Annotated in this window: 38 protein-coding genes (1 of these 38 only partly in view); 9 read left to right on the top strand and 29 right to left on the bottom strand. The window is 35.7% G+C overall.

The window, feature by feature from the left end:
• Positions 1 to 382: 382 nt before the first annotated feature.
• The 8 genes from tyrS to J2Y60_RS05835 all read right to left on the bottom strand — a co-directional run bounded on the left by tyrS (position 383) and on the right by J2Y60_RS05835 (position 6,750).
• Positions 383 to 1,684, bottom strand: coding sequence for a tyrosine--tRNA ligase (tyrS, locus tag J2Y60_RS05870; protein ID WP_309914667.1), 1,302 nt, complete (start codon positions 1,682 to 1,684; stop codon positions 383 to 385).
• A 153-nt stretch (positions 1,685 to 1,837) separates the two neighbouring features.
• A complete protein-coding gene (locus J2Y60_RS05865) occupies positions 1,838 to 2,500 on the bottom strand; it encodes a response regulator transcription factor (protein ID WP_309914665.1) in 663 nt (220 codons plus the stop codon).
• Between the two features lie 66 nt (positions 2,501 to 2,566).
• Entirely contained in the window at positions 2,567 to 3,334 is a 768-nt protein-coding gene (locus J2Y60_RS05860) for an ATP-binding protein (protein ID WP_309914662.1), read from the bottom strand.
• A gap of 14 nt (positions 3,335 to 3,348) precedes the next feature.
• A complete protein-coding gene (locus tag J2Y60_RS05855; protein WP_309914659.1) occupies positions 3,349 to 3,489 on the bottom strand; it encodes a hypothetical protein in 141 nt (46 codons plus the stop codon).
• Positions 3,490 to 3,654: 165 nt separating this feature from the next.
• Positions 3,655 to 4,122: a hypothetical protein gene (locus J2Y60_RS05850; RefSeq protein WP_309914656.1), complete on the bottom strand. Its 468-nt coding sequence runs from the start codon at positions 4,120 to 4,122 to the stop codon at positions 3,655 to 3,657.
• A gap of 936 nt (positions 4,123 to 5,058) precedes the next feature.
• Complete coding sequence (locus J2Y60_RS05845) at positions 5,059 to 5,733, bottom strand: hypothetical protein (RefSeq protein WP_309914652.1); 675 nt, start codon at positions 5,731 to 5,733, stop codon at positions 5,059 to 5,061.
• Between the two features lie 8 nt (positions 5,734 to 5,741).
• A complete protein-coding gene (locus J2Y60_RS05840) occupies positions 5,742 to 6,029 on the bottom strand; it encodes a hypothetical protein (RefSeq protein ID WP_309914650.1) in 288 nt (95 codons plus the stop codon).
• 136 nt (positions 6,030 to 6,165) lie between these two features.
• Positions 6,166 to 6,750, bottom strand: a complete 585-nt coding sequence (locus J2Y60_RS05835) for a riboflavin synthase (RefSeq protein WP_309914648.1) — start codon at positions 6,748 to 6,750, stop codon at positions 6,166 to 6,168.
• 262 nt (positions 6,751 to 7,012) lie between these two features.
• On the opposite strand from J2Y60_RS05835, the gene J2Y60_RS05830 reads away from it, so the two are divergent.
• Positions 7,013 to 7,633: a DUF1684 domain-containing protein gene (locus J2Y60_RS05830; protein ID WP_309914645.1), complete on the top strand. Its 621-nt coding sequence runs from the start codon at positions 7,013 to 7,015 to the stop codon at positions 7,631 to 7,633.
• A 284-nt stretch (positions 7,634 to 7,917) separates the two neighbouring features.
• Here the strand turns inward: J2Y60_RS05830 and J2Y60_RS05825 are convergent, their stop codons facing one another.
• The 5 genes from J2Y60_RS05825 to J2Y60_RS05805 form a co-directional block, all read right to left on the bottom strand.
• Positions 7,918 to 8,787: a nuclear transport factor 2 family protein gene (locus J2Y60_RS05825; protein ID WP_309914642.1), complete on the bottom strand. Its 870-nt coding sequence runs from the start codon at positions 8,785 to 8,787 to the stop codon at positions 7,918 to 7,920.
• Between the two features lie 84 nt (positions 8,788 to 8,871).
• The gene (locus J2Y60_RS05820) at positions 8,872 to 9,744 is read right to left on the bottom strand and encodes a helix-turn-helix domain-containing protein (RefSeq protein WP_309914639.1); all 873 of its coding nucleotides are present in this window, start codon (positions 9,742 to 9,744) and stop codon (positions 8,872 to 8,874) included.
• 67 nt (positions 9,745 to 9,811) lie between these two features.
• Positions 9,812 to 10,273 (bottom strand): IS200/IS605 family transposase, encoded by a 462-nt coding sequence (gene tnpA / locus J2Y60_RS05815; RefSeq protein WP_309914636.1) that lies wholly within the window; start codon positions 10,271 to 10,273, stop codon positions 9,812 to 9,814.
• 386 nt (positions 10,274 to 10,659) lie between these two features.
• Positions 10,660 to 12,471, bottom strand: a complete 1,812-nt coding sequence (locus J2Y60_RS05810; protein ID WP_309914634.1) for an acyl-CoA dehydrogenase — start codon at positions 12,469 to 12,471, stop codon at positions 10,660 to 10,662.
• Positions 12,472 to 12,867: 396 nt separating this feature from the next.
• A complete protein-coding gene (locus tag J2Y60_RS05805) occupies positions 12,868 to 13,224 on the bottom strand; it encodes a MauE/DoxX family redox-associated membrane protein (protein ID WP_409014210.1) in 357 nt (118 codons plus the stop codon).
• Between the two features lie 163 nt (positions 13,225 to 13,387).
• Between J2Y60_RS05805 and ubiE the strand changes: the two genes are divergently transcribed.
• Together ubiE and J2Y60_RS05795 are read left to right on the top strand one after the other, a co-directional pair.
• On the top strand, positions 13,388 to 14,110 hold the full coding sequence (ubiE, locus tag J2Y60_RS05800; RefSeq protein WP_309914631.1) for a bifunctional demethylmenaquinone methyltransferase/2-methoxy-6-polyprenyl-1,4-benzoquinol methylase UbiE: 723 nt from the start codon (positions 13,388 to 13,390) through the stop codon (positions 14,108 to 14,110).
• Entirely contained in the window at positions 14,059 to 14,811 is a 753-nt protein-coding gene (locus J2Y60_RS05795; RefSeq protein ID WP_309914629.1) for a porin family protein, read from the top strand. Before ubiE ends, J2Y60_RS05795 begins: the two co-directional genes overlap by 52 nt.
• 151 nt (positions 14,812 to 14,962) lie before the next feature.
• On the opposite strand, the gene J2Y60_RS05790 is transcribed toward J2Y60_RS05795, so the two are convergent.
• From J2Y60_RS05790 to J2Y60_RS05745, 10 genes are all read right to left on the bottom strand, one after another.
• On the bottom strand, positions 14,963 to 18,334 hold the full coding sequence (locus J2Y60_RS05790) for a VCBS repeat-containing protein (protein ID WP_309914626.1): 3,372 nt from the start codon (positions 18,332 to 18,334) through the stop codon (positions 14,963 to 14,965).
• A gap of 194 nt (positions 18,335 to 18,528) precedes the next feature.
• A complete protein-coding gene (locus tag J2Y60_RS05785) occupies positions 18,529 to 21,846 on the bottom strand; it encodes an FG-GAP-like repeat-containing protein (protein ID WP_309914623.1) in 3,318 nt (1,105 codons plus the stop codon).
• A gap of 44 nt (positions 21,847 to 21,890) precedes the next feature.
• Positions 21,891 to 23,960, bottom strand: a complete 2,070-nt coding sequence (locus tag J2Y60_RS05780) for a glycoside hydrolase family 97 protein (RefSeq protein ID WP_309914621.1) — start codon at positions 23,958 to 23,960, stop codon at positions 21,891 to 21,893.
• Between the two features lie 136 nt (positions 23,961 to 24,096).
• Complete coding sequence (locus J2Y60_RS05775; protein WP_309914618.1) at positions 24,097 to 27,345, bottom strand: VCBS repeat-containing protein; 3,249 nt, start codon at positions 27,343 to 27,345, stop codon at positions 24,097 to 24,099.
• An 82-nt stretch (positions 27,346 to 27,427) separates the two neighbouring features.
• Entirely contained in the window at positions 27,428 to 28,567 is a 1,140-nt protein-coding gene (locus J2Y60_RS05770; RefSeq protein ID WP_309914616.1) for a DUF4249 domain-containing protein, read from the bottom strand.
• A gap of 186 nt (positions 28,568 to 28,753) precedes the next feature.
• Positions 28,754 to 29,893 (bottom strand): DUF4249 domain-containing protein, encoded by a 1,140-nt coding sequence (locus tag J2Y60_RS05765; protein WP_309914613.1) that lies wholly within the window; start codon positions 29,891 to 29,893, stop codon positions 28,754 to 28,756.
• Positions 29,890 to 32,289 (bottom strand): TonB-dependent receptor, encoded by a 2,400-nt coding sequence (locus J2Y60_RS05760; protein ID WP_309914611.1) that lies wholly within the window; start codon positions 32,287 to 32,289, stop codon positions 29,890 to 29,892. The genes J2Y60_RS05765 and J2Y60_RS05760 overlap by 4 nt, the downstream gene beginning before the upstream one ends.
• 48 nt (positions 32,290 to 32,337) lie before the next feature.
• Complete coding sequence (locus tag J2Y60_RS05755) at positions 32,338 to 32,919, bottom strand: hypothetical protein (protein ID WP_309914609.1); 582 nt, start codon at positions 32,917 to 32,919, stop codon at positions 32,338 to 32,340.
• A gap of 90 nt (positions 32,920 to 33,009) precedes the next feature.
• Entirely contained in the window at positions 33,010 to 34,545 is a 1,536-nt protein-coding gene (locus J2Y60_RS05750; protein ID WP_309914607.1) for a RagB/SusD family nutrient uptake outer membrane protein, read from the bottom strand.
• 84 nt (positions 34,546 to 34,629) lie between these two features.
• Positions 34,630 to 37,665 (bottom strand): SusC/RagA family TonB-linked outer membrane protein, encoded by a 3,036-nt coding sequence (locus tag J2Y60_RS05745; protein ID WP_309914604.1) that lies wholly within the window; start codon positions 37,663 to 37,665, stop codon positions 34,630 to 34,632.
• A 511-nt stretch (positions 37,666 to 38,176) separates the two neighbouring features.
• Here J2Y60_RS05745 and J2Y60_RS05740 point away from each other — a divergent pair.
• From J2Y60_RS05740 to J2Y60_RS05730, 3 genes are all read left to right on the top strand, one after another.
• The gene (locus tag J2Y60_RS05740; RefSeq protein ID WP_309914602.1) at positions 38,177 to 41,167 is read left to right on the top strand and encodes an FAD-linked oxidase C-terminal domain-containing protein; all 2,991 of its coding nucleotides are present in this window, start codon (positions 38,177 to 38,179) and stop codon (positions 41,165 to 41,167) included.
• Between the two features lie 246 nt (positions 41,168 to 41,413).
• On the top strand, positions 41,414 to 43,951 hold the full coding sequence (locus tag J2Y60_RS05735; RefSeq protein ID WP_309914599.1) for a phosphocholine-specific phospholipase C: 2,538 nt from the start codon (positions 41,414 to 41,416) through the stop codon (positions 43,949 to 43,951).
• 220 nt (positions 43,952 to 44,171) lie between these two features.
• Positions 44,172 to 45,623 (top strand): hypothetical protein, encoded by a 1,452-nt coding sequence (locus J2Y60_RS05730; protein WP_309914596.1) that lies wholly within the window; start codon positions 44,172 to 44,174, stop codon positions 45,621 to 45,623.
• A 1,110-nt stretch (positions 45,624 to 46,733) separates the two neighbouring features.
• Here J2Y60_RS05730 and J2Y60_RS05725 read toward each other — a convergent pair.
• From J2Y60_RS05725 to J2Y60_RS05705, 5 genes are all read right to left on the bottom strand, one after another.
• Positions 46,734 to 47,864 (bottom strand): helix-turn-helix domain-containing protein, encoded by a 1,131-nt coding sequence (locus J2Y60_RS05725; RefSeq protein ID WP_309914594.1) that lies wholly within the window; start codon positions 47,862 to 47,864, stop codon positions 46,734 to 46,736.
• 94 nt (positions 47,865 to 47,958) lie between these two features.
• The gene (locus J2Y60_RS05720; RefSeq protein ID WP_309914591.1) at positions 47,959 to 48,672 is read right to left on the bottom strand and encodes a metallophosphoesterase family protein; all 714 of its coding nucleotides are present in this window, start codon (positions 48,670 to 48,672) and stop codon (positions 47,959 to 47,961) included.
• 4 nt (positions 48,673 to 48,676) lie between these two features.
• On the bottom strand, positions 48,677 to 49,759 hold the full coding sequence (gene arsB / locus J2Y60_RS05715; protein WP_309914588.1) for an ACR3 family arsenite efflux transporter: 1,083 nt from the start codon (positions 49,757 to 49,759) through the stop codon (positions 48,677 to 48,679).
• A 2-nt stretch (positions 49,760 to 49,761) separates the two neighbouring features.
• On the bottom strand, positions 49,762 to 50,373 hold the full coding sequence (locus tag J2Y60_RS05710) for a protein-tyrosine-phosphatase (RefSeq protein WP_309914586.1): 612 nt from the start codon (positions 50,371 to 50,373) through the stop codon (positions 49,762 to 49,764).
• Positions 50,374 to 50,394: 21 nt separating this feature from the next.
• Positions 50,395 to 50,727, bottom strand: a complete 333-nt coding sequence (locus J2Y60_RS05705) for a metalloregulator ArsR/SmtB family transcription factor (protein ID WP_309914582.1) — start codon at positions 50,725 to 50,727, stop codon at positions 50,395 to 50,397.
• 284 nt (positions 50,728 to 51,011) lie between these two features.
• Between J2Y60_RS05705 and J2Y60_RS05700 the strand changes: the two genes are divergently transcribed.
• Together J2Y60_RS05700 and J2Y60_RS05695 are read left to right on the top strand one after the other, a co-directional pair.
• Positions 51,012 to 52,970, top strand: coding sequence for a M1 family metallopeptidase (locus J2Y60_RS05700; RefSeq protein WP_309914578.1), 1,959 nt, complete (start codon positions 51,012 to 51,014; stop codon positions 52,968 to 52,970).
• A gap of 148 nt (positions 52,971 to 53,118) precedes the next feature.
• Entirely contained in the window at positions 53,119 to 53,748 is a 630-nt protein-coding gene (locus J2Y60_RS05695; protein WP_309914576.1) for an NUDIX hydrolase, read from the top strand.
• A 90-nt stretch (positions 53,749 to 53,838) separates the two neighbouring features.
• Here J2Y60_RS05695 and J2Y60_RS05690 read toward each other — a convergent pair whose 3' ends face one another.
• Complete coding sequence (locus J2Y60_RS05690; protein ID WP_309914574.1) at positions 53,839 to 54,315, bottom strand: hypothetical protein; 477 nt, start codon at positions 54,313 to 54,315, stop codon at positions 53,839 to 53,841.
• 351 nt (positions 54,316 to 54,666) lie between these two features.
• On the opposite strand from J2Y60_RS05690, the gene secA reads away from it, so the two are divergent.
• A protein-coding gene (secA, locus tag J2Y60_RS05685) for a preprotein translocase subunit SecA (RefSeq protein WP_309914570.1) crosses the window boundary here: on the top strand, positions 54,667 to 54,674 show its start. Its footprint extends 3,361 nt past the window's final position; 8 of the gene's 3,369 nt are visible here — the first part of the coding sequence; the start codon lies at positions 54,667 to 54,669; its stop codon lies beyond the right edge, outside the window.

The following is a 54,674-nucleotide window of genomic DNA, read 5'->3' as shown; positions in this document are numbered from 1 at the left end:
AATTCTATTAATCATTTCTACCAATATCTCAAAGAACTCTTTAACCTAAAAACCTACTTCCGATTTTTAAATCTCGCTAGTAATTATCTTCCTAACTACTCTAACTCTTTCCCTTTTCTCAGCCCGTTGGCGTCGTTTGGGAGTGCAAAGATGTAGGATTAATTCTAAACCACCAAACACTTACACAAACTTTTTTTTAAACTTTTATGAAATAAATCGCAAATACATTGTTTTTCAGGAACTTAAATCATGAAAATATTTCAAAAAAATTTAAAGAATTTATTCAACCAATACTTTACCCTCCAGAAATAAACAATTACTTCACAAAAAAATAGCCCTGAAATTACCTTTCAGGGCTGAGTTACTATGTATATCAGTAGATTTAAGCCACCGTTATCAAGTGATTTTTCTTTCCTTTGCCTACTAATAGGTACTTCCCATTCAGTAATTCAAAATTGGCTGAGTGGTTTGGATCCGCTATTCTAGTTTTATTAATGCTTAATGCGTTTCCTTGTATCGCTCTTCTAGCTTCACCTTTTGAAGGATAAATTTCAGCATTGGTTACTACTGACACCAAATCTGTCACCGTAGCACTGCTTTCAAAGTCAGTTGTGCTAATAGTTGTTTGAGGTACGCCATCGAACACTGCTAATATATCTGCATCGCTCATTCCTTGAAGTACTTCTAGCGTACCTTTTCCAAAAAGGATTTCAGAGGCTTTCACGGCAATATCATAATCTTTTCCAGAGTGTACTCTGGTTGTTACATCTTTCGCCAATGCTTTTTGCATAATACGCAGGTGCGGTGCTTCGGCATGGTCGGCCTCTAGCTTTTCTATTTCCTCTTTGCTAAGCAAGGTAAATACTCTTAGCAAACGGCTACAATCGGCATCAGTGGCATTCAACCAAAACTGGTAGAATTGGTAGGGCGTTGTCATGGTTCTATCTAACCAAACATTGCCTGATTCAGACTTACCAAATTTTGTTCCATCGGCTTTAGTAACTAAGGGAGTAGTAAGGGCATAAGCTTTGTGCTCAATTTCATCGGCACCTCCTTCTTTACGTCTTATTATCTCTGTACCCGTGGTGATATTCCCCCATTGGTCAGAGCCTCCCATTTGCAAACGAACGTTTTTATTTTTGTATAGCCAGTAAAAATCGTAGCCTTGTAATAACTGATACGAGAATTCGGTAAATGAAATTCCTGTTTCAAGGCGTTTCTTTACTGAGTCTTTAGACATCATGTAATTTACCGAAAGGTATTTCCCCGCTTCGCGAAGGAATCCTAGAAAACTAAAATCTTTGAACCAATCGTAGTTATTAACAAGCTCTGCCGAATTTTCGCCACAATCAAAATCTAAGAATTTAGATAATTGTGCACGGATACCTTCTTGGTTAAATCGTAGTGTTTCTTCAGAAAGAAATGATCTTTCTGATGCTTTGAAAGATGGATCTCCAATCATCCCTGTGGCACCTCCTACTAATGCTATTGGTTTATGTCCACACAATTGAAAATGTTTTAACAACATAATCGTTGCTAAATTACCGATATGTAATGACGCTGCTGTAGGGTCAAAGCCGATATAAGCGGCTGTCATTTCTTTTTGAAGTTGCTCTTCTGTTCCAGGCATTGCATCCTGAAGCATTCCACGCCAACGAAGTTCCTCTATAAAATTGGTTTTCATTTCTTGATTAATAAGTAGTCTCTCTAATAATTTTACGCAAAGTTAGAGATTGTATATTGATATTTCACTTGTCAGGCTGGGATTCCTGCCATGTGGGGAAAGTTATAGTAAGATAATTATCGATAAAGGAAGGTGGTGGTTTAAAGTATTTTCTTAACAAACGCCATTGCGAACAGCCCATGCTACTAATCCTGCCACATTTTTTGTACCTGTTTTTTCCATTATTCTATTCCTATGTCCCTCTACGGTTCTAGCACTCAAACATAGCATATCTGCAATGTTCTGGGTAGTGATGCCTTGACAAATGTGTTCTAGTACTTCTAGTTCTCGTTCTGAAATACCTGCTTGTAAACTTAAAGGAGTTGGATTCTTTTTTTCAGGCTTATTAATGAGCCTATTATGCATTACTTTAACCAGAAAAGGCCCATAATAGTAGTCTTCATTAAAAACAGTATAAATGGCATTTTCTACTTCGTCGGGATGTGCATCCTTTAACAAATAACCGTTGGCACCGATAGACATCAGATGTGAAACAAATTTGTCTTCGTCGTGCATTGAAATCACGATTATTTTCACTTTAGGAAACTGTATTTTTATCCTTTCAGTGGCTCTGATACCATCCAATACAGGCATATTCAAATCCATTAAAACGACATTGGGAAGTGATTGGGGAATATTATCAATCAACTCTTGTCCGTTTGATGCTTCAAGTACTACTTCAAAATCATCATTGTGGCTTAATAAAGACACTATACCACGACGAAAAAGAGCATGGTCGTCGGTGACGGCAATTCTAATTTTAGTTGTATTACTCATTAATGGTTAGATTTACAGAGGAAATTAATGTATAGAAATCGCCATTAAACTAATATCAATCCCGATTTAAATCGGTACATTGATAATAAAAGTAGAGCCTCGGCCAATTTCTACATCAAATTTAATACGTCCTTTGATAAGACTCATACGACTTTCAATATTTTTTATTCCAATACCTCTGCTAGGTTGATTAATAGCCACTAAATCAAACCCTTTTCCATCATCACTCACTTGTAGAATAAGTAGGTTTTTATCTTCTTTCAAGGAAATTTTGATTTCTTTCGCCTCCGCATGCTTGATGGCATTGTTGACTAATTCTTGGGTAGAGCGGTATAAGGATAACTCTATTTTGGGGTCATACCTTTTATTGAGATTATCGTGGCAGAATTGAATAGGAAGATTGGTATGGAGGGTCATTTTTTGTGAGAAGTCTTTCAGGGCTTCAATCAACCCAAATTCATCTAAAGTACTGGGCATTAAGTCTTTAGAAATCCTTCTTACATTAAAGAGGGCTTCGTTGAGTAGTTCTTCGGTTCTGACTAAAAGTATCTTCCGTTTAGATTCATTATCAGCAAACTTATTCATTTGCGAAAGGCTCATTCTAGTAGCAGAAAGCAAAGCCCCAATTTCATCGTGAAGGTCTCCACCGATTTGACGACGTACTACTTCTTGTGAAACCACACTGGCTTCGAGCATTGCTTCATGAAGGGCTTCTTCGTGGGCAGCTCGTTGTATACGTTGGCGTCGATAATAGAGTATAACAAAAAATATAATTGCCGAAACAGGCAAAAGCATGGCTATTGTACCAAGTATAACGATTTTAACCTCACTCATTCAATTATGCATATTTATAAGCTACCATATTTTTGTTTAATGAGGCGTTCGTGTAACACATACACTAAAACAATAATACTAGTAGCAAATGTAAGCATAATCGTCGTTCCTATTTCGATAATGGCTTTAATTGTAGAGGGGTCTTGCTGAAACATAAACCTATTCCTAAAAGGATTCTAAAGATGAAAAGTAAAACGTAATATATTTTATTCCAGAGTTGTTTGTAAAACTTTAGTTCCTTTTGAAAATAATCACGTCACTATAAAGAAATATAAAGAGATACCTTAAAAAATTGACTAAACAGCTCATTCTTATCCAATTTAATTTGAAAATGATTTACTTAACTGAAAAGCTGTTTTACTAAACCATAAGCCTACTGCTAAAAGAATTCTAAAAACAAAAAGCAATACATAATAAATACTCCAGAGTTGATAATACAATATTGGCTGTTTTTGCCAAAGGATAATATCACCATAAAGAAATATAAAAAGCGTTCCAGAGAAATATAATAAACACCCTACACTTATCCAAAACAATGGCAACGTGTATAATTTAATCACTTGAAGAGTTTGCAATAATTGATAAAAATATATTAAAACCCATGTAATTATTAAAAGGCAAGATAACGCATTTACTATACTATTAAACTTGAAAAAACCATTTGGCATCATAAACAGATAAACACTTGTTAGTGTGTAAATGATTATTGAAATAAATATGACTCGTTTTAATTTTTTATTAATAAGAGCTTTGCGAAAAGTAAAACTCAACAAAATACCTTCTGCCAAGGCAAAGATATTTAGTATAAAATGATTGGGATGGTGTAGTATTTTTGCCCATGTAACACAAAAAACCTCAAAATAATTGCGGCTATTACGTATAAAAAAAGCATTTGCAATTCTTTAGTAAGATATCTATGTCTGATAATACCAATTATCAAAGGAAGAAATACAACTGAAGAAGATGTATACGTCAAAATTAAATCTATCTCCATTTATTTGATTAAAGGTGTAAGTATTTATTTTTGATTTAATGCATTAGGTATTTGTATTGATGGTTTACTATACCATAAACCTATTGCTAAAAGTACTCTAAAAACAAAAAGTAATATGTAATAAATAGTCCAAAGTTGATAATACAATACTGGCTGTTTCTGCCAAAGGATAATATCACTATAAAGAAAAATAAAAAGTGTTCCAGAAAAATACAATAAACATCCTACACTTATCCAAAATAAAGGTATCGTGTAGAGTTTAATTAATTGAAGGGTTTGCAACAATTGATAAAAATATATTAAAACCCATGTAATTATTAAAAGACAAGAGATGGTATTAACCGTACTATTAAACTTAAAAAAACCATCTGGTATCATAAATAAATATACACTAACTAATGTATACATACTCGTTAGAACTAACACAAATGTCTTTAATTTACTCCCTATAAAAGCCTCCCTAAATATTAAGCTGATTAAAAGACATTCGAACAAGGCAAATATATTCAGTATAAAATGATTAGGGTAATGTAAAACCCTTCCACAAAAATTGCCTAAAACTTCGCAACTAACTGATGTTATTACGTACCAACCAAGTATTCTCAGCTCTTTAGTGAGGTATTTCTTCCTAATAATAGTAATTATCAAAGGAAGAAATACGAAAGCAGAAGATATATTTATTGCACTTGTAAATATTGAATCTACCTTCATTCAATTAAAGGTGTAAGTATTATTTTTGATTTAATGTATTAGGCATTTGTATAGCTGTTTTACTAAACCATAAACCTACTGCTAAAAGAATTCTAAAAACAAAAAGCAAAACGTAATAAATATTCCAGAGTTGGTAATACAATATTGGCACTTTTTGAAAAAGAATTGTATCACTATAAAGAAATATAAAGAGTGTTCCAGAAAAATACAACAAACTGCCTACACTTATCCAAAATAAAGGTAGCATGTAGAGTTTAATCACTTGGAGAGTTTGAAGTAATTGATAAAAATATACAAAAACCCAAATAATAATTAAAAGGCACGAAATGGTATTAACTATACTGTTAAACTTGAAAAAGCCATTTGGCATTGCAAATAGGAAAATACTGACTAATACATAAATGCTTATTATAATAAATGTAATCCTTTTTAATTTTTTATTAATAAAAGCTTCTTGAAAAACACAACTGATTAAAACACCTTCTGTTAACGCAAATATATTGAGTATAAAATGATTAGGTTTATGCAATATTTTTCCCCAAGTAACAGAAAATATCTCAAAAAGAATTGAGGCTATTATATATAAGAAAAGAATTTTTAATTCTTTCGTGAGGTATTTCTTCCTAAGAAGGATAATTATCAAAGGAAGAAATACAACCGAAGAAGACACATAAGTACTTAACCCTATCTTCATTTTAATGATTATTCAAAAGTAATTTTACAATCAGGAGGACAAGGAGGTCCATCTATGATACATGAGTTAGATACTATTTCACTCTCCTTGTTTACTCCACTAATTACTAAACTATGAACATTATTTTCATCATACGCATGTTCAATCTTTAGCCCTACAATGTCTGGATTCTCTTCAATTAACTTTTGTAGCACGGACACACTTAGGTGGTGTGCATGAACATCGTTTTTCTCTTGATAATTGGCAATTTGTTGTTTAATGTTTTCAGATTCTGGGTTGGTTAGTTTTCCCGCCATTTTTATAAATTATTTAAATGTTAATCGTGGTGTAGCATAAGTTTCAAATGTACAAACTTACTCCTTCCACTACTATAAATATACGAAAAAAGGGGTAAAAATACAACAAAATAGGGTATAAATACGCTACGTTTCCTCAAATATTTACCATCTTTTTGATGTATTTTCCAACGATGTCAAACTCTAAATTTACCACATTTCCGACCTCTAATGTATGGAAAATAGTATGCTCGTAAGTGTAAGGAATAATGGCTACTCGGAAGGTATTTATGCCTGAATTAAACACCGTTAGGCTAGTTCCATTGATACAAATAGAGCCTTTTTCTACCGTTACATTTTGACCATCATTACTATACTCAAAATCGTATAACCAAGAACCATTTTGTTCGATGATGTTGGTCACTATTCCTGTTTGATCTACGTGTCCTTGAACAATATGACCATCAAAACGACCGTTCGCTGGCATACATCTTTCAAGGTTCACTTTAGAGCCTACCTGTAAAGCTCCTAAATTGGTTTTCTTCAAGGTTTCGTCGATAGCTGTGACGGAATATTGCTCTTCTTCAATCGCTATTACTGTTAAGCACACGCCATTGTGTGAAAGACTTTGATCTATTTTTAGTTCGTTTGTAAATGGACAAGTAAGGGTAAATGTAATGTTTGTTCCTTGGCTACTGAGTTCTTTTACTTCGCCAATGGCTTCGATAATTCCTGTGAACATTTTTGTATTGATAAATTGTGGAAAAGTTTTATTTTGGCTTTCGGATAGCGGCTTTCGGTCTTCAGGTGATGATTCTTTTTTGACACCTAGCTCAGCCACTAATATTTTATATTTACAACAAGTAATAATAATATGTATTAAATAACTAAAAATCGATGACCGAAAGCTGATAGCCGATAACTTCTATCGATTTCGCAAGTTAATTTACTAAATTTGCTTCTCTATCAAGAACAGGTATGTTCCTATTAAAATTCCTCAGAAAATGTTCAAAAATAAATTCTTCCTTGTTTTTACCAGTGTAATTCTAGTAGCTATCATTATTTATTCGTTTGTAGATTCGCAAGAAAAACCTGCGGAGCTTCCGAAAAGTGACGATAATTATGCAAAAACTATTCAGCAAATAAGACTTGAAAAAGACCAAGCTTTTAAAGAGGAAAAAGAGTCGCCTATTGAAAACAAAGCTCAATTTAAGGGATTACATTATTTTGAGGTAAATCCTGCTTATAAAGTGGTGGCAACAATGGATATGCTAACGAGCGGACAAAATATAAAAATCAACATGACGGGGGGAGAAACAGAAGAATATGAAGCCTTTGCCAATGTTAAATTTGAGATAGACGGGAAGAAATGTGCCTTGAAGCTATTTAAAACGCCAGAGGGAAACTTGTTTTTACCTTTTCGTGATTTGACTACCAATAAAGAAACTTATGGGGCTGGCAGATATATTGATTTGAAGATGGAAGATATTAAAGACAAAACGATTGAAATTGATTTCAACCTTTGTTATCAGCCTTATTGTGCTTATAATCCTACTTATACTTGCCCTGTGCCACCAGCAGAGAACTTTTTAAATGTGGTATTGAAGGCTGGGGAGAAGATGTAAATTCATTTTAGTCGGTGACTTAGGTCCTACTGATTACGCACATCTTTTACAAAGTTGAAATGAAGATGTGATTATTGATTAAATTAGCTTAAATATACATTAATAGTATTTAAAACCAAGCGTTGAATCTCTTATATCTAGCGAGGGACTTAAGTCCCTCGCTAGATATAAGAGATTGATTATTAGTTATTTATACATTTTTTGATAATCAGTAGGACTTAAGTCACCGACTAAAAAGAAGAAGGTTTTCACACAGTTAACTACCTACCTAAATTTATATAATCCTAAAACTTACCATTTCCATTCTTCCAATTTTCTTTGGTTGGAATAGCTTCGATAGTGTCCCAGTGTTCAGCGATTTTACCATTTTCTACCCTAAACAAATCATAGAATGAACTGTGTACTCCTGCCATTTGTCCCTCGCTTACTACTAATACAAAATTTCCTTCCCCTAATACTTTATGTATTTTATCATATTTAAAACCTATTTTGTTTTCAGCAAAATATTTCAGTGCATGCTGTAGCCCTTCTAGCTTATCCCCAATATGTGGATTGTGCTGAACGTAAGCTGTAGGATGAATATAATTTGGGATAATAGACACATCGCCATTTACCAAGAAATCATTTACAAACTTAGTAACCAATGCTTTGTTCTCAGCAGTTTTATTAATATCCTTGATAGCCGTTGCTCCATCAATCATGGTATGCCCATTCGCAGTTTTTGTAACTGTTTCCTGCAAATTATCCCAGTGTTCAACAATTTTCCCGTCTTCAAATCTGAAAATATCAAAACCTATTTTGGGTCCAAAGAAGTTATATTCTGTATGGGCAAATACAAAATCACCATCCTGAAAAACTCTAACAGTATTTACTTTTGCCGAGTTTTTAGGCAATGCCGAAAGCAACGCACCAAAACCTGCTAGTCCGTCGGCAACACCGAGGTTATGCTGAATGTATTTGTTAGGATTGATGTATCCAACTGGTTCAGTAGCACCTGTTTCAATGGATTTGAGTAATGCTACTACTTTCTTTTTGTTGTCTGGAGTTTCCATCTTTTTGTTGTTATCTGTGTTAAAAACTACGTTGTTGGTTGGGGTAAAAGCAGATAAGCCTAATCCTAGTATTACTGCTGTACTTAATATCGTTTTTTTCATTTTTGCTTAATGTTTAATTACGATACAAAGTTGCGGTAATCAGGAAAAACAAGAAAGGTAGGAATGTTCCTTTGAATGATACTTTTAGTCCAAATTGATTTTCTCTCTGAATTCAACGGGCGTAGTAAAAGCATGCTTTTTGAAGTACTTGATAAAGTTGGTAGGCTCTTCAAAACCTAAATTAAAGCCAATTTCTTTTACATTTTGGCTAGTATGTGCTAAAAGACGCTTCGCTTCTAGCATCACTCTATCATCAATGAGCTCCTTTGGGGTCTTGGCCAATACCTTAGTAGTTGCTTGATTCAAACGTTTTTCAGTGATAGAAATCTGCCTAGCATAATAGCTTACTTGCTTTTGCTTGCGATAATGTTCCTCTAAATAGTCTTTAAATAGCATCACATATTCAAGGTCTGCTCCTTTTTTAATTTCAACAAAATTTTGCTTTCGTCTGGCTCGTTCACCTAGCAAAAGGAAATTATGGAGTAAGTTTTGTAGAACATCAGCCTGATAATTATCCTTGTTGTTTTGTAATTCCTCCGCCATCAAACCCAATAAATCTGCAAATAGCTTTACTTGTCCCGATACATGAACTTGTGATACCGAAAACAAATCGTTGAATAAAATACTGTTTTTTAGAAACTTAGTATCGGCATCTGTTTTGCAGAAAAAACTATCAGTAAACAGAATAGCTTTTGCTTCAAATGGAGTTTTATTGTCAAATCGTTGAACAGTATCTTTATTCAGAAATAGTAAAGTATCAGGCACAATTTTTACAGGTTTGAAATCGACAATATGGGTGGGGCTACCTTCTTGAAACCAAATAATATTATAAAAGCCTATTCTATGTGTAGTAGCAAGTGTTTCTGGTATTTCCTTACAAAGTTCGGCTATATCAACAATTTCAAATTCCTGTGGAAGGCCGTCTTTAAAACTATATTTTTTGATTTCTGGAGTCATGATTGACTGTTTGATGATTTGGAAAGCAAAACTACCTTTTTCTATTGATGTAGTTTTCAGAAATTTATTAGTCAAGCCAGTCGAACAGATATTTATCCTCAAATTCAACTTCAAATTTTTTCAAAAAATTGTAATACTCTTCTTTAAATGTTTGTTTTTTATGGTGCGCATCTTGATTGAGAATGTAATCATATACCGCAGAAACGTGTGAATGAGAATATGTAAATGCTCCATATCCTTCTTGCCATGAGAATTTGCCTCTTACTAATCTACGTTCATTAATATAGTTGGAGGAATTGTTTTTTATATCACGAACCAAGTCAGAGATTGCGATTGAAGGTTTTAAGCCAACAAAAATATGGATATGATCGGGCATACCATTGACGATGATTGGCTTTTGATTTTTGCCTTTGATGATTCCAGCAATATATTTATACAAATCATTTTTCCAAGTTTTATCAATCAAATTCTCTCTACCCTTTACTGCAAAAACAATTTGAATATACATTTGTGAGAACGTGCCAGCCATATTTTTATTTAGGTTTGAATCATGTTTTATTAGATTGAATTTAATAAATTATTAAATATAGTAAAATCTCGAAGGGATGACAGGATTATAGAAAAAATTAAAAACATATATATTAAACCCCGAAGGGGTGACATATATATGTCGATGCGAATCCTGTCACCCCTTCGGGGTTTGAATGTAGACATTTCTTCATTGTTTCTATAATCCTAACACCCCTTCGGGGTTTGGATGTTGATATCTCTTTCTTTTTCTATAATCTTGTCATCTCTTCGGGATTGGGACGTCTTTTTTTTAAATATCTCTTAAACCTCTTTATAATTCTACAAAAAAATCCCCACTTAAAAAGCAGGGATATGAGTTTGTTTTGATGTATGTGTAATTTGATATTATTGAAAAACTTGTTGCTTTTCTGAATCGACAGTCAATAATATTGGATCTGTCAAACGAGTAGCTAGGGTTAATGTTTTTATTAGTTCATAATGATAGAAGAATTTCATCGTATGAATTTTAGATTCATAAAATGCCAATTCACTCCCTTCGTGATTTTGCGTAATTAATGCCTTTTTAGCTACGATACCTTGTTTGAGCCATACCCATGCTACGCTGACGATGCCAAAGAACTCCATGTAAAGGTTTGCATCAGCCAAGAATACTTCGTTATCACCTTTGGCAGCGTTGCTTAATAGATACATCGTTACTTTTTGTAAACGCCCTAATTCTTTTTCTAGCTTTTCGGCATAGGGTTTTAGGTCATCATAAGTATTTGCTTGCTGAATAGTTTGCGTTATTTCATTAAAAAGCAACTGCGGGGCTTTGCCATTGTTCATCGTAATACCTCTACCCAAAAGATTCAAGGAATGAATCCCCGTAGTTCCTTCGTAGATAGACATAATCCTGACATCCCTAGCCATTTGTTCTAAAGGGAAATCTTCGGTGTAGCCATAACCTCCAAATACTTGTAACCCTTCATTTACTGCTTTGATGCCCATTTCGGCGGGATAGGTTTTCGCTACGGTAGTCATCAAATCGAGCATTAACTGATAAGGTTTGGACTCTTCCGAGGTTTTCCCCAAGGCATGAATCATATCTTGCCAATGGTAACATTCTAATAGCAGTCCCAAAGAGCCTTCAACAACGGCTTTTTGAAACAATAGCATACGTTTTACGTCTGGATGGTTAATGATGTACGTCTGTTCTTCTTCTAAATTTTTATTATTCAATTTTCGTCCTTGCGGGCGTTCTTTGGCATATTCTAATGAAGCATAATAGGCAGCAGAAGCAATATAAGTTCCACCCATACCTACGCCCAAACGGGCTTCGTTCATCAACTGAAACATATAGTTCAGCCCTTTGTTAGCATCCCCCACTAAATATCCTATGGTATTGTCTTTATCCCCAAAGGTTAAGTGCATAGCGGGCGTAGCTTTTTGCCCCATTTTATGATAGATTCCAGTAGAAATCACATCGTTATCAACTGTGAAGCTACCGTTTTCCTCTCTGAATTTTGGCACTACAAACAATGAAATGCCTTTTGTGCCAAGGGGTGCTCCTTCTATCCGAGCAAGTACAAGGTGAATAATATTATCGGCAATGTCATGGTCGCCAGCAGAGATAAATACTTTTTGTCCTTTGATTTTAAAAGTACCATCGCCTTGTGGTTTGGCAGTAGTAATTACATCTGATAGTGAACTACCAGCCTGAGGTTCTGTCAAGCACATAGAGCCTGTCCATTCCCCTGTAATCATTCTTGAAGCAAACTTTTCTTTTAATTCATCCGACCCAAAAGTAAAAATCAAATTAGCCGAACCCGCCGTCAGTCCTGTAAACATGACGAAAGCGTTGTTGGCGGCACCCCGAATCATTTCGGTTGCGGCTTCAACCATGGTAGGCAATTGTTGTCCACCATTTTCATAAGAGAAAGTCGCTCCTATCATGCCAGCATCGCCCATGGCTTTTACATAGTCTTTTACGGCAGGATGTACTTTTACTTGTCCGTTTACTAATTGAGGCTGATTTCTATCGGCATCACTGTAGGCATTTCGCAGGATTTTCTCAGCAATTTCTTCAGAAGTATCCAAAACCATATCGAACATATCGGGGGTATAGTCTTGAAAGAAAGGATATTTAGTAAGTTCTGCTATTTGCAGTACTTCTTTTAACATAAAATCAAGGTTCCGACGAGAATATTGCTGAGTCATGGCTAATGGTTTGGCTTGTTATTATGCTTGCATACAATAAAATGTAAAAATAATAATATTAAAATTATTATGCAAGCATACTGTTTTAATTTAAGACATAAAAAAAGTTGCCTGTCTTACGAGGCAACTCTAAAAAGTTAAACGGATTTATCGGTTTAAATTTCTTATTGCTGAGCAATCATTGATGATTACTTGGTGAGTTTGCTATAATAAAATGGAGTTATTCTATAAATATACTTATCGAGTCGATGAAGTAATATCACTTAAATATAAGTTTTTTTATTTTTATAACCAAATGGAATTCAATGATTTAATCGTGATAGTCGTTCTTTAGAAATATTATTCTTTTAGCGTTAATACTCCTCTTCTGTATTCCTCAAAACAAGTAATATTAACTCACCCTTTGGTGTATAAATAAGCCCACCAAATCAAAAAGAACTGTAAGGGAAGACGAAGCCAAAGAAGCCATTCAGCGATTTTTGAAAATTTCCCCGAAGTCAGCATATACACATTGGCAGGGAAAATAGCGATTAACAGTAATATAATACCCCAAGCTGCCCAAGGACGAGTAACTGGAGAAAGTAATCCTAAACCCAACACAATTTCGGCAATACCACTCATCATCACCATCAATCCATGTGCAGGAATGTATGGTGGCATAATGGCTAAATACATTTTGGGTTTGATAAAATGATTGATGCCTGCAAGGGTATAAAGAACGGACATCACATAAAGGCCTATTTGCTGTATCATCTGGTTTTTGTTTTAGTAATAATACTCATTATTCCGACAAGGTTTGTGATATCTTAGAAACAATATTTTCAAACAAGATGTTATTTCGGGATAGTATGGTAATTTTGTAAAATTATTAAGATAGAATCAATCCGACGGACAAGGTTGTCCGCATAGCAACATAATGAGCGTAGTTCCTTACAAAGAGCAAAGTGCAAGCAAAAAAGAGCAGGTAGCTCAGATGTTTGATAATGTTTCACCCAAATATGATTTCTTAAATCATTTGTTGAGCGGTGGTATTGATATTTTATGGCGTAAAAAAGCCATCAAATTATTGAAAAAATCAGCCCCTAAAACTATTTTGGATATTGCCACAGGGACGGGCGATTTTGCCATTGAAGCATTGGCATTAAAACCTGAAAAAATTGTGGGTGTAGATATTTCAGAAGGGATGCTAAGTGTAGGGCGTGAAAAAATCAAGAAACTTGGCGTCGATAATATCATAGCGTTACAAAAAGGTGATTCTGAAAGATTAAACTTTGAAGACAATACTTTTGATGCCGTTATCGTTAGTTTTGGTGTGCGTAATTTCGAGAATCTTGAAAAAGGTCTTACAGATATGTGTCGTGTAATGAAAAAAGATGGCACTTGTATTGTCCTTGAATTTTCGAAGCCATCTGCTTTTCCATTTAAACAGCTATATAATTTTTACTTTAAATATATCTTGCCCGTAGTTGGTAAAATCATTTCAAAAGATACCTCTGCTTATACATATCTGCATGATTCAGTACAAGCATTTCCAGATGGAAACGATTTTATTCAAGTATTCCAACGTGCAGGTTTTAACAGAACCCAATGCTTACCACTCACTTTCGGAATAAGTACTATTTATATCGGCAGAAAGTAATACTTTTTGTAGTAATTGCCTCTGTAGCTATGTTGAACACTATCAACAAAGCACAGGCACAACGTTATGACTACAAACGTATTTACGATGAATTTTACGATGATAAAGCCGTACACTTTGGCTTTTTATTTGGTTTTGGTTCATCCCGATTCAATATATCGCATAGCGCAAATTTTAAGGCCCCCGGTGATAGTGCTGTAACGATTGTTTCGCCTGGCAACTTTTCTTTTCAAGTTGGTGGATTAGTGAACCTTAAATTGAATGACCGATTTGATTTAAAATCGGGGATTAATATTGCGTTGTATGGTCGTCAGTTGAATTATCGTTTTACCAATTCTCCTGATTTTCCACCTGAATTACGAGAATCGACTTGGCTTGAAGTGCCAATTTTATTGAAATATAAATCGATGCGGAGGGGGAACTCTAGGATGTATGTAGATGCTGGGGTAAAAATTGGGATGGAGACCAACGTCAGGAAAAACGCTAATTCAACCAGAAAACTGGATACAAGAACAGCAGACCTTTCGCTAGAATATGGTATTGGCTTCGAACAGTTTTTTAAGTACTTTAAATTTACACCTGAACTCAGGTTCTCGCATGGATTAACCAATCTGTTTATTCCACCAAGTGTGAATAACTATGCAAGAGACATCCAAGGATTGAATGCACATAGTGTTACTTTGTATTTGATGTTTGAGTAATGTTTAGTTGTGAGTTAGTGAATTGTGAATGAGTGATTTTTAAAAAATATCAACCACACATAAATCAAAGAACCCGAAAATTGTATAATGACAATTTTCGGGTTCTTTGATTTTATTGCAATTCACTAATTCACAACTCACTCATTCACAATTAAAATCTAATCGCCATCATCTTTTCATTATTTCTTGCCACTAAAAATAGCCTTTCTTTGCCTACCTTAATACTTCTGATGCGTTTTACTTGCCCTTTTATTTGGATGCCATTTAGTTGTTCAGCCTCAAATTTACAATTGCCTTTATTAATCAAAACCGTTCCATAATCGGCATCACATCTACCCATCTGGATATTACAATCATAGAAATTCCCTAGCATCAATACATCGGGCAATTTATCTCCATTGGCATCAATAATTTGTGCTGCATAAAAAGGGGCATACTGTGCTTTGGCTGGAAGCGACTGTAAACTAAAATTTCCTTTACCATCATTTACCAAAACTGCATTATCGAAATAATTGGCTTCAAAAATCTTTGCGGAGGCTAGTTCACTTTGTCCTACAATATCTGCAATGCTAGCTTTAGCAAAATCTTTGGCTAAGAGAAATTTCTTTTTGGTAAATGGAAATTGCTTCTGTGTTTCAGCTTTATTGGCAAACATTACTTCTGTCCCTCCGAGGTAATAACTCAATACTTGGTCGGTCGTGCCATTTTTATCAAAATCACTCACATACATTCTTATAGGCTCATCAACACTTGCCTTTAATCGACTGTTACGTCCGAGATTGCCTGCCAGAATATCCAAATCTCCATCATTATCAAAATCAAAAGGCATCACAAAATTCCACCACCCTTTTTCAGTAGTCAGCATTTTCTTGACAAATTTTCCTTGTTGGTTTTCCATCTCACAGATTCCATCCCATTCCAAGGCTAATAGTAAATCTGGGTCACCATCCTTGTCTAAATCTTGTACCACTGCATTTTTCACCAAGCCTATGGTTTTTAAACCTTTGGCATACTTGTCTGTTACATCTGTAAACTTTCCTGTGCCATCATTTTGCAAAAGATATGACTCAGGAATTTTGCCATACGAAAATGGTATCGACCTTGCCCCTATAAACAAATCTATTTTTCCATCTTTGTTAAAATCAAGCGGAGTAACTACTGAAGCCGACAGGGCAATATCTTTATAAAAAGCATCTTCTTTTACCGATAAATTTCCTTTGCCATCGTTCAGATAGATTCGTGGAAACAAGAAATTAGATTTACCATCAAACTCATTTCCACCTTCGGCCACTACCAAGTCTGGGTGAGTATCGTTGTTTACGTCTGTCCAAATGGCATCTACTTCTTCATAAACACTATCTTTTAGGAAGGCTGGCTGAATACTTTCTCTGAATTTCCCATTAGTATTTTGTAAGAATAAATGAGGTAATGAATTTCTAGCAGAACCTATAAATATATCCTCTAAACCATCATGATTAATATCTGCTACGGCTAAAGCAGGGCCTTCTGCCGACATTTTATGCGGAATTAGGGCTTCACGTTCAAATTCATTGAATTCATTTTCCTGATGTTTTACATCTAAATTTAGGTCATGGGCTATATCGGAAAACGTGGAGGTTTGAGATGATTTACGCTTAAAATGTTCGTAATCAAATACTGGCAGATTTTTCCGATAAGTAATCGTTAAAGAATCTTTTTCTGAATTAAGGTTAATTTTCTGATAGGTTCTATCTGGCCAAATCAGATAGGTAGAATCTACTTCTGCTTTCTTGCCAAAACCAATATTCAACGGGATTTCCATGCTCGCTTGGAAAGCCCTAACAGGAAATTTCTCGTAAGCTATGGTCTCTCCTCCTTTTTTGAAAACTAATACTTTTGCTCCGATAGCATTCAGGTTTTTCTCCGAACCTTTCAAGTACACACGTACATGAGCATTATTTGGGGCATATTCGTTGGCTTTGTTTTCATAAATAAAAGCCTTCTGATTGATATTATTGGTGACAATATCCAAGTCGCCATCATTATCTAAATCTGCATATAACGCTCCATTTGAATAGGAGTTTTGATTATTGCCAATCATGGCCTCGGCATCACGATATTCTAAGGATTTATTATTGATAAAAAACTTGTTCGGAATTTTAATTTCGGGTAATTTATCGGTCAACAAAATATCGTTTTCATCCAACGTTTTTGATTCCATCTTCCGTTGAATTTCTTCATTTGAAATAAAGTTGATGTAATCTATATCATTCATTCGCTTAGGAATGCCATTGGAAACGAATAAATCTTTTTGTCCATCGTTGTCAAAATCGACGAACAAAGGCGACCACGACCAATCTGTAGCATAGACACCTGAAAATAATCCTATTTCTGAGAATGTGCCATTACCATTGTTTACCTGCAAATTGTTTTTAGAAAACTGATAGTTATAGCCATAACTCAGTTTGTAACGAAAGGTATTATAAGAATCCTCTCCCTCCGACCGCTTCAAAATCTCACGGTCATACGGAAGCATATCTAACGAAATAATGTCCGAGTAATGATCATTGTTAATATCAGCCAAATCAACCCCCATCGAAAACTGACTGGTGTGCATCATTGAGCTTTCGATGCTTTCTAAAAAAGTGCCATTTTTTTGATTGATGTACAGATAATCATTTTCATGAAAATCGTTGCCAACATACATATCTGGATAACCATCAAAATTGACATCGCCCAAGCCAATACCCAAGCCATAGCCGAGGGCATCTCTTTTTACACCTACTTTTTCGGCTACTTCTACAAATTTACCATCGTCATTTCTAAAGAATTTATCACCTGCCAAAGGATGATAAGTACCTTGAAAAGACTTTCTAACACCAAAAGTGCCATTTTGATGGACAGAATGATTGAGTTGGAACATATCCAAATCGCCATCCAAATCATAATCAAAGAAGGCAGCTTGTGTGCCAAAACCTACTAAATCTAAGCCATATTCTTTCGCTTTTTCTTCATAAACTGGAATACCTTCTTTCGTGATTTCTTTACAAACAAACAGCAAATTATGCCCCTGTAAGCTCTCGAACCCTCCTACCTGACTCACGTAAATATCCAATTTACCATCTTGGTTAATATCTACGACAGATACTCCATTCGACCATCCTTTATCACCTTTGAAATTTGCTTTTTCAGTAATGTCTTCAAACTTCATTCCTCCTCTATTCAGGTAGATTTTATTGTCTTTCAAATTGGCGGTAAAACATAAATCTACCAATCCGTCATTGTTAAAATCTCCTGCTCCTACGCCTCCGCCATTATAGAAATACATATAGGTAAATATGTTGAGGTCTTTAGTAGGCGTAAGATCATTTGAAAAATCTATTCCTGTTTTTTCAGCTTCCAATAATTCAAAAGCATAAGGCTCTTTTTTGGTGCAGGAAGAGACGATGGTTAGGAGGAATAGGAATGCGATTAATTTAATCCGTAATGGCGATGCTAAAAATGAAATGATATTTTTATAAAATAGCTTTTTTAATAATGTCATTTCGCCAGTCTTTATCACTAGCGAGGGACTTAAGTCCCTCGCTAGTGATAAGAATTTGAACTTAACACCTCTACTCTCCGAAGAAGAAAGACTACAGTCATGGTTCTTTATTAGCTTCGATAGAAATGCAAAAAAATATATGTGCTTATTATTACGTTTTATCATCATTCTTGTATTTAGAATAGGGTAGCGAATTACTTAAATTTAAAAATCTTTGGCACATCATTATTCAACAACGTCAAGAAATTTACTTTACCCTCAATCTTGATAGGACTGATTTGTTTTACTTCTCCATTCATTACGAAACCGCTTTGTTGGTTTGTTAATGCCTTGAATTGTCCCTTGCCTTTGTTCAATAATACATTACCACGACTAGCATCAATCATCCCTAATTGCGGAATAAAACCTGTGTAATTACCTCCTAGCATAATATCTTGCAAACCATCCTGATTGATATCATAATACATTATCGCATTCACACATGACGTCTGAACTACTTCTGGTAATTCAACCAATGTAAACTGTCCCTTGCCATCATTAATCGCCACTGCCGATTTACAATACTTTACTGTTTTCACCAAGGCATTTTCCAATACATCGCTTGGGAATAAATCTGTAATGGCCTTTTTGGCATATTCGGAATGTCTCAAAATCTGTTTTTTCAAGGCTGGGAATTGCTCTGCCATTTCTCTTTTTAGAAACACGGGTTTATCTTTTCCTTCAATGGTTTTCGTCATGATTTTATCAATAGTACCATTGTTATCAAAATCTTTTACCCAAATTTTCAGCGGAGCATCTTGCGAAGCTTTTAAGGTGAAATTCTCGCCCATATTCCCCAATATCAAATCATTATCACCATCATTATCAATATCTGTCACTTTTAAAGCTCCCCAGAAACCTGTGTATTCTTCTAGCCCTGTTGCTAATTTCTCTAGCTTTTTTCCTTTCAAGGTAAAAATCAGTGGAGACATCCAATCGCCTACTACGATTAGTTCTTTCTTTTTATCTCCATTGACATCCTCCCAATAAGCATCCCGAATCATTCCTAATTCAGTCAATTCAGGATTAACTGCCTGAGCAATGTCTTTGAATCCTCCTTTTCCATCATTTTCATAGAAGAAACTCGGAGGGTTTTTACCATATTCCATTGGGTAACTTCTACTTCCTACAAACAAATCTAAGTCGCCATCACCATCAAAATCATAAGGGGCAATTACGGCAGTATTAGTAGTATTTTGAGGAATCGCTCTGGAATTGAAGGTAAAATTCCCTTTGCCATCGTTTACATAAAGTTTGTCAATCAACTCTCTTTCGCCAAAATGTACTTCGTTTCCTCCACTTCCAACATATAAATCTAAATCGCCGTCTTTATCAGCATCAAAAAACAATACGGCTGTTTCTTCAAAATAGGCAAAATCATTAAATACTTTTTGAGGAGATTTCTTGAAACCAGCAGCAGTTTGAAGGTACAACTGACCAGCTTGGTCTTTAGCCCCACAGATATATACATCTTCTAAGCCATCGCCATTTACGTCGCCAATGGCGGCTTTAGGGCCTTCTTTAGATAATAAGGCTGGCAAGTTTTTTTCTTGGTAAAAATCTACGTATTCGTCTTCCTGATGTTTATCAAAACTAGCATTAACTGCTTCAAAATATCCCGCAGGAATAATTCCTTTAGCTTTAGATTTTTCAATTTTAGCATCCTTGATAGAACAAGTAAGTAATTGGTCTACCTTCGGATTTTTCACAGTACTTACTCGTAAATCTGGCCAAGTGATTTTGATAGAGTCTATTTTAGTAATGTTCCCCAATCCAAAGGTTAAGTTATATTCTGTACTCGACTGAAAACCTCTTGAAGGAATCACTGAGCGAGTTTGCACCATTCCTTTCGTATAAACATCTGCTTTAGTACCTATTGCAAAAGTATTTTTCCCTTCTCCTTTAAAATTAAGTTTTAGGTAATGGCTTTTTTCAACTTTTTTGTCGGCATTATTTCTATAGACAAAACAAGGCATATTTACATTGTTCACTACTAGGTCTAAGTCGCCGTCATTATCCAAATCTGCATAGGTAGCTCCATTTGAAAACGACGGTTCAGCCAAACCAAACTCTTCCCCTTTTTCTTCAAACTTCAAGGTTTTGGTATTATGGAAGAAATTATTGGGAATAGGAACCGAAGGCATTTTTTCAATAATGGTATTAATATTTTTCTTCACGCCACTGGCTTCCATCCCTTGAATCAATTCGTTGGCAAAGAAATCAATAAAATCTTGGTCTATTACATCATTATAAATTCCGTTGCATACATAAATATCGTTGTAACCATCGTTATCAGCATCAAACATCAAAGCACCCCAACTCCAATCGCTCCCTGCTACGCCCGCATAATTAGCGATTTCGCTAAAAGTCCCGTCTTGATTATTCAATTGAAGACTATTCTGCTGAAACTGATTATAGAATCCTCTGTCTTTTTTCAGTTTAAACACATAGTGATTATCAAAAGAAGACGTCGTTTTCAAACGGTATTCTTCTCTTGGAAGCATATCTGTAGTAACAATTTCCGAGAAACCATCATTGTTTACATCAGCCATATCTGCACCCATCGATGCCAAGCTAATGTGTTTCATCCGTTGCTCTATTTCTTCTTTAAAAGTACCGTCATGCTGATTGATATAAAGGTAGTCTTTCTCATAAAAATCATTAGACACATAAATGTCGGGGTAATTATCATTGTTAGCATCACCAATGGTTACTCCCAGACCAAAGCCAATTAAACTACTATAAATACCTGCATCTTTGGAAACATCATGAAAAAGTCCATCATCATTACGCATCAACTTGTCTCCTCCGCCTTTCAAGAAATCTTTTACTGGCCAATCTTCCGCACGCATATCGCGGTTGTTGGCATAATTAAGGGTATTTACAGGAATAAAACTGTTGTTAAGAATATAACAGTCAAGGTCGCCGTCCATATCATAATCAAAAAAGGCAGCGTGGGTAGTATAACCGCCTTCGTCTAAGCCATATTTAGCCGCCGATTCTGTAAAGGTCAGATTTCCATTGTTGATAAAAAGTGCATTTTTTTGCTGTTTCACAAACTTTTTTACCCCAGCATTACATACATAAATATCTAACAGACCATCATGATTAATATCCACCATTACCACACCCGTATTCCATTTGTCGGCTTCTTCAATTCCTGCTTTGGCAGAAATATCTTCAAATTTAAACCCTCCCTTGTTGAGGTATAATTTATTACTCCCCATGTTCGAAGTAAAAAATACATCTTGCAGTCCATCATTATTGATGTCACCCACGGCTACACCTCCGCCATTATAGAAATTTCGGTAATTGAAAATATTAAATTCTTCGGTATTTTCGATTTTATTATTGAAGCCAATTCCAGTGTCTTTCTCATCCATCAACTCGAACAAAGTATTTTTGTCTTTGCTTGAACAAGCAAGGCATAGGTATAAAAAAGTTATAAAAAATAGTCTTTGAAATATTCTCATTGATAATAATATTTATTGATATGTTAGTAAGTTAAACGCCCAACTTATTTGAATATACTGATTGCACAGCCTCCGCCTTTTGCTAAATTAATGCTTAATATACTATTGCTATCCACCACTACTTTTTCGATGATATAAGCCTCAGGATTGGTGTTCCAATCGGCATTGGGTGCATCACGATAAATAATGGCTTGATACTTCGTTCCTTTGTCAAGGAAATTGAAGTTGATAGTTGCTTTATGGGTATTTTCATCACTTACAGCTCCTACAAACCAATTGCCTTTCCCTTTTTGTTTACGCGCAATCGTGATATAATCCCCTGGTTCTGCTTCCAGAATTTCAGTATCGTCCCAATCCACAGGTACATCTTTAATAAATTGTAATAAATCAGGATGAACATTGAAATTCTCAGGTAAATCACCTGCCATTTGCAAAGGACTATACATGGTTACATATAAGGCCAATTGTTTGGCGATAGTCGTTCTTACCCTAGTTTTGCGTTCGGGTACAAACTGATTCAAGTGCATCCTAAAAAACCCTGGTGTATAATCCATCGGGCCACCCATCAGTCTGGTAAATGGCAAAATGGTTTCGTGTTCGGGTACTAAGCCTAAGGTTGGGGCATTATTAAACTCGTTCCCACGGGCGGCTTCATTAGCCAGCCAGTTTGGATATGTTCGATGCAAACCCGTAGGACGCACAGACTCGTGTGCCTCTAACATGATTTTATAATCTATCGCTTTGTCCGCTACTCTATTATAATGATTCACCATCCACTGACTGTCATGGTGTTCCCCTCTCGGAATAATTTTACCTACATAGCCTGTTTTTACGGTATTGATGCCCTTTTCGTTCATCAACTGAAAGGCTTTGTCTATTCTTCGTTCATAGTTAGTAGCCGAACCTGATGTTTCATGGTGCATAATTAGTTTTACGCCTTTTTGTTTAGCATAGGCTAGCAATTCGTCTAGGTTATAATCAGCATATGGCGTTACAAAATCAAATACTTCTTCTTTCCAATTCCCAAACCAGTCTTCCCAACCTTCATTCCAGCCTTCTACCAAAACGCCATCAAAGCCGTTTTCTGATGCAAAGTCAATATATTTCTTCACATTAGCCGTATTAGCACCGTGTTTTCCACTGGATTTTTCCCAAGTCGCTTTTCCTACGTGCATTTCCCACCACATTCCAATAAATTTCTGTGGCTTTATCCAAGATGTATTTTCGATTTTAGAAGGCTCGTTCAGATTCAAAATCGTTTTGGATGCCAAAATATCTGTCGCTTTATCGCTAATAATGATGGTTCGCCAAGGGGTTTTGGCAGGCGTTTGCAAATACGCTTTGTTACCTACTGCATCAGGAGTAAGATGTGTCGAGAGTTGAAAATTCTTTCTATCAGATAATAGATGCATTACTGGATAATTCACCAAAGCGGCCTCGTGTATGTTTACATAAACCCCTTCTGGCGTTTTCATCATCAAAGGTGTTTGGATAGCATTATCTGCTATTAATGATTGTAAGGCTATATCTTTTTCCTTATGCGCTGCCGCAAGTGCGTGTATATCACTAAACTTGGTGGTATTATACAAATATTCATTGGTATCATAGTCTCCTGGAATCCAGAAGGTTTTGTTGTTTCCTGCCAAATTAAACTGTGTTAATTCTTCGTCAACCACAAAATGTTTAAAATTAGCTTGTTCAGGAAATTCATATCGAAACCCTACGCCATCATTAAACAGTCTGAACACTATTTGCACGAGTACATTACCAGCTTTAACAGCTTTCAGATTTAGTTTTACTTCTTTGTAATGATTAGTAATAGTTTTTACTTCACCCCAAACAGGTGTCCACGTATCATGATGCGTGGAGGTATCCACAGAAACTATGTTGAAATGATTAAGTAATAAAGCGGGTTTACTCAGCCTAAAACCTAGTGAAGAAGGCTTTATAATAGCATTATTTTTAAGGAGAACACTGTATGTAACTTCTCCGTTTTGCAGAAGCGTAACATTTAGTCTAAGGCGACTATCGGGCGAATTTACTTCGATTGATTTTTGTGCTAAGCCTATAAACGAGACGCAAAGCACCATCAGAAATGTGCCTAAATACTTCATTGAATATAATTTTATTATTGATAAAAATGGTTAATCTTCTAGCTATGAGCTATGAGCTATGAGCTATGAGCTATGAGCGTTTTACTTTTTGTTTTTTTTCACTCTTACTGCTCTCTCATTGCTCATAGCTGACAGCTTAAAGCTTAAATACTCTCAACTTATCGTTGTTTACGCCAACAAACAGAAATTTATCTACAGCTTTGGTTTCTCTAACATCGCCTCGTAAGTACAAACCTGATTTTGTAACGGGCAGGTTTGTAAAGCTAAAATTGCCTTTGTTCAACAAAACTACGCCATAATTGGCATCTACCTTACCAATTCTCAATCTAAATTTACTGTTATTTCCTGCCAACAATAAATCTTTCTTTCCATCATGGTCAATATCTTCTATCGAAATAGCGTATACGGGTGCATATTGTGCTTGAAGCGGTAATTCATGAGCGACAAACGTACCTTTATTGTTTTCAAGGACGATGGTTTTTAAATTAGCTATTTCCTTCTTATTAGCTTTTGCTAACTGATTAGCATCAAAGAAATCCTCCATTTTAGCTTCCGAGAAAACCTGATAATTAGGAAACTTTTTCTTCAATGCAGGAATCTGCTCCGCCATTTCATCTCTTGAACAAGCTGGATACGGTTGCCCTTGAATATAATAATTCAAGAAGAAATCCATCGTTCCATTCTGGTCAAAATCATCATATATTAAAAAGGCTGGTTCCGCTTGCGATGCCCTTATTTGAGTATTTGTTCCAAGATTCCCCAACACCAAATCTTCATCACCATCGTTGTCTAAATCTGCCTTTTCAATCCTGTAATTCCAACCCGATGGTACGCCTAGGCTTGTCTGGGTAAAACGAAAGTTCTTGTTATTCTTTAATAAAACTGGCGACATCCACTCTCCTACTACAATAATTTCGTCAAAACCATCTTTGTCAGTGTCTATCATCGTAGCATCTGTCACCAATCCTAAAATGCCTAAAGGTACTTTTGTAAAATGCGCCTTTCCATCGTTTTTCAATAAGAAACTTTCTTCCTCTGTTGGAAATCTATTGGGTTTGATATGCCCACCTACAAATAAATCGACGTCGCCATCTTTATCAAAATCAGCGGCTTTTACACATGAGCTATTGGCTTGATCTTCAAAAGAGATACTCTTCTGAAAATTACCTTTCCCATCATTTATCCACAGCTCGTCGTTTTGTTCTTCATACTGAGCATTCCCATAATTGCCATTAGTAATGTATAAATCTGGAAATTTATCTCCGTTAAAATCTGCGATTACAGCATCCTGATTAAACTTTGGGGCAAGATTCGGCAATTCTTTTTTAGTAAAACTACCATTAGCATTTTGTAAGAAAAACGCCCCAACCTGTATCTTTGTCCCACAGATAAATACATCCTTTTTACCATCTGCATTCACATCTCCAACTGCCATTCTTGGTCCAGAATATGAATAATGCGTAGGCAACATTACCTGTCTATCAAAATTATTAATTGGATTTATCTCTGGAAAAAATACTGTCGATTCAGTCGCAGTGAATAAAACATTTTCTGTTGTTGATACTGGACTAGATGCCGTTACAGCATTTTTCTCCTCTACTACCAATGTTTGATTTACTACAGGATTTGTAATTTTCTGTGATTTGCCATTACTCCACACAATGGTTACTTCTAAAGGCTTTGTTGTTTCGGCTATGCCAAAAAGCAAATCCGTTATCACACTCGACTGAAAACCATGTGTCGCCGTAACTTCTTGAACCTGTACATTTTCTCCTGAACGAATGCTTACTTTAGCACCAATACCAAAAGTATTTAATGCATCCCCTTTTAAGTGAATTTTCAAGAATTTAGCATTAGTATTTTCTTCAATGCTTTTGTTGTTGTAGATATGGGCTGTTTCATTCAGGTTATTCGTGATGATTTCTAAATCACCATCGTTATCCAAATCTGCATAAATTGCTCCGCTTGCTACTGTAGGCGTATCAAATCCCCAGTTTTTTTGCTCATTAGAAAAAGTCAGGTCATGGTTATTCTTGAAAATATAGTTCTTCGTTTGGCTCGTGGGCATCTGTTTTAAATGCTCTAGCATAGGTTTTTTAATCCCATTTTCTTCTTGCTCGCTAAAGTATTTAATAAAATCGGCATTGGTATAGTCTTTCCCCAGCCCATTGCTCACGAAAATATCTTTGTAGCCGTCTAAATCAAAATCTGCTAAAAGCGTCCCCCAACTCCAATCGGTATTCGATATACCTGCTAATTGTCCAATTTCAGCAAATGCCCCATTGCCCAAATTCATTTGCAACATATTACGCATATTCTCATGCCAAAAGCCATTTCTCAACTGTGCATCGTAGGTATTCCAACTATCCGACCATAATAATAATTTTTGGCGAGCATTGTCTTCTGGCAACATATCCAACGTAAAAATATCTGGCAATTCATCATTGTTTACATCGGCAATATCTACCCCCATCGCAGAATAGGCCGTATGCTCAATTCTATTACGCAATTCGTCTTTAAAAGTGCCATCTTTCTGATTGATGTATAAGTAATCATCTTCTACATAATCGTTGGTCACATAAATATCTGGATAACCATCTTGATTCACATCCGCAACAGACACCCCTAAGCCAAATCCTAAAGGGTTGCCCTTGATACCTGTTTGGATAGAAACATCTGTAAAACTGGGTGCTTCCCCTAGTTTAGTATCATTTCTGAACAGTTTATCTCCTGCGTTTTCATCTCGTGCATTGCGCATTACAGCGGCCTCTTTGCGTTGATACCCACCTAAATTATGATTGATAAGAAAACAATCTAAATCACCATCCAAGTCATAGTCCAAAAAAGTAGCTTGCGTTGAATAGCCTGAATCGGCTAACCCATATTCCTCCGCTTTTTCCGTAAAAGTAAGGTTATGGTTATTAATAAAAAGTTGATTTTTGCGTAAGCTAGTCTCTCTAAGTCCAGAGTAGCACACGTAAATATCTAGCCAACCATCGGCATTAATATCAACAATACTCACCCCTGTTTTCCAACCTCCCTTTCTTCCCATTACGCCAGCTTTGCTGGTAATATCTTCAAAACTTAGCTTATTATCTTTGGTAGTGTTGAGGTATAATTTATTGTCAACCTGATTGCCCGTAAAATACAAATCCGTTAATCCATCATTATTAAAATCTCCAGCAGCCACCCCACCACCATTATAAAAATATTCGTAATTCAAGATATTTTCCTTCTCAGATTCTTGAACATTATTAGCGAATTGTATGCCAATTTCTTCAGCATTTACTTGTTCAAAAAGTGTTTTATCTTTTTTACAAGCACTAAAAAATAGTAGACACAAACACCCTATCGTAAAGGAATATATATTCTTTTTTTTGTTCATATAAAATGTCAAGTATTTGTTTATCAGCACTGTTCTTTTCAACAGAACTGATTGCTAATGACTTAAAGCAATAGCTACTTAGTTATTCTTTAAAAGCCTCTGGCTCAGTCTTGGTTCTGTATTTTCCTTCTACACAATAGGCTTTAGGACCACTGATAGCACCTGGTGGAGGAGGCAACACCCTTCCTTGATAAACAACCAATACAGGCGAGTAATTTAAAGTGCCTATTTGTCTATCCACATAAACAATCTTTTCTTGTGAGCCAAACACCTGAAAAGCACCAAGGATTTTCTCATTAGGGTCGCTCAAGGAGACCATATTTGGACTAAATTGTGTTTCGGCAGGTACGTCAAAAAGCGTTCCAGAACCTTGGGTAACATCTTTGATACTCCTAAAATACCGAAACATCTTTTCAGAAATGGCTCGCTGTTCTATTTTCAGATAATAGATACTTTTATTGTTGTATGGCACACGTGCAATTGGATAATTGGTTACCTGCTGTCCATTCATCAATTTATCCGACAATATATTATACGTTTCATTGAACGAAATATCAAAACAGGTTTCATTACATCCATAATTTATCAACTCTGGAAAAGTTTGCCCTTGTGGAAAATTCTGTTCTATACTACATTTCTTAAGAGAATAGTCATAACCACGTTCGCAACTGGCACAAAAGACGGTACGTTCATAATGCGTCCATTTCCACTGATAATAATTATCAGCTTCGGGCGAATCCTTGAAATCAAGCGTTACATCAAATCCTACACTGCGGGCATCCGTTAATGGGTAATTATCTTTTACGCTAAATTGATACTTAACGGTATCAATGGCTGGTGCAGCTTTTAATATTTCAGGACTAGATTCATATTTTTTCCCATTGGACAAATTAATGTGTAAAGTATAAGCATTGCCCACAATGCCATGATAAGTAGCCGAAGTTACATAAATACCATTATCCGTTTCCGTGAGATTTTCTCTTCCTCCTTTATCATCTGTGATAAACACTTGTGCACTTTTTACAGGTACATTATCCACATTAATCGTAATGCTTGGCGACGAAAAAGAAAGTACTACCTTATGTGGACCTTTTTGGTTCGACAGCGTAGCCTCTACCGTTAGAAAAGCCGCACTATCTATCTGTTCAAAGTCTCGTATTTCAGTAATACAAGACCAAAAACCCACTGAAAATAGTAAAAAATATATGATAAAACGCTTCATAACTATCATTTAAATTTGAAATTATAAGCTATAAGAAACCAAAGGACTTGTAAAAACGCGAACAATTGGCACCCTATTCCAAAGAGACATATTGTCTTTTTTCAACCTGCTACTGACTCAAAACCCATTGCTAAAAACTGATAACTCAAAGCTCATAGCTCGAATCTCATGGCTCAAGGCTCAAACCTACTCTTTAAAACCTTCAGGTTCAGTCTTAGTTCTGTATTTACTTTCTATGCAATAAGCTTTTGGACTACTACCACCTGATGGTATTGGTAACTCTCTTCCCCGATAAACAACCCGTACAGGTGAATAATCTGTTCTTTGTCTGTTTACATAGATAATCTTTTCCTGTGAACCAAACACCTGAAACGCACCAAGGATTTTCTCATTAGGGTCGCTCAAGGAGACCATATTCGGACTAAATTGCGTTTCGGCTGGTACGTCAAAAAGCGTTCCAGAACCTTGGGTAACATCTTTGATACTCCTAAAATATCGAAACATCTTTTCAGAAATGGTTCGTTGTTCTATCTTCAAATAATAGATACTCATACTACTATAGGGTATCCGCATAATAGGATAATTAACTACTTGCTGCCCATTCATCAATTTATCCGACAATATATTATACGTTTCGTTAAACGAAATATCAAAGCAAGGCTCCAAACAACCATAATTTATTAATTCTGGAAAAGTCTGTCCGTATGGATAATTTGGCTCTATGCTACATTTTTTTAGTGAATAGTCGTAACCACGTTCACAACTAGCACAAAAGACAGTACGTTCATAATGCGTCCACTTCCATTGATAATAATCTGAGGTTTCGGGCGAGTCCTTGAAATCAAGCGTTACATCAAAGCCTACACTGCGAGCATCCGTTAATGGGTAATTATTATTTACATTAAATTGAGCCTTAATGCTATCAATAGTTGGTGCAGCTTTTAATATTTCAGGACTAGATTCATATTTTTTTCCATTAGGTAAATCAATGTGTAAAGTATAAGCATTGCCAATAATACCACGATAAGTAGCCGAAGTTACATAAATGCCTTTATCCATTTCCGTGAGATTTTCTCGTCCTCCTTTATCGTCTGTGATAAACACTTGTGCATTTTTAACTGGGACATTCTCAACATTGATTGTGATACTGGGCGATGAAAAAGAAAGTATTACTTTATGTGGTCCTTTTTGGTTCGAAAGCGTAGCTTCTACTGACAGGAAAGCGGCACTATCTATTTGTTCAAAGTCTCGAACTTCGGTAATACAAGACCAAAAGCCCACTGAGAACAGTAAAAAATAGAGCATAAGACGCTTTACAATTTTCATTTAAATTTGAAATTATAAGCTAATGAAACCAAAGGACTCGCAAAAACACTTAGCTGATATACCTTTGTTCCGTCTTTACCATTGGTAAAAAATACAGAATAAGGGTTCGAACGTCCGTAAATATTATATACTGTAAAAATCCAACTTCCCTCCCACCGTTTCTCTTTCATACTTGGGTTGGTAATCGTCCAAGAAAAATCTAGGCGATGATAATCAGGAATTCTATCATTATTTCTACTCAAATACAAAGGCAACTGTTGACCGTCGAGCGTATAAGTACCTGCTGGTGACGAAAACGGTCGGCCAGTATTATAGGCAAAAATAAACGAGAAACTATTGTGTTTATCAGGCGTGGCATTAAACACTATATTAACCGTATGGGGCTTATCATAATTGGCAGGATACCAATTACCTCCATTAATTCGCTGTTCTGGATATTGCCCCGTAGTTTGTATAAACGACCTCGCATAAGTATAACTAATCCACCCTGTTACCTCTCCTTTCTTTTTAGTAATCATCAATTCCGCACCATACGAACGCCCTTTACCTTTTAGTAGTTGTGTTTCCAAGGTTTGGTTCAACTGCAAATTCGCACCCGAAACATAATCTACTACATTGTTAATGTTACGAAAATAAGTTTCTAAAGATGCTTCCCAAACATTATCATTCCATGTTTTGAAGTATCCAATAGAAGCAAAATCGCTTATTTGTGGTAATACGTTTTCGTCAGAAATTTTCCAGCGAGAAGTGGGTAAAGGAGTGGTATTATTAGAAATCAAATGCAAAAACTGTTGCATTCTGTTATATCCAAACTTAAGGCTAGTAGTAGGGTTAAATACATACAGCATCGTTAATCTTGGTTCAAAACCTCCGTAGCTTTTGGCAACACCATTTTTTAGTTCTGTCGAAATCAGCGACACGGTAGATTTTGGTTCACCTTCCAGATACTTCCTTACTTCAATAGGCCCTATATTTAAAAATTGGGTATAACGCAAGCCATACTGAATAGTTAATTTGTCATTTAATTTGTATTCATCATCGGCATAAATGGCCAATTCTAATGCTTGTTCTTTTTCTAATTCAACTTTTGAGATTTTCGATACAATGTCTCTATTCAAGCTCCCCGGACTTAAATCATATCTAACAGCACTAAAGCCAACATTAGCTTTGTGTTTTTCATTAAAGGCGTAATCGAGGTTGGCTTTGAAGTTTTGGTACTGGATACTGTTCTTTAAATCAATTCGGTTAACTGAATCAGGCGACTCGGTGGTTGTTTTATATTTACTAAAAGCAGCTATCAGTTCAAAACTTGCTTTAGGACTGATGTAATGATTCCATTTCAAAGATGCATTCTGATGTCCATATCTAAATTCTGATTCTTTGGCAATTACGTTTTCTAAGCTAAATAACGAATCAACTCTATAATAATCATGACTTAGGTAAGTCATCAACGAGATGGTATTGTTTTTATTAGGCTTATAAAAAACCTTAGTAGCTATATCATAAAAATTGGCTCTGGTATTTTTGATGTTATCAGGGGCAAAGGCTTTGAACCAAAAATCATTATAAGATACCCGCCCTACTGCTAAAATAGATAGTTTGTTTTTTACGATTGGCACATCCAGCAATAATCTATTAGAGATTGGTCCTATTCCGCCTTCAATTTTAAATTTATCTAGGCTTGGGTCAAGCATTTTAATATCCAACACTGAGGCTGTTCTCCCCCCAAAACGAGCAGGTACTCCGCCTTTATATAGTTCTAATTCCCGAATACCGTCTGAAGCAAAAATTGAAAACAATCCAAAAAGATGCGTTGGATTGAAAATGGGCGTATCGTCAATAAAAATCAAATTTTGGTCAACAGCTCCACCACGCACGTTCAAGCCATTGGCCCCTTCCCCTACCGACGACACCCCCGGCAAGGTTTGAAGGCTACGCAGAATATCTACTTCGCCCATCATAGCTGGAATCTTCTTGATACCTTTCATGCTGAGTAAAGAAACCCCCAACGAAGGTGTAAGAATATTTTTTCGGGTAGCAATACTAGATACGATAACTTCTTCTAATTGCTTAGTAACATCTTGAAGCTGTATATCAACTACTGTATTTTTATTAAGCTTAACATATAGTCTAAAAGGTTTATAGCCCAGATATGACACTTTCAACACATATTCGTCCTCAGGAATGCGAAGGAAATAATTACCCAGTGAGTCTGTTAAAATACCTGATTTCTTAAAATCTATCGAAATAATAGCCCCCACCAAAGGTTTACCTGTTAGGGCATCAGTTACATTTCCTTTTAATGAATATGCTTTTCTTTGTTGTGCTAGTAGCGTACATGAGAAAAGTATAAATATCAACAAAACAATAAACTTATTAGGCTTTGCTAAAATCATGTCTAAAACAATATTTAATATGCTTGACGATGAAAGGTTATAATCATTTTAGTAGTTACTGTAGAATGCTTTTTTCTCATCAATTTCTAAGAAATCAATTTTTGGGTTTTTACAAACTATCAATCCTTGAACATCATAAGTAGGGTGGTCAATATCAATTTTAGGATACTTCTTTGCTTTACCCTCAATTTTAATCACTATTTTTTCTTTTGTAAGTACTTTGAAAGTAATGGTTCCTTCTGACATCAAATAGCCTTCACCAAGTTTATTTATTTTATCCTTTATTCTACCAAACATCACGTTAGAGTAACTACTGGCTAATTTTATAGGTATTTTAATGGGTCTGCCTTTATACCAGTCTATCCCACTAAAATGTACCATGGTATTTCCTTCAAATTGATCAAAGAAATTGATTGTAAAAGAGCGTTCTACAATTTCTAAATGTCCGGTAAAAATACTCTCTGCATTATAGAAATTTGCTCCATTTAATTTAAAGATAAACTTAGATTGATTATTCTTTAATGATTGATAAATTTCGTCTTCTCTTTTATCAGCAGAACAAGCCATTAAAAAAAAGCAAGGAATGAATACTATAAATACTTTAGATAATAAATAAACACGTTTAATCATTCTATTTTAAAAATTTATTGACAGATGAGATTAATAAAAAAATGCTCGTATGTACGAGCATTTTTTTTATAGCATTAATATTCAAATCTTCTAGTAACCAAAGTTTTGCTTCAAGTTTGGATTGATTTCCAATTCTCTTTGAGGAATAGGGAAAACAACACGGTAGTCAGGTGACGTAGCTGTACGGTTATCAACTGGTGCTAAGAATTTACCAAAACGAATCTGGTCATTTCTTCTCCAACCTTCCCAGTACATTTCACGTCCACGTTCTGCTAATAAAGAAGCTTCAGTTAAAGTAGTTAATGGGTCAACTCCACGAGTAGTTCTCAAGCTATTAACGATTGTTAAAGCTCCCGAAGTATTTCCACCTCTAAATAAAGCTTCTGCTTTCATCAATAAAACGTCAGCATAACGGAAGAAAACGTAGTCATTTGCAGGAGAATCAATATCTGTGATATCTGGTGTATATTTAATTACACGGATACCTTGTCTCTCATTAGCATTTTTAAGGTCAACTTCAGGCGTGAAAACCAATGGTTTACCTTCTCTATCCAACAATGTTACTCCATTCAATCCATATTGCTGTCCAATCAAGAACCCAGCACGAACACCGCCTTTGTCAGTTAAGCCTGGAATCGCTGCTCCTACACGACTATCTTTTTTATCAAAACTGTTATAGAAATCAGCTAAAGTAGTAAAACCATTCCATCCACTAGGAATAGTACTATAGTGTGATGTCATATAATAACGGTTTCTTACAGATGAGTTATTTGTAAGACTCGCTCCTTTTTCGTTTTGGATTACAAAAATTAGCTCTTTTGACTTAGTACTATTGTCTGGATGAAAGTTATCAAAATAATTAGCCGCTAAAGTATATTTACCTGAATTAATGATAGCATCAGCATTAGTTACTACTGCATCCATATCTGCTTTAGCAAAAGTGAACGGACCAGCTGGCTTAGTTGGGTCTTGTGCAAATACTGCATTGTTCAAATATAATTTTGCCAAAAGGAAAGAAGCAGCTTCTTTAGTAGCAGTACCTGCATTAGTAGCAGTTGCGCTTGGTAAGTCACCCATAATTGATTGAACTTCTGCAATTATTTGTGCAGTAGCATCTTTACGGCTTAACCCTTTTGGTAAATCACCTGGCTTTGCTAAGTCTCTGAAAGCAACCTGACCAAATAAATCTACTGTATAAAACATGTAAAATGCACGCAAAAACTTAGCTTCAGCAACTTGAGCCTTTGTAGATTTAGCATTACCAATAACTTCATTTGCTAGGGCATGACCTCTATTCAAGTTATTCCAAGCGTTCAATACATCATCACTTTGGTTTGTCCAAGTATGTGTATGAAGGTTTCTCCATCTACCGTTATCATCCCAGTCCGCACCTCTGGTTGGGCCTTGCATCTCATCACTTGGATGCTCTGTTAATGCGTAGATAGCAGCTTGGTCAGTAAAAGTACCTAAACTATTATAAGCAGCTTTTAATGTCAAATCTGGTTGAACAGATGAAGCATCAGACACACGGTCAAGAACCACGTCATCTAAATTACTACATCCCATAGTTCCGCCCATTAATGCAATGACTAATGAAGGGATTAATATTTTTCTTATATTTTTCATTTTGATATTTCAGATTTTTTCAACTAAGTACTATTCAAACAATTTAATTAAACTATTTTGTTATGAATTGGCACTAAAATATTTCTAAAAATTAGCACTAAGACCAATAGTAAATGCTCTTGCTTTTGGATATGAAATATAATCAATACCTAAAGATGGAACACTGTTTCTAGCAGCGGCTGGGTTACTAATTTCTGGGTCTAATCCTGTATAGTTAGAAATCAACAATAGGTTCTGACCAGTCAATGAAATATTAAGCGATTTAGCATAGCTATTAGCTGGTAATTTCACTGTGTAACCTATTGACAAGTTAGATAAACGAATAAAATCAGATTTTTCTAAGAAGAACGTAGAAGGCACTGGAGCATCTCCATAAGCTTGACCAGTAGTACTTGAAATTGTCTGATATGTTACGTTATTTCCTTGTTTCAATGAAGCTCTGTTCAATACTGCGTTGGCAGTGTTGTTGTAAATATATCCACCCGACTGACCGTTGATGAAGATACTTGCATTCCAAGCACCATAAGTAAAGTTGTTAGTTAAACCCCAAGTCATAGTAGGGAATGGACTTCCTTTGTATGTTTTCTCAGCACCTAAAATAGTATTACCATTAGCATCATATCCTTTGAAATCCTGTAAGAAGAAACCATATAATGGATATCCTTGAGTAATTGGTTGAATATAAGCACCTGATAAACCTTGACCATACAAGTTACCTGTTTGGATAGTAGCAACGTCTAATCTAGCAACGTTGTTTTTCAAGAAAGTACTGTTAACCATTACTTCCCAATCTAATTTCTTACCTGATAAAATTTGGTAATTCAAGCTAAATTCAACCCCTGTGTTTCTGATATCGGCAGGGATATTGCTCCATCTCGTTGTTGCTACGTCTGGCTGAGGTGCAGCAAAAGGGAACAACAAGTTGTTTGTACTTTTGTTGAAATAATCAACTGTACCTGATAATTTACCTTTTAATAATGCGAAGTCAAGACCTACACCATAAGCAGTAGTAGTTTCCCATTTGATATCTGGGTTCGGAACGTTTTCTTTAGCTAAACCTCCAGAACCTGAGTTAGGTGCATAAGTAGCCAATGAAGTATTTGATGGGAACTCTTGGTTACCAGTGATACCATAACCTGTTCTTAATTTCAAATCAGAGAAAATCTCTTTCGGAACAAAAGATTCGTTAGATAAACGCCAAGCAGCACCAAAAGATGGGAAATAACCATATTTGTTATTGATACCAAATTTAGATGAACCATCCACACGAAGCGTAGCTGTTAACAAATATTTGTCGTTGTATGAATAATTCGCACGACCGAAATAAGACTGTAAATCACTTTGACCTTTTCCTGAACCACCAGAGAACGCTTTATTAGTACCACTGTTATCAACAAAGTTGATATTGTTTGTTAAATCAAACCCTTGTGGCGCTACAAAATAAAGTGCTTGAACATAATTGCTTTGGTTTTCGAATTTCTGATATGAGAAACCAGCAATCGCATCGATTTTTGATTTACCTACTACTGTTTTGTAATTCAAAGTATGTTCGATAGTAGTAGTAGTGATATAACGGTTAGCAATTCTAGCATAACCTTGGTTACCAGCAATACTGTTTGCAAAACCAATAGCACCTGGCTGAACAGCTGTTCTACTTACTGCATCTGAATTATCTAAACCAAAGTTAGCTTTGTAAGATAAATCTTTAGTAATATTCCATAATGCACTGAAGTTCATCAAAGTTCTTCCTGTATTAGCACCAATGCTGATTTGATTTAATAAAGCAACTGGGTTACGGAAAGCAGGCGTACCATTTGTAAAGAATGAACCATCAGTGTTATAGATAGGATACGTAGGGTTTGTTTGAATCGCTCTACTGATTACGTTACCTTCAAAACCGATGTCACCACCAATCGCAGCACTTTTATCTTTGATTCTTGAAGTAGTCATTGCTACTGCTAAAACTACTTTGTTATCAAACAATTTGTGCGTAGCATTGATACGAGCCGTAAGCTTGTTCATTGCTGTACCTTTTACTGTTCCTTGTTGGTCGTTATAACCTAAAGAGAAGAAATAGTTAGTATTATCGTTTCCACCACCATAACTCAAGTTATAGTTTTGTGTAATAGCTGTACGATATACTTCTTTCTGCCAGTCTGTAGTAGCACCACCATTAATCAATTTACTTGAAACATCTAAGCCAGCAGCTGTAGCATTTTTCAAGAAATCAGTTGGTGACATTACGTCATAATTCTTGTAATTAGATGAAATTGAAGTATTTGCCGAGAAGTTTAAATTACTTTGTCCAGACTTTCCTTTTTTAGTTGTAATCAATACAACACCGTTTGCACCTCTAGAACCATAAATAGCTGCCGCAGAAGCATCTTTCAATACTGAGATATTTTCAATATCGTTAGGGTTAATAAAGTTCAATGGGTTTTTAGCGGCTGCATTACCGAAACCAGCACTACCGTCAGCACCATCTGTTGTACTTGAACCATCCAAAGGAATACCATCTACAACATATAATGGACCATTACCAGAACGGATTGAAGTGGTACCACGAATACGGATATTAATACCAGTACCTGGCTCACCACTGTTTGGTGTCATTTGAACACCCGCCGCACGACCTTGTAATAATTGTTCTGGAGAAGCGATAACACCTTTGTTGAAATCTTTAGAAGTTAAAGCTACAACACCACCAGTTGCATCCTTTTTAGTAGTTGTACCATAACCTACTACCACTACTTCGTCTAAAGCTTTAGTTTCAGAAACTAATTTTACGTTCACTTCAGTTTGGCTTCCTACTGCAATTTCTTGCTTTGCGAAACCCACAAAAGTAAATACCAATGTTGCATTGCTAGGCACAGAAATCTTATAAGCTCCGTTAACATCTGTTTGAGTACCTCTACTTGTACCTTTTACTGCAACTGATACACCTGGCAATCCTGAACCGTCTCCTGATTCTGTTACTTTACCAGTTATAGTTCTATCCTGAGCATTTACGCCCATAGATACAAACATAGCGACAGCCATCATGACTACTTTAACTAGCGAGTTTGATGCTGCACCTTGTCGCACAAAGCGACAGAACCATCTGTAAAAATGATTATTCATAAGGTTTTGTTAAGATTTTAAAATGGTTAATGAAATCCAGAGAAACTTTACAAAGTTTTATGACGAACGAAAGGAATGCTACCGAGTTAATAAAGTTTCAAAAAGAATGGATGTAAAATATGAAACTTTGGTATTTTCGCAATAAAAAATGTAAAATTGCTCTAATAAATCACTGCAAAGTAGAGGAAAAAGTTTCTATAATTCAATTTTTTTAGGAAAAAATTTAATTACCTCTTTTTTTATTTTTATAATAAAATTGTACTTATACCTATTTAAAAAACTTAACCAATATCACTGTTCTTGACAAAATTGTTCAAATAAAGTGCTTAAAGGCTCTTTTGTTAAAAAATGTTAAATTTTCAATTGACATTCTATTAATGTATTTTTGTACTTTTTCAATACAAATATCTTAATAAAATATTTTTCTAAGTTTCAAATTGATTTTATTGGTAAATTTGAAGTCTGAAAAAAGAACTTAGAAAAACTATATTATTCTTTGTAAAATCCAAAAATGACCAATCCAAACATTCTTACTCAACTTGCCAGTCAATTAGAAGGTGAACTCTATTTCGATACCGTCATGCGTACGCTCTACGCAACTGATGCTTCGGCCTACAGAGAAATGCCACAAGCGGTGGCTCTTCCTAAAACGATTGAAGATATTAGAAAATTAATAAATTTCGCTCGTGACAATAAGACCTCCATTATTCCACGAACAGCTGGTACTTCGTTGGCAGGACAAGTAGTTGGAAACGGCATCGTTGTGGACGTCTCTAAGAATTTCACTAAGATACTGGAAGTCAATAAGGATGAACATTGGGTAAGAGTACAACCAGGGGTAGTGCGTGATGTACTGAATATAGAACTTAAAAAACATGGTCTGTTTTTTGGACCAGAAACATCCACTGCCAATCGTGCCATGATTGGTGGTATGGTGGGTAATAACTCTTGTGGTTCAAACTCAGTAGTGTATGGTTCTACCCGCGAGCATTTAATGGAAGTAAAAGCTATTTTAGCGGATGGAACTGATGTGGTTTTTAAAAGTGATAGCTTAAACGAGTTTAATGCCCTTGTGAAGTCAGCACGAAGTAAAAATGGGTCGGCTACTCTACTGGATAAAATTTATTTGAAAACCAATCAGGTACTTTCAGATGAAAAAAATCAGGCGGAAATCAAGAATGAATTTCCTAAACCAACCATTGAAAGAAGAAATACGGGCTATGCCTTAGATATGTTATTGAATTGCGAGCCTTATACTGAAGGAGGCAAACCTTTCAATTTCTGTGAATTGATTGCTGGGTCAGAGGGAACGCTTTGCTTTTTGACAGAAATTAAATTGCATGTAAACGATTTACCTCCTAAAGAAATAGGCTTGGTTTGTGTGCATTTTAATAATGTGGAGGAGTCGTTAAGGGCTAATTTGATTGCCTTAAAATACAAACCTTCAGCTTCAGAATTGATTGACCATTATATTCTGGAATGTACTAAAGCGAGTGTAGAACATAGTCAAAACAGATTTTTTGTACAAGGCGACCCAGGGGCTTTATTGGTAGTAGAATTGCGTTCGGATAATAAAGAGGAAATTGAACAACAAGCTAAAGCCATGGAAGCAGAAATGCGTGCGGCTGGTTTGGGCTATCATTTCCCTGTAATATATGGTGAAGATACTAAAAAGGTATGGAACCTTAGAAAAGCAGGATTGGGCTTATTGTCTAACCTTCCAGGGGATGAAAAAGCCGTCGCTGTCATTGAAGATACTGCGGTGGATGTAAACGATTTACCAGATTTTATCCGTGAATTCAATGAGATTCTGACTGCTAATGATATGTATTCAGTACATTATGCTCATGCAGGTTCTGGCGAAATTCACTTACGTCCGATTATCAATTTAAAGACCGTAGAAGGAAATAAGCAATTCCGTTTGATAGCTGAACAAATTGCTACTTTGGTGAAAAAATACAAAGGTTCGCTTTCGGGTGAACATGGCGACGGGCGTTTGCGTGGTGAATTTATCCGCCAAATGGTGGGTGAACACAACTACGAGTTGATGAAGGAAGTAAAGCGTACTTGGGATCCATACAATGTGTTTAACCCCAACAAGATTGTGGATACACCGCCTATGGATACATTTTTACGTTATACTCCAGGACAACAAACACCTGAATTTAAAACGACGTTTCGTTTCCAAGACCAAAATATTTTACAACACGCCGAGCAATGTAATGGCTCAGGCGATTGTAGAAAAACGCCTGCTTCGGGCGGAACGATGTGTCCGTCATACATGGCTACACGCAATGAAAAAGAAACTACCCGTGCTAGAGCCAACATTCTTCGTGAGTTTTTAACGCATTCGGACAAAGCCAATCGTTTCAATCACGAAGAAATCAAAGAAGTATTTGATTTATGTTTGGCTTGTAAAGGTTGTAAAGGCGAATGTCCATCCAATGTGGATGTAGCGAAATTGAAAATGGAATTTTTGCACCAATATTATAAAGAAAATGGTGTACCTATTCGTAGTCGCTTAGTGGCGAATTTCTCATCGCTTTCAAAGGTGGCATCTTATGTACCTTGGGCTTATAATTTCATTTTTGACACGCCTGCTCTTCGTAAAATTGCCAATACTGTAGTAGGGTTTCACCCTGACAGAACGATGCCTTTGTTGGCAAATACTACTTTGAAGAAATGGGCTGAGAAGAACCTCACCCCCCCTGCCTCCTCTCCTTCAGAGAGCGGGGGAAACTCTTCGATAAAAACTCCCCTCTCTGAAGGGCTGAAGCCTGTCTATCTCTTTATCGACGAATTCACTAATTATAATGATGTTGAAATCGGTATTACAGCTGTGAAGTTGTTGAATCGTTTGGGTTATGAAGTAATTATTCCTAACCATGCAGAGTCTGGCCGTCCTCAGTTATCAAAAGGCTTGTTAGATGATGCTAAGAAATTGGCGAATAAAAACGTTAGCCTTTTAAAAGATGTCATTACGGCAGAAACACCTTTGATAGGTATTGAGCCTTCGGCGATTCTAACTTTCCGTGATGAATATCCTGATTTGGTAAATGATGATTTAGTAGATTCAGCAAAAGCTTTAGCCAAAAATGTCTTTATGATTGAAGAGTTTTTAGCCAAAGAAATTGATGCAAAGCGTATTTCTAAAAAGGTATTCACTACTGAAAAACGTTTAATTAAACTACATGGGCATTGTCAGCAAAAGGCATTATCTAGTTTAGTGCCAGCGAAGAAGACCCTTTCGTTGCCAGAAAACTTCGAAGTACAAATTATTCCTTCGGGATGTTGTGGTATGGCGGGTTCTTTTGGTTATGAGAAAGAACATTTTGAATTATCGAATCAAGTAGGTGAATTGGTACTTTTCCCAACCATTCGTCAGCAAGGTGAAGATGTAATTATAGCCGCTTCTGGTACAAGTTGCCGTCACCAAATTCATGATGGTACTGGCAGAACGGCTAAACATGCTGTTGAGATTTTATTTGAGGCTTTGGTGTAGAGATTGTTCTTTTATCAACCAAAATCGATTATTTATAACATGTAGCGGTAGCCCTTGCGGTTACCGTTTGCATTTTATAGGGTTTTCTATTTCCTTAACAAAGCAATAATATACCAGTACAGTTTAATCCTCGTCCCTACTCTATCTTTGTAGCCATATCAACTTATCTATTTAACAGAAGTGGTTAGGTGAATCTTTTCAGATTCCCGACATCCGAATTCTGATAGTCAATAACAAAATCAACACATGGAATCAAGAAGAGAGTTTATCAAAAAAGCGTCTGTATTAGCTAGTGGGGCAAGTTTTCTAGGGATGTTACCTGCTTCTATTCAAAAAGCTATGGCCATTAACCCTGCCGAAGGAAGTACTTTCTGGGATGCTGAACATGTCGTGATTTTGATGCAAGAAAACCGTTCGTTCGACCATTGTTTTGGTACTTTACAAGGAGTCCGTGGTTTTAACGACCCGCGTGCTATTACGCTCCCTAGTAAAAATAAAGTATGGCTACAACAAAACGAAAAAGGTGAAACCTTTGCTCCTTTTCGCTTAAACCTGCGAGATTCTAATGCCACTTGGATGAGTTCATTACCACACTCTTGGGAAAACCAAGTGGATGCTCTGAACGGTGGTAAAAATGACAAATGGCTGCATGTAAAACAATCTGGACATAAAGAATATAAAGATTTACCTCTGACGCTGGGTTATTATAATCGTGAGGATATTCCTTTTTATTATGCTTTGGCAGATGCTTTTACGGTATGCGATCAAAATTTTTGTTCTTCGTTAACAGGGACAACGCCCAATCGTTTATATTTATGGACGGGTACGATTCGTGAGAAACAAGATTTTTCTTCAAAGGCTAACGTTAAAAATGAGGACGTTGATTATGGCAAATGGGCTAAATGGAAAACGTTTCCTGAACGCTTGGAAGAAAATGGTATCTCGTGGAAAATATATCAAAATGAAATCAGTTTGCCTACAGGCTTAGAGGGTGAAGGCGATGCTTGGTTAGCTAATTTTACGGATAACCCTATTGAATGGTTTGAGCAATATCAAGTAAAATTTTCGCCAGAATACTATCGCTATATTCAGGAAGTAGTGAAGTTTTTACCAAAAGAAATTGAAAAACTGACTAGCGAAATACCTACGCTTGCTGTGGGTAGCGATGCTTTGAAAAAAGCAGAAAGGGCTTTGGCACAGAAGAAAATGTACTTAAAAATTGCTCAGGAAGATATTGTTAATTATACACCAGAGAATTTTGCAAAGCTTTCTGCTTTCCAGCAAAACATTCACCAGAAAGCATTTACTAACAACCGCAACGACCCACATTTTCACGAGCTTACGTCATTAGAATATACTGACAATGGCACTGCACGAAAACTAGAAGTTCCTAAAGGCGATGTCTTGTACCAATTCCGACAAGATGTAACTAAGAACCAATTACCTGCTGTCACTTGGCTAGTTGCTCCTGAAAACTTCTCTGACCACCCTGGTGCTCCGTGGTATGGGGCTTGGTATTTATCAGAAGTGATGGATATTCTTACGCAAAATCCAGAGGTTTGGAAGAAAACTATTTTCATTTTAGCGTATGATGAAAACGATGGTTATTTCGACCATATTCCTCCTTTCCTTCCTCCGCATCATAAAATAGCTAATACTGGCAAAGTATCTTCGGGCATTGATGTGTCGGTAGAACAAGTGAATATTAATGATGAGAAAAAGCGTGGTTATAAAAATCCAGAAACCGAAACACGTGATGGTGCTATCGGTTTAGGTTTTAGAGTACCTTTAGTAATTGCTTCGCCTTGGAGCAGAGGAGGCAATGTCTGCTCTGAGATATTCGACCATACTTCTATCCTACAGTTTTTAGAGAAATTTCTGAGTAAAAAAACGAAGAAAAATATCAAAGAAGAAAACATTTCGGAATGGAGAAGAACCATCTGTGGAGATTTGACATCAGTATTCAAACCTTACAATGGCGAGAAAATTGCGTTCCCTACTTTTGTTGAAAAAGAACCTTTTATTCAAAGCGTACATAAAGCTAAATTCAAGAATGTACCGTCTAATTTCAAGGCTTTATCGGCGACAGAAATCAGCGAAGCTAATACAAAAGGTACTGCATCCGACCTAATGCCTAAACAAGAAAAAGGGATTCGTAAAGCTTGTGCTTTGCCTTATGAATTATATGTAGAAGGTAGTTTGAGTGCTGACAAAAAATCCTTTGATATTACTTTCTCGGCTGATAATAAAGTATTTGGCACAAAATCAGCGGGGGCTGCCTTTACAGTTTATGCTCGCCAATCTTTGGCACAAAAAGATGAATTACATACACGCAATTACGCTGTAAAGGCTGGCGATATATTAAAGGATAGTTGGCAATTAAGTGATTTTGGTGATAATCAATATCATATAGAGGTGTATGGTCCGAATGGTTTTTTTAGGTGTTTTAAAGGAAATACTGTAAATCCTAAGGTTGAAACGACACTAACGTATCAAGGCACTAAACCAAGTTTAACAGGAAATGCTGTCTTGATGCTAAAAAATACTGACGCACAAACACTACGTTTTGTCATTGAGGATATGAGCTATAAAACAGGCAAAAAAGTAGTAGAAGTAGCCAAAGGCAAAACGGTGTCAGTACCTTTAGATTTAGCAAAAAGTCATGCATGGTATGACGTTTCAGTAAAAATTGAAGGGAACTCAACCTTTGAACAACGTTATGCAGGACACATTGAAACGGGTAAAGAAAGCTATACTGACCCAGCTATGGGGCAGATAGTATAGACCTTATTTACTGATGACTTTACTGATGGCATGACTTGAAGTCATGCCATCAGTGTTTATGGAAAATATTTTTATCATCATTTCATGCTATCTAAAGATTAGACAACTTTTGAAAGTTGTCTAATCTAAAACCTAATTAACATTATAAAAAATCAAACTTAATGCTACAAAAACCATTACACAGCTTAATTTTAGAGAAAATTTGCTCAACCTACTCAGCATGAAAATCATAAAACTCTTAAAAATTAGCTCGCTAGTTTATTTATTGATTCCTACTTACCTTTTTTTACTGACATGGGTAAAGCTTGAAGTTGGTATCTCTGCTTGCTTAATAATTAGTGCTTTTGCTTTTCAGTATCTTAAAAATCTTCATTCTTATGATTTTCGTACCCTAAAAAACTCACTCACTTGGCTTACGGTTTTGGTGGCTTTTATTCTCGCTTTAGTTATTAATTTATTGGTAGGTATCGGTGAATTCAGAGAGCAATCGATTGATTTCATGGCGAATAACCTAAAATACCGCGACCTTGTACAAAACCAATGGCCTTTGTATTATCCAACATTTAAGGTTTATATGTGCTATTATCTGGGCTATTATTTACCTACAGCAGGCTTGGGCAAAATCGTTGGATTAGAATATTGTCGGTATATCTCATTGGCTTGGAGTACCACTGGTACTTTTTTAGTATTTATGTGGGCAAGTACTTTTTTAGATAAATATAGGATTATGGCTATTGCTGTAATCGTGTTTTTTTCAAACGCTTGGCTATGTTATAAAGTCATTTATTGGCTAGATTTTCAATCTTATATCTATCCCCCCTATCATGTAAAACTCAATGCATTCTGGCTAATGCGTCCGCCTTTTTGGGATGGATTTTCTTTAGCACCACAACATATTTTACCTGCTTGTTTGGGTGCTTGTTTTATGTTAGAAGCCAACTTTGTAAAGAAAGTAAATTTAGATGAAATCTTATTGATGTTATTAGCCACCATGTATTGGAGTCCGTTAGCAAGCATTGGCATTTTTCCTTTTGTGCTTTACTATTATTTAAGTAATTGGTCAGTGTTCTTACAATGGAAAAGCGTTTTACTGAAAATAATGTTAGTGATAGGCTTTAGTCCACTAATGATTTACTTTCTGAGTACACAAGGAGTAAATCATGGCAATACCTTATTTATGTGGCAAGCGGGGGTTAATCATTGGTATTGGTGTTATCTCTTTTACATCGTTTTCAATTTCTTGACGTGGTATTTTTTCCTAAGACAATTCGAGCATCCTTTCAAAAAGATGGTAGAGGTTTCATTGTTGTTTCTCATCATTATCCCCTTGTATCAAATCGGTATTGCTAACGATTTAAACATTAGGGCTTCTATTCCTGCTATGCTCATTCTTACGGTTGCTATTGCTTATGTTTTTGTGCATCACCGTAGTCGCAAAATATTTTATTGGTTGGGCGTTGTGTTCTTTTTGATGAATACCTTGCCTACTTTACATCAAGTTTACAAAAGTATTTTACCATCTAACCCTCAAACAACTATCGTAAAAGCGGACTATCGACAATTACATAATATGCTATCTTTCCAGCAAGTAATGTATGGCGATAGCACGGCTACACTGGAATATTCTTTGAAGAATGGCTCTTTTTTTGAGAAGTGTTTGTTGAGGAAGTGAAGGTATTTTAAAAATTCCGATTGTTCTCTTGAGACTATTAATATCTCATATTTTCTATTAGCTGGTGGCTTAAGTCCTACTGATTACCCATATCTTTTAAAAAGTTAAAATAAGGATATGATTATTGATAAAATTGATTCAAATAGGCTTAAATCGCCTTTCAAACCGAGCTTTGGTAGCCTCATGTTACAGCCTGACTATGTTAAGCTTTTATCTCTAGTGAGGGACTTAAGTCCCTCGCTAGAGATAAAATATTGATTATTAGTTATTTATATACTTTTGGGTAATCAGTAGGATTTAAGTCACCCGCTAATAGAAAATGAATTTTGAGAATATAACATAAGGCCTTCTCCATCAAAAATATTATGGTTAGTTTAATTTTAAGTCAAAATAATATTTCCTAAAAAACAAAAAACTCCCGCTCAAGTGAACGAGAGTTTTAGAAACCTAACCACTAAATATTTAAAATTTTACTGAGCATTTAAAGACGCTAATCTTATTTTGAGCAATTTCTTTTTGCTCAAGATTATAGTTGATGCTACTTTTCTGTTGTCTTTATTAACTTTTACTAGTCCTATTTCTCTTCAACTATCCTCGTCAGTATTATCCATTAGAACTGTCTGATAGTTTTCTATTTATACATAAACCATAGAGCGTTTATCTGCATTATCGCTTCTTCACTAGTACGATAAAAAATATCTGTAGGTGACAGGTATAATCCAATTATTTTTTATTCTTTCATCTACTTTATTGAATTTATCAAAAACGTGCGGACTAGTAATTGAGTTATCTAGAACAGGGGGCGGATTTGTGTAAAGGATTGATATTTAGGATTTATAGAAGTGGAATATCACTAGCATCTTGGGCAAAGGTAGAAATTGGGTGTAAAAACAAAAAAATAAAAGAGTCCAAACTTATAAATCTGCACTTATTTATTGAGTGAGTTAGTGAATGAGTGAGTTGTGAGTTAGCGAATTGTGAGTTATTGGGGGGGAATAAATTAAATAAAACTAGTAGATAATAATCAAAAACATTACCTACTAAAAATCACTAATCCATAATTATAATAACTCACTAATTCACTAACTCACAACTCACTCATTCACTAACTTACACCAGTCTTTCTTTGCGGTATTCTGCTGGGGTTTGGTTTGCGTATTTTTTAAACACTGCATAAAAGGATGATTTTGAATTGAAACCACACTCATAACCTATTCCTTCCAAAGTAAGGTGCGTATATTCGGGTGTTATCAGTTTCTTTTTAGCTTCTTCTACCCGATAGGTATTCACAAAATCGAAGAAGTTCTTTTGGAAATGCTGATTCAAGATTTTAGATAATTGATAGCTAGGAATCCCTAAATCGTCTGAGAGTATCTTAATAGTAAGTTCAGGATTCAGATAAGGTTTATTAACCTCCATAAACTGGAGCAAAGTATTGATAAAACTATCGTCGAGCGTTGGCATGGCTACAACGACTTTTGTTTCATCCAATTTTGGAATTCCCTTTTGATGTATTTCTTCTGAAAAAGTTTCTAATGTAGTAAACAGCTCTGGATGAGCATATGCTTTCCAAGCAACAAAACTTAAAATTGGTAATTGCATCAGTGGCACATAAGGAAAAAACTTGATACTTATCAAGCCATATCCCAAGGGCAATACGAAGTGGAAAATCATCAAAAAAAGTAAAATATTAAACAGCCAAACCAGTCTTAGTTTTTCGATATTCGAGAAGTAAGTAGTTAATGCCAAGCGGTATTTCAATACTGCTACCAAACTAGCTACCAAATAAGCAACATTTGAAAGATAGAGTAATAAATGATAAGGTCTGTTGACAGGGTGTTTATCAAGCTTGATCAGTGCTACATACTGATGAATTTCGTTAGAAGGGATAAAAAACAGTTTACCATAAAAGAAAATAGTAGCGACAATAGCAGGGACAAAATGTAGATAAGTAGTGCCTTGGTATTTTATCGTTTTGCCCGTATAAGTCTGCACAAAAAAGTATAACAATACACCCCAAAGAAATCGAAACCCTGCGCTAAAATGAATAAAGTAAGGAATATGATTAATAATATCAGACAGTCGGAAAGCAAAAAAATGCAGATTGCTAACGGCTTGCAATAAAAAAAGTAGGCCTAAATAAAGATTACTTTCCGCATTGTTATGTCGGTTTCTCAGAAAGAAAATAGCCAAGCCCAATAAAAATAAAACACTCCCAAAGCCAATCCAATTAAAAAGCATTTTGTTCAATCGATTTTAAAACTCAGTATTTCAATAAAGTCCAAAATCAAATTTACACAAATTTTGTGTTTTATGATATACTGATACCGAAAGCTCAATAAGCACCACGTAATCTATCTGCCAGTTCGTTAGGCAATGGGCTTTGTATAAGTGCCTCCGCAGCTTTTTCTACGTCATATTCCACACGCTTAAAAGCAACTTCAATCTCTGATGAATCGGGATGGACTGTTAGTAGTACATAACACCCCCTTATATCTCCATCTTTGGGTTTGCCTAAAGAACCTATGTTGATAATATGCTTTTTCTTACCATCTCGCTCTATTACCCGATGATACGGTTTATGCGAATGCCCAAAACATAAAATATCTGCCTTGGCTTCTACCATGATGGCGTCTACATCATCTTCATCCATATCTGGCAAGATATACTCCGTAATACTTCTTGGACTAGCATGTACCATCAACATTTGCTTCTCTGTGCCTTGAATAAAGAACGATAGTCGGATATGGTGTGGTAATGACAATAGATATTCACGATGCTGTTTTTCTATGATATCATAGGCATACTTGCTAGCCGTTTTTTCACTTTCAGATTCAAAAGGTAGCTTAACTTTAATATCATGATTGCCCGCTAGCGTAGCAATTCTTCTTGATTTAATAGCTTCAATTACTTCATTTGGCCAAATATGGTATCCTACCAAATCGCCCAAGCAATAAATGGTATCAGGCTTTTGCTGTTCTACATCAGCAAAAAAAGCATCTAAGGCAAGCACATTGGCATGTATATCACTGAATAAGGCAATTTTCATACGTTTATGATTGTAATTGAGTTTCCGTTGAATAATATTTTTTCCTAAACCAAAAGGCTAAATTTACCAAGGCAATCAAAGCGGGAACTTCAACCAAAGGACCTATTACTCCCGTAAAAGCCTCACCACTGTTAATTCCAAAAATACCAATGGCTACGGCAATAGCCAATTCAAAATTATTGCCTGTAGCTGTAAAAGCGATAGAGGTACTTTTGGAATAATCTGCCCCAAATGTTTTACCCACAAAAAAGCTTAGGACAAACATAATGACAAAGTAAATCACTAAAGGAATGGCTATTAACACAACATCAAAAGGGATTTTCACGATTAATTCTCCTTTTAAGCTAAACATTATTACTATCGTAAAAAGTAAGGCTATCAAGGTAATGGGTGAAATAAAAGGTACATACTTTGTTTGAAACCATTCTTCTCCTTTGATTTTTATCAAAACATATCGACTAATAAAGCCTGCCGCAAAGGGAATACCCAAGTAAATAGCTACGCTTTCGGCAATTTGCCCAATGGTAATATTTACTTCAAGTCCTGTTAAACCAAAATATGGAGGCAGAATAGTAATAAACACATATGCATACACACTGTATAAAAGTACTTGAAAGATACTGTTGAGGGCTATTAGACCTGCGGCATATTCTCGGTTTCCTTCCGCTAATTCGTTCCAGACCACCACCATGGCTATGCATCGAGCCAGCCCTATCAGGATTAAGCCAATCATATAGGCAGGGTGTTCTCTTAGAAAAGTAATGGCTAATAAAAACATCAAGATTGGTCCAACAAGCCAGTTTAATATCAAAGAAGCTGTTAGCACTTTAGTGTTTTTGAAGACTTCGCCCATGTTTTCGTATTTTACTTTGGCCAAAGGTGGATACATCATCAGTATCAAACCAATTGCCAAGGGTATATTGGTCGTGCCATGAGAGAACGAGTTAATAAAAGTTGCAGTTGATGGGGAAAAATAGCCCAAGCCAACGCCTATCCCCATTGCTAAGAATATCCAAAGGGTGAGATAACTATCTAAAAAGCTCAATTTTTTACGTTCAGCTACGGGAGCACAATGATTGGCAGACATATTTATTGAATATTTGAAAAGACAAAAAGAGTTTCTTGGGCAATCTGATGCGACCGTTCTTCATATTTAGTCTCTTGAAGTGATGTATTATCAAAAGCCTTGGGGTCGTCATAAGTAGTACCTATTCGCAGTTCTACGCCAGGGATAAAAGGACAGTTTTCTTCTGCATCCGAGCAAGTCATGATGGCAGCAAAATGTTCTTGTGGATTTACGGCATCATTATATACTTTTGAAAAACAAGTAGTGCTTTCGTTTTCACTAAACCGCACGGTATAAACAGGATTGTTAGTATTGTCACTACTTTCAATTAAAAAGCCTGTTCTTTTCAGTGCATTAATAGCATTGATATTAAAAGCTGTGGCTTCTGTGCCACCAGAATAGGTTTTCACATTTTGCACACCATAATAGGATGCCGAAACGGCAGCCCAAATTTGCCCGAAATGACTTCTTCTAGAGTTGTGCGTACACACATAAACCAATTGGATAGGCTGGTTAGCATCTTTCTTAGCTTGAATGTATTTACTAATTTTTAGCAACAAAGTTTGTCTTTGTTCAGGAATAGTATCGAATGAATTAACTAATTCATCGCATAGATTTTTGATTGGAGGATACATTATTTCAATAATTTTAAGCTATTAACAGCAAGATTGGGTTTTGGGAGTATAATCATCGAAAAGAGCATTCAAAATATCTTGAAATCTCTTCCATGTGTTCTCGTCGATACAATAACAAATGGCATTTCCTTCAATATCACCTTTAATTAATCCAGCATTCTTTAACTCCTTTAAATGTTGTGATATGGTTGCTTGTGCCAAAGGCAATTCATTTACGATATCTCCGCAAATACATGAATCTACCTTTATTAGATAGTCCAGAATGGCAATTCTTGCAGGGTGTGCTATGGCTTTAGCAAGCGTTGCTAATTGGTTTTGACGTTCCGTGAAGTGGTCAGTTTTGGTCGCTCCCATGTTTTTTTATTTATTTATCGCAATATTACGATAAACATTTCAAAACGACAAATAAGCTGCGAAGAAAGAAGATAAATTAATAATTTATTAAACCTACCAATTATCCTCATGAACAAACATTTGACCAATTGATTGTCAGATAATACACAACCATGATTATTTATCCGCTATTCATTATAAACTTTTGCAGTTTTCTATTTTTAATGAATATCTTGCACAGCATATAACATAGTTTTTATATTGAGCGTTGAATATTATATAGATTACCATAAATTCCTTTACAAATGAAAAAACTACTTTTAGCAGCTTGCTTACTCTTTGGGTCAGAAAGTTTGTTTTCACAACAAAAATCAAACTATAGTCAGTACGATTTGTTCAACCCCTTGTTCAATTATACGCTCTCTACTCCCACTAGAAGTGGAACAGGGGCACCTGGGACTACTTACTGGCAAAACTCTGCTGATTATAAAATCAATATAGCATTAGACGACGAAAAAAATATAGTTGAAGGCGATGTAGAAATTACCTACAAAAATGCTTCGCCTGATAAATTGAATTTCTTATGGTTGCAATTAGACCAAAACCAATTCAATACTAAATCACGCGGAGGACTTACTACGCCTATCAATGGTGGTCGTTTTGGTAACACAAGTTTTGAAGGAGGTTATCAAATAAAGTCGGTAACTATTGATGGCAAACCTACTGACTTTTTAGTAAACGATACCCGTATGCAAATCAAATTGGCATCACCACTGGTTGAACGTACAGGTATTACTAAAATCAAAATCTCATATTCTTTCCCTATCCCCAAATATGGCTCAGACCGTATGGGAACCCAAGAAGTAAAAAACGGAACTATTTACGAAATGGCTCAGTGGTATCCGAGGATGTCTGTTTACGATGATATTGAAGGCTGGAACGTACTTCCATACTTAGGGGCTGGCGAGTTCTATTTGGAATATGGCAATTTTGAGTATGCTGTAACAGTACCTGCTTCGCATATCGTAGTGGGTTCTGGAGAATTAGTTAATCCAAATGATTGTTGGACTGCTGAGCAAATCAAACGTTTTGCAGAAGCATCTAATAGTGATAAAACTGTAACAATTTTAGGCAAAGATGAAGTAGGAACAAGTACATCTCGCCCGAAAAAAGAAGGAAAAATCACTTGGAAATTCCGTTGTACGAATGCCCGCGACGTAGCTTTTGCTAGTTCAAAAGCATTTATCATTGATGCTGCCAAAATCAATTTACCAAGTGGTAAAAAATCATTAGCGATGTCAGCTTATCCTGTTGAATCAGCAGGCGATAAAGCATGGGCTCGCTCTACTGAATATGTAAAAGGTTGTATAGAATATTATTCTAAATGGCTTTATGAATATACTTACCCAGTAGCAACTAACGTAGCAGGTTCTATTAGTGGTATGGAATATCCAGGTATCGTATTCTGCGGCATGCGTGACCAAACAGAAGGTCTTTGGGGTGTAACAGACCACGAATTTGGACATAACTGGTTCCCAATGATTGTAGGTACTAACGAACGTAAGTTTGCTTGGATGGACGAAGGCTTTAATACTTTTATTAACTTTTATTCTACTGACAATTTTAACAATGGAGAATACAAAGGCAATAAAATAGATATGCACCAGATGTCGAAACAGCTTTTCAGAGAATCTGCTGAGCCAATTATGAATATTCCTGATGTTATTCAACCAAATGGGTTAGGCTATGAAGCTTATTACAAACCTGCTATCGGCTTAAAGCTATTGCGTGAGCAAATACTTGGACAAGAACGTTTTGATTATGCTTTCCGTGAATACATCAAACGTTGGGCGTTTAAACACCCAACTCCTTATGATTTCTTTAAGACGATTGAAGATGCTGCTGGCGAAGAATTATCTTGGTTCTGGAGAGGTTGGTTCTATGAAACTTGGAAACTTGACCAGTCTGTAAAAGATGTACAGTATATAGAGCAAGACCCTAAAAACGGTGCAATTATCGTTATTGAAAACTTAGAGAAATTAGCAATGCCTGCCGTAGTTGAAATGGAAATGGTAGGTGGAACAAAGGAACGAGTTACACTACCAGTAGAAATTTGGCAGAGAGGCGGTACTTGGACTTTTAAAACAACGACCAACTTACCACTAAAATCGGTAACAATAGACCCCGACCACGTTTTCCCAGATTTCAATTCAAAAAACAATACTTGGAAGCCACTGAATTATAAGGCTCCTAAGCCGAATTAAAAATGTATAAAAAAGGGTTAGCCGATTGGTTGACCCTTTTTTATACATTTTAGTGAATTTATAATGACGAAATTTCAGTATGTGCAATTTTTGCACATTGTTTTTTCTAATATTAATTTAATAGCCTAAAACAAACCCTTACCTTATCATGCAAAACACAGATTGGCTAGCAATGGCTAAAAGAATTCAAGCAATTGCTCAGGCTGGATTATTTTATACCGAAAGTCCTTATGATAAAGACCGTTACCAAGAATTATCAGACCTCAGTGTGCAAATTTTAGAAAATTTGACAGATGAGCCTATCGAAAAATTTGGGGCTTTGTTTACGGAAGAACGAGATGGATACCAAACACCTAAAGTAGATGTAAGAGCAGTAATCTTTAATAAAAAGGGCGAAATTCTGATGGTAAAAGAAAGAGTAGATGACCGTTGGGCATTGCCTGGGGGCTGGGCAGATGTCGGTTATACACCTTCGGAAGTGGCAGTAAAAGAAGTACGCGAGGAAACTGGATTGGATGTAAAAGCTGTTCGTTTATTAGCCGTAATGGATAAGAAAAACCATCCACATCCACAGGAAGCTTGGTATGTATATAAGCTATTTATTCTTTGTGAGAAAATAGGTGGTGAGATTTTAGTAAATACTATGGAAACTTCAGATATTCAATATTTCGGTATCGAGAACCTCCCTCTCCTTTCAGAACCTAGAAATGTGCTTTCACAAATTGAAATGATGTTTGAGTACAAAGATAATCCTGAAAAAGAGGTATATTTTGATTAGCTGTGAGCTTTGAGCTATCAGCTTTGAGCAATGAGCTTTTTATTAACAATTTAAAAACTCAAAGCTCATTGCTCACAGCTCAAAGCTTTTTCAATACTTCAATACAATCGTAGTATCGTTCTTAAAATATCTTTTTACCGTCACGTCGAAACTTCCCGCTTTTTTAATTAACGTATTTTTCGGCATCATCAAATCCCCTAGCCCAGCTTTCTCATTTCCCAAATCTACTGTTTGAACTTCTCCTTTGGCATCAATTATTTGAAACATATAGTGAATCTCATTATCTGGAGGAATAATATTAACCCATTTTTTAGCAACTTTTCCATTCCAAGCCATTTCTTTGATATCATCAACACCTTGATATACTCCGTGTGTATCATTTTTACTTCTAACGTAGTCTATCGCATAAATAATGATGACCACACCCACAATCAAAGGGGTTAACTTACTTGATAATAAACTCGGGTCTTTGGCAGAAGAATTACTTGCTCCGCCAAGCATATTGCCAATTAAAGGCATTTTTAATTTTGGGCGAGGTGGACGACGACGTGGAGATGCTTGTTCCATTATTTGCTGTTGTTTAATATCAAAGGTTAAATATAGATAATATATCCTAAAAACTATATTTTTAGTTCATTATTTTAATGAGCAAAAAATATTAAATAAATAAAGCTCCCTTTAGCTTATTGTATAACCGCTAAACATAGTTTTTGTAAAACACTGATTATAAAGGCATTATTTTTGAGGGATATGTTTTTAAGACTTTATAAAGTACCAATCTGCAATATTATTATACAGAAATTGTTTTTAAAAGCGTTGAATGAACTAAATTTGTAAGTATTCTATTTTTAGTTTGTAATACAAATGATTGAGAAAATTAATTCAATCATTACTTCTAAATGATTAAAACCCAATACAATGATAAA

Source organism: Arcicella sp. BE140 (assembly GCF_031456255.1).
In the GTDB taxonomy this organism is placed as follows: Bacteria; Bacteroidota; Bacteroidia; order Cytophagales; family Spirosomataceae; genus Arcicella; species Arcicella aquatica.
The sequence above is the reverse complement of the archived record's forward strand: the minus strand, read 5'-3'. Positions and strand labels throughout refer to the sequence as shown.

What these genes read in the sequence shown, in the direction of transcription:
- tyrS (WP_309914667.1), bottom strand. Translation starts at nt 1,684, where the DNA reads ATGAAAACCAATTTTATAGAGGAACTTCGTTGGCGTGGAATGCTTCAG.
- J2Y60_RS05865 (WP_309914665.1), bottom strand. Translation starts at nt 2,500, where the DNA reads ATGAGTAATACAACTAAAATTAGAATTGCCGTCACCGACGACCATGCT.
- J2Y60_RS05860 (WP_309914662.1), bottom strand. Translation starts at nt 3,334, where the DNA reads ATGAGTGAGGTTAAAATCGTTATACTTGGTACAATAGCCATGCTTTTG.
- J2Y60_RS05855 (WP_309914659.1), bottom strand. Translation starts at nt 3,489, where the DNA reads ATGTTTCAGCAAGACCCCTCTACAATTAAAGCCATTATCGAAATAGGA.
- J2Y60_RS05845 (WP_309914652.1), bottom strand. Translation starts at nt 5,733, where the DNA reads ATGAAGATAGGGTTAAGTACTTATGTGTCTTCTTCGGTTGTATTTCTT.
- J2Y60_RS05840 (WP_309914650.1), bottom strand. Translation starts at nt 6,029, where the DNA reads ATGGCGGGAAAACTAACCAACCCAGAATCTGAAAACATTAAACAACAA.
- J2Y60_RS05835 (WP_309914648.1), bottom strand. Translation starts at nt 6,750, where the DNA reads ATGTTCACAGGAATTATCGAAGCCATTGGCGAAGTAAAAGAACTCAGT.
- J2Y60_RS05830 (WP_309914645.1), top strand. Translation starts at nt 7,013, where the DNA reads ATGTTCAAAAATAAATTCTTCCTTGTTTTTACCAGTGTAATTCTAGTA.
- J2Y60_RS05825 (WP_309914642.1), bottom strand. Translation starts at nt 8,787, where the DNA reads ATGAAAAAAACGATATTAAGTACAGCAGTAATACTAGGATTAGGCTTA.
- J2Y60_RS05820 (WP_309914639.1), bottom strand. Translation starts at nt 9,744, where the DNA reads ATGACTCCAGAAATCAAAAAATATAGTTTTAAAGACGGCCTTCCACAG.
- tnpA (WP_309914636.1), bottom strand. Translation starts at nt 10,273, where the DNA reads ATGGCTGGCACGTTCTCACAAATGTATATTCAAATTGTTTTTGCAGTA.
- J2Y60_RS05810 (WP_309914634.1), bottom strand. Translation starts at nt 12,471, where the DNA reads ATGACTCAGCAATATTCTCGTCGGAACCTTGATTTTATGTTAAAAGAA.
- J2Y60_RS05805 (WP_409014210.1), bottom strand. Translation starts at nt 13,224, where the DNA reads ATGATACAGCAAATAGGCCTTTATGTGATGTCCGTTCTTTATACCCTT.
- ubiE (WP_309914631.1), top strand. Translation starts at nt 13,388, where the DNA reads ATGAGCGTAGTTCCTTACAAAGAGCAAAGTGCAAGCAAAAAAGAGCAG.
- J2Y60_RS05795 (WP_309914629.1), top strand. Translation starts at nt 14,059, where the DNA reads ATGCTTACCACTCACTTTCGGAATAAGTACTATTTATATCGGCAGAAA.
- J2Y60_RS05790 (WP_309914626.1), bottom strand. Translation starts at nt 18,334, where the DNA reads ATGACATTATTAAAAAAGCTATTTTATAAAAATATCATTTCATTTTTA.
- J2Y60_RS05785 (WP_309914623.1), bottom strand. Translation starts at nt 21,846, where the DNA reads ATGAGAATATTTCAAAGACTATTTTTTATAACTTTTTTATACCTATGC.
- J2Y60_RS05780 (WP_309914621.1), bottom strand. Translation starts at nt 23,960, where the DNA reads ATGAAGTATTTAGGCACATTTCTGATGGTGCTTTGCGTCTCGTTTATA.
- J2Y60_RS05775 (WP_309914618.1), bottom strand. Translation starts at nt 27,345, where the DNA reads ATGAACAAAAAAAAGAATATATATTCCTTTACGATAGGGTGTTTGTGT.
- J2Y60_RS05770 (WP_309914616.1), bottom strand. Translation starts at nt 28,567, where the DNA reads ATGAAGCGTTTTATCATATATTTTTTACTATTTTCAGTGGGTTTTTGG.
- J2Y60_RS05765 (WP_309914613.1), bottom strand. Translation starts at nt 29,893, where the DNA reads ATGAAAATTGTAAAGCGTCTTATGCTCTATTTTTTACTGTTCTCAGTG.
- J2Y60_RS05760 (WP_309914611.1), bottom strand. Translation starts at nt 32,289, where the DNA reads ATGATTTTAGCAAAGCCTAATAAGTTTATTGTTTTGTTGATATTTATA.
- J2Y60_RS05755 (WP_309914609.1), bottom strand. Translation starts at nt 32,919, where the DNA reads ATGATTAAACGTGTTTATTTATTATCTAAAGTATTTATAGTATTCATT.
- J2Y60_RS05750 (WP_309914607.1), bottom strand. Translation starts at nt 34,545, where the DNA reads ATGAAAAATATAAGAAAAATATTAATCCCTTCATTAGTCATTGCATTA.
- J2Y60_RS05745 (WP_309914604.1), bottom strand. Translation starts at nt 37,665, where the DNA reads ATGAATAATCATTTTTACAGATGGTTCTGTCGCTTTGTGCGACAAGGT.
- J2Y60_RS05740 (WP_309914602.1), top strand. Translation starts at nt 38,177, where the DNA reads ATGACCAATCCAAACATTCTTACTCAACTTGCCAGTCAATTAGAAGGT.
- J2Y60_RS05735 (WP_309914599.1), top strand. Translation starts at nt 41,414, where the DNA reads ATGGAATCAAGAAGAGAGTTTATCAAAAAAGCGTCTGTATTAGCTAGT.
- J2Y60_RS05730 (WP_309914596.1), top strand. Translation starts at nt 44,172, where the DNA reads ATGAAAATCATAAAACTCTTAAAAATTAGCTCGCTAGTTTATTTATTG.
- J2Y60_RS05725 (WP_309914594.1), bottom strand. Translation starts at nt 47,864, where the DNA reads ATGCTTTTTAATTGGATTGGCTTTGGGAGTGTTTTATTTTTATTGGGC.
- J2Y60_RS05720 (WP_309914591.1), bottom strand. Translation starts at nt 48,672, where the DNA reads ATGAAAATTGCCTTATTCAGTGATATACATGCCAATGTGCTTGCCTTA.
- arsB (WP_309914588.1), bottom strand. Translation starts at nt 49,759, where the DNA reads ATGTCTGCCAATCATTGTGCTCCCGTAGCTGAACGTAAAAAATTGAGC.
- J2Y60_RS05710 (WP_309914586.1), bottom strand. Translation starts at nt 50,373, where the DNA reads ATGTATCCTCCAATCAAAAATCTATGCGATGAATTAGTTAATTCATTC.
- J2Y60_RS05705 (WP_309914582.1), bottom strand. Translation starts at nt 50,727, where the DNA reads ATGGGAGCGACCAAAACTGACCACTTCACGGAACGTCAAAACCAATTA.
- J2Y60_RS05700 (WP_309914578.1), top strand. Translation starts at nt 51,012, where the DNA reads ATGAAAAAACTACTTTTAGCAGCTTGCTTACTCTTTGGGTCAGAAAGT.
- J2Y60_RS05695 (WP_309914576.1), top strand. Translation starts at nt 53,119, where the DNA reads ATGCAAAACACAGATTGGCTAGCAATGGCTAAAAGAATTCAAGCAATT.
- J2Y60_RS05690 (WP_309914574.1), bottom strand. Translation starts at nt 54,315, where the DNA reads ATGGAACAAGCATCTCCACGTCGTCGTCCACCTCGCCCAAAATTAAAA.